Origin of the sequence: uncultured Roseibium sp., assembly GCF_947499295.1 — a bacterium.
In the GTDB taxonomy this organism is placed as follows: Bacteria; Pseudomonadota; Alphaproteobacteria; order Rhizobiales; family Stappiaceae; genus Roseibium.
Genome location: NZ_CANMNP010000005.1, coordinates 1 through 57,671, shown reverse-complemented (window position 1 = coordinate 57,671; position 57,671 = coordinate 1). Strand labels below are relative to the sequence as shown.

The following is a 57,671-nucleotide window of genomic DNA, read 5'->3' as shown; positions in this document are numbered from 1 at the left end:
AAAGATACAAAGCCCGCGGGCCAAGCGGATTGTTGGCAGCTCCGCCGTCCACCTTGCGCGGCAGATCAGGCTGACGTTTCAGCATTTCGGGTGGTGGTACCCAGCGCGGCCAAAGAGCCTTGCGGTCAATGCGGGCCCGGCCGTACCATTTGAAGCCTTCCCGGCCGACACCTACGCCGTATCGAAGCGCAGTATTGTTTTCCCAGATCCAATAGAGAAAATGGTTGGTGGTATCGACAACGACGGTTCCGGGTGGTTCCGGACTGAAGTATTTCACCATCTGCTTGCGCCAGACGGGTTCTATCCGGTTCAGGTTGGTTCGCCTGAACTGGAAACCATTGTCGTCCTGATAACCGTTGAAATAGGCATTCGCTGCGGCATTCGCCTGCGCGACGTGCGGCATGGCAAGCGTACCCGCGACGGCGGCGGCGCCTCCCAAAAACGTGCGGCGGCTCAAGTCCATCCCATTCCTCCTAAACAGGCTGGCGGCCCTTCCTGGCCAGTCGGTAAATCCAGTCTGTATTAAGAAGTAAAGACGGGCGGCACGTCAACCGCCTCACATGATTGATTCTAAGTGTGTGCTTGTACGCGTCGTCAAGGTCAAAGAGACTTCACGCGCTCGCGGTAGAGAATATAGAGCCCGGACGCGACCACGATCGCCGCTCCGATCAATGTCGTCACCGTTGGCACGTCATTGAAGAACAGGAGGCCGAGCGCGATCATCCAGACGATCTGGGAATACATGAAGGGAGCAAGAACCGGCGCTGGTGCAATCGTGTGTGCCTTTATGAACAGCATGTGTCCGCCTGCTCCAAGCACACCTGTCCCGAGCAACAGTATCCATGTCCAAAGATCCGGCGGCGTCACCCAGACGCTCAGGCCGGAAGGTGTCATCAGGATCGACGCAAGCACACCGGAGATGATCAGCATTCCCGCGGAATTCTCGGTCGCGGTCAGTTGCCGGGTCAACAGCGCATAGAGGGCATAGCTTATCATTGCTGCGACCGAATAGATCGCAGCCCAGTGCATAGCGCCCGTGCCCGGTTGGGTTACAAAAATAACACCACCAAATCCGACAAGAATGGCCGCCCATCGCCTGGGGCCGGCCCATTCTCCCAGCATAGGTCCGGCCAATGCCGTGATCAGCAGAGGCCCGGCAAACATGATGGCGGTCGTCTCTGCAAGCTGGAGATAACGGACAGCGAGAAAATTGAAAACCGTGGTGCCGAGCAAGCAAAGCGTCCTGATGATCTGAAGAACGGGTCTCTCGGTCTTGAGTAACGACGGAGCATTCCACACCCGGAACGCAATGATCGCGAGAACCGCGTGACTGACAAACCGCATCCAGGCAATCTGCAGCGTCGGCAAAGTCGCCGAAAGATACTTCGCCACGGCATCCAGTATGGAAAAACTCAAGGCCGCAAGAACAATGAGCCCGATACCCGCCAGGGGGGCTGCCGGCAATTCGATGCCTGCATTTGGTTTTTGCCCATTGTTTTGCCCCATGCGCTTTGCGTCCTTGCAATTCCGGCTTGCGCGCGCAAACGCACTTGCCTGGTACACCCGGCCTGATGCATCGCTTGCGCTTGAAACGGTCACCGGATACAGAATTTGAAGAAGACCGGAGACAGGCATGCCCATTTTGGAAATAGAAACATGGCTCGGGCACCTTTCCATCCGGGAGGATGAAGGCGCGATCACCCAGTTACACTGGAATGGGTCCCCAGGCAAAGAGGAAACGCCTTTGCTGCTCGAAGCAGCAAAACAGATCCACGCGTACCTGGATGGTTCCCTGAAAGCCTTTGACTTGCCGCTTGCCCCGAAAGGCGGAGATCTTCACCAATCGGTCTTCCAGGCAATGCTTGCAATTCCCTATGGCGAAACCAGAACTTATGGCGACGTTGCCAAGGAACTCGACACCTTTGGTCAACCTGTTGGTCAGGCATGCGGGGCCAATCCCATCCCCATCATCATTCCATGCCATCGGATTCTGTCAGCCAACGGACTGGGTGGATATTCAGGCTCAGGCGGCACGGACACCAAGATTGCGCTTTTGAAACTTGAAGGTGGCTACCCCTTCCTTCTGTGATCGGCGCTACCATTGCAAACCGATGCAAGAATACGCGGTCAATGCGGAAACGTGATTTCCAGCGGGTTCGTTTCTATCGGCCAGGTACCCCGTTCGATGGCCTTGTTTCCCGCATAGGACACGTAGCTTTGCCGCCCGTAATGAGGCAGTGATCGAACCAGCGCGCTCAAGGCATCACCGTCGCGGGCAGAAATCAGCATGACAGGCAGATCACTTTTCAACCTGGTAACCCAAGCAGCTGCCGTATTGCCGGTGTCGTCTAGTGGCGGAAGTTTCAACCCATTTTCTTCAGCAAATTCTTTGATGGCCGCGCTCCGGCCCAGCACGACAGTGGCCTTTTCTATCTTTCCATGCTCGCTGACGGGTGTGGTAACCGTGTCGTTGCCCAAAAGCCGCGCCAGCAGCCTTTGCGCCGCTTCGGCAAATGTACCTTGCTCGGACAAAAGAAGCACATCCACCGCGGGTTCAAGTGTGACGTCGCGAATGATAACAGGGCTTTCGCCCGACAGCAGACGGCGAAAAACATCGAACGCAGGATCGACACTGAGCCGCAGCGGTTTTGTGTCAGATTGAATTTCGAAGGTTTGTTCGCGTTCAGAAAGCCTGACATTTTCACTGACGAGGCCGTCCTTTGTTTCAATCTCGATCGGAATGTTCAAGCTATAGATCGAACCGGTCTGGCGGATCGTAAACTCGCTCACGTAGGCACTGGAACCACGTTGAACCTTGGCCATCGACAGCTGAATTTCCGGGGCTCCCTTTCTTTCAAGCCATTGATCGAAAAACCAAACAAGGTCGCGACCTGAGACGGCTTCAAACGAGTGGCGCAGATCAGACCAGTCAGCATGTGAAAACTTGTGGTCTGTCCAGAATTTTTGCAGGCTGCCTGCAAACACCTCGTCACCGATTTCGCCTTTCAACATGTGAAAAAGAAAGGCAACCTTGTTGTAACCGACAATTTGCGATGCGTCGTGCCGCTTTGACCGGAACTCGATCACCGGCATGTCGCGCTCGGGAGGCAAAGCGGCAAAGTCCCTGAGCCAATCAAGCCGCATCTGTTTCGCTGCTTCTGGTCCCTCGTCGGCCGCAAGCGCGTAATCCGCCATATAGGTCGTCAGGCCTTCGGCCCAGTTGCCCTCCCGATAGTCGACGAAGACGCCGTTGCCCCACCAATTGTGCAACACTTCGTGGGCAAGTGAACGTCCTTGCATAAACGGGAGCGGCACAATCATACGGCCGACATACGCCAGATTTACAAATCCGAGCCCAACGGGAAGCGGCGATGATACGACGTGAAAATCCTGATACGGATAACGCCCGATCTCAGTTGAAAATCGGTTCAGATAAGCTTCTGATTTCGCCAGATACTGATCTGAAAACTCATGGATATCTTCATGAAAATAGGTCCTTAACCTGATTTCGGATTTGTCTCGTTCCGCTACCGAGTAAGGCCCAATGAACACAGAAGGAGGCTCAAGCGCGAAATTCGCGATAAAGGTCGCTGAAGACGATGATGCCGTTTCAGTTTCTTCAGACAACCGACCTGAGGAAACCGCCTGATAAGGATGAGGTACGGTCACCCGGAGTTCATAGCTCAACTCCTCTGCCTGAGCGATGGGAAACCAACCCGAGTTGCCGAACAGAACCGCTCCATCCGGTCCCGAAGTCATGATTTCAGGAATGTCGCCGCTCAGCGTCAATGAAACGATTTGACGATCTGCCCTCGGCAATGAAACGACACCGCCATCGCGCCTGCGATCCAAATTTGCAGGTGCCCCGTCAACGGCCACCTCTTCCACATCAAGCCAATCTGCAAACCGCAGAGCAAGGCTGTCGGTTCCATTGACGGTGATCCGATTTTGAACCTCGATCACTCTCGCCTCGGGGTCGACATCGAGGCGCACATTGTTGTGGACTGTCCTCTCTGCGGCCATGGAAAGTGAGACGGAGGCAACCCCACAAGCAACGGCAAAAGCGACCCGGACGCCACCCCGCATCATTTTGTGTCCGACGCGGAGGGAAACTTTGCAACCAGCGTCTGGATTTCACCATCACGTTCAATTTCAAGCGGGAGCCATGTGCCCGGAGCCTGTCGCTGGATGATCTCAACAAGATCTGCCGTTGAGGACAGATCTTCGCCCGCTGCTTTCAGCACCACATCGCCACTGCGAAGGTCGGCGGCCTCCGCAATACTTCCGTCCGTCACGCGGCTCAACAATACGCCCCCATCGCTTGCCGGTTCGATAAAAACACCAAGTCTGGGGCGCTGAGGCCGATTTGGTTCCGTCTCACGGTCGTCCACGAGAAAGACAAGATCCGCTATCGAAGTCTCAATCGTGCGGCAGTCGTCCGCGACAGTTATTGGCAACAATGAAACGACCTTTTCAGCACCGAGGCTCTCGAGTTGATGAGGAACACCAAATCCGTTTTCAACGTGACCCCGGCCCAGAATGCCGACGACAAGCACCCCCGGGTTCTTTTCGCTGGCATCGAACAACGCCTCGGCCATGGCCCTGTCCCAGACAAGCTGTGCATCAACAAAATTATTGAATTCGGTCCGGGTTAAAATGTCCTCGACTTTTGGCTCTTCATTTTCCGCCTCACCGCCTTCGACAGCCACGCGACCGATACCGTGTGAAAGCTTGCTGGAAAAGACCTCCGCAAGCGCCTTCCTATAGGTTTCGCTTGCAGGCGCCGGTGTGCCGATCCCTTGCCGGTCCTTTTCCCCAACGTTCTCCCAACCTTCGCGGCCAACCGTGGAAACAAGACTGCGACCTACATTTATCGCTTTCATGCCGAGCCGGTTCTGACGGGCAAAATTGAAAAGCGGCAAATAGTAATCGGCGTCATAACCCCAAACGTCGTTCCAGCGAACTTCCTTTAAAAACGCGTCTTCAAGCAGATCACCGGCTGCCCATCTGTCGAGAACCGATTGCGTGTCTCGCGGAAAGGCCTCGAAACCGACAATGATGTCTGGATTGTGAGCGAACAGACCCGCGAGCGTATGGGTTTGCCAGAGATGATCTTCCTTTGAGGTATGAGACTCGCCCAAAAGCACTATGGCGCCGCTGGCCGCTTGCAACAGCGCAGCCTCCGGAGGCACGGCTTTACCCGTTGCCGGGTCGATCCATTGTCCTGCCGGCCCGCAAGCTTCAAAGCTCGAACTGGCGTTTTGCCGGTCGCCTTCACCCGCATGCGCAGAATCGAAGGAAACGTTCGCGAACACAAACGCACCGCAAAAGATACCCACTGCACTTTTCATGAGCGCGGACTTGCGTAAATCAGCTTTACCCTTTGCGGATCCCAAGTCACTCTCCTTAGGCTTTTGTCCCCGGCACCGAACGGAAGGGGCTGAATGACAGTCTAGGCCTGTTCGGCAGCATCCATGCTGCCAGTTAATCTGGGTCGCATTGCGAGCGCTGCGCCTGATCGTTTGAACTTGCATGACGCTGTGACGCTTTTTTTGGCGTCGTCCTTGCAGAAGTGTCGCCGCTCAGACCGTTGCAGGTCAAACCGTCAATTTGTCACTTGCGACAAGACGCGCCTTTTCCGCAAGCATATATGCTCGGAAACAAAAAAGGCTCTGTTGCAATAATCGACTGACTTTGCGACGAAGCCGACAGAAAGACACCAGCACGATGGTCGCTTTCCGATCCGTTTGAGAGGCGAACGGGTTCGGTCTATTCCAGGCACAAGCTTCAAACCAATCGTGACCAGTTCATCGTAAGTTGTTAATTGGCCAAGTTCCGGACCTGCCGGGTCCCGAGCACCTTCCAGATATCCATCCCACACGGATCTTCCAGAAAGTTGTACGGATAGGGCAATGCCTCCAAGGCACTGGCCTGCGTGAGCATACTCATCTCTTCCTGACTAAGAAAAAAATCTGCTGCGGCTAGGTTGGCTTCAAGTTGTTTGACAGTGCGGGCTCCGACGGGAACCGAGGCGACACCTGGCCGCGACACCGCCCATGCCAAGGCTGGATGAGTGATTGGCCGATTGTGATCATTGGCTATGACTTGGAGCAACCTTAGAACGGTATAGGTGCGTTCTGTATTGCGATAGTCATACCCGTCACCTCGATCGGGATCTTCTCCCAACCGCGTATGATCGGCAGGCCGTTCATTGGCTGCATATTTACCAGTCAGCCAGCCCCCTGCGAGCGGGGACCAAACCGTCACCGCAATGTTGTTTTCAAGGCAGCATGGCAGCACTTCAAGCTCAATTCCTCGTTCCAGAAGATTGTATTGTGCTTGAAGTGCAACAGGCGAGGGCAAGCCATGAGAAGAGGCAAGAGCGACTATCTTCTGCAATTGCCAACCTGAGACATTTGACCACGAAATTTGTTTGATTTTGCCTGCGTCAACCAGATCCCCGAGCGTTTGCAAAGTTTCCAAAATATCCGTCTGAGGATCCCAACCATGTACATAGTAGAGATCAAACGCATCGACATTCATGCGTCTTAAACTTGCGTCAACTGAATGAATAAGGCTGCGCCTGGAAGCTCCAGCGCTCCCTTCAGGTGGAGAAAACCGACCTTTCGTCGCGATTGTAATCGCGTGGGACTTGCCTCGTTGGGAAATCCATTCACCTATGATCTCTTCTGACTTTCCGCCAGCATAGCCATCTGCGGTATCGATGTGGGTCCCACCCTGGTCGACGTAAATATCGAGCTGCCTGAATGAATCCACCTTGTTGGTTTCTGCCCCAAAGGTCATGGTTCCAAGTGCAAGGCTTGAAATACTGATTTCAGTTTTGCCCAACGGATTGCGTTGCATAATTGAACCTTTTTCTGGCCAGACATTTCAGTTTTCGCGTTTAACGGCGCCCAGTCGAGCGGAACATCGGATTGTCCTGATGCCGTCACTCCCTGAGAAGCAAGAAGCGACTTTGGCTACCTCAGCACAACTATGGCCTCGGCGCTCTCACACCGCAAAAGGTCGGAAAGCATGCTGAACTCTTGCGTCAACGCCAAAACGGTTTGGCCAATTGACATTGGTAAGCACGATCAAATCGTCACCTGAAACCATGAACCTTACCAATCAAATCTGTAAGAGAGCCATTAGTGTGACTTGTTGGGAAAGATCAAATCGCAATGGGGAAAGATGGCTCTGTTGCAAAAGTCGATTGATCTTACAATGCGGCCGCCTTCTGACATTTGGCGGGTCGACAAGCCCTACATCGAGGTCCCCCGGGTAAAAGCCTGAGAGGGCTTTAAGACTGGGACCAGCCTCATGCGATCGATACCGACAAGGCTCCTACTATGGCGCTGTCATTTCGGAGCTGAAAGCGGAGGCAAATGCCTGCAGGGCACTGGGCATCGCCAAGGCCGATCGGATCGGCCCCTGTGCTCTGTTAGAGGTATTGAAGATGCTCGAAAATCATCTCCAGGATGGAAGAGATTGAACCGCGGTCCCGGCAAGGGCGGAAACTGTCAAAACTCAAAATTGCAACAAAGCCAGCAAAAATCGACAACCGTCAGAAAAGAACAAAGCCAAAAAAGACGATTATGACAGCCAGAGTTAGCCAGATCAGCAGGTCATTGACATGCCCGCGGCGCGACTTGATCTCAGACCACGCGGCGGCCTCCGGCCCTGATCGCAGACCGAAAACCGGTCTTTTGATGGTAGTGTTTGAGACATGCGAAAATCGTCGGCGAAGCTCCGCGGCCCGGCGGGCTCCCCGTTCATCATTGAGGGTCTGGTGTCTCGAAACCATCTCGAATTCCTCCGATCAATCGGTATCAACGTCTGACGGAAATCTGGTCTCCATTGATGCCGATTTCAAATGACCGTTTTGTAATGTTTTCCAAGTTGGATATGCATCTGAAAACGAAAGGGTTTCCGTGTCTTATGGCCTTCATGATACGACGGTAGGAAAGTCCGTCTTCCAATAGAAAAGCCTTCAATGTCATCTTCCAACAATCAAGACGGATCGGCACTCCATCAGAAATCTGCGCCACCTCTTTCCGAAGTGATCAGTGTTTCTCTGAAGGTAGGCTTGTTGTCCTTTGGCGGGCCCGCCGCTCAGATCTCGGTGATGCATCAGGAATTCGTCGAAAACCGCAAATGGCTTTCAGAAGACCGGTTTTTACATGCGTTGAATTACTGCATGCTGCTGCCTGGACCGGAAGCCCAACAGCTGGCGACCTATTGCGGATGGCTATGCGCGCGCACCGTTGGCGGCCTGATCGCAGGGCTGCTTTTCATACTTCCCGGTGCGATCACAATGGCGTTGGTCAGTTTCGTGTATGCAGCTTATGGCGACACGGCGTTCATCGTTTCTGTGTTTTACGGCGTTAAGGCCGGTGTCCTGGCAATTGTTCTCCAGGCCTTGCTGAAAATCGGCAGGAAAGCCCTGAAGTCGAACCTTGCCTGGGCAATCTGTGGCTTGTCCTTTGTTGCGCTGTTTTTCTTTTCCATACCGTTTCCGATTGTCATCATTGCCGCAGCACTCAGCGGCCTGATTTTCGGAGCACCGTCAGGGTCAATACCTGCAGACAAGAGCGTGCAATCTACGCACGCTTCGGTTCTTTCAACCATCCGAACGGTTCTTGCCGGTCTCGTAATCTGGATGGCTCCTCCAATAACGGCAGCTTTGGTCCTGGCACCCGACAACGTGCTTCTGGAGGTCGCAGAATTCTTTTCTGTGTTGGCTGTGGTCAGTTTCGGTGGTGCCTATGCTCTACTCAGTTATATGGCTCAAGTTGCCGTCGATACGAAAGCCTGGCTAAGTGCTGGCGAAATGCTCGATGGACTCGGGCTTGCCGAAACCACGCCCGGGCCGTTGATCCTGGTGACTCAGTTTGTCGGCTTCCTGGGCGGCTGGCGGGACCCGGGGCCGTTCTCACCGGTCACAAGCGGCATGTTGGCGGCCGCGATGACCACATGGGTCACCTTTGCACCCAGCTTCCTGTTTGTGCTTGCTGGCCCTCCCTGGATGGAACGCTTGCGCGGCAACAGGATCCTTGCCAACGCTCTGTCGGCAATCACTGCCGCGGTCGCGGGGACCATTTTAAATCTGGCCGTCTGGTTTGCGATCAACGTGCTTTTCACCGAAACGAGCACCGCCCGGTTTGGCGCTCTGGAAGTCATTTGGCCTGATCTTGCAACCATTGACCCGGCTCTTGCCGGAATTGCCGCTTTGGCAATCACCATGGTTTTTGTTGGCGGACGCGGCATGGCGAGCGTTTTGATAACCACCGCGTGTCTGGGATATTTGGCGAGAACATTTCTAGGCTGACCAGGCCGATACTCAGGACCTTCCGCTGCCGAAAGTGCGGTCAGGCAGCGCTGCGCGTCTTTTCCTTGGGGTTTGCTTGCTTGTCCTCGTTTGCCGTTTCGTCTTCGGTGTCGAAATCAGCTTCGTGCTCGGGATCATCATCTATCGAAATGGAGAGATTTTTTTCAACTTGCCGCAACAGCTTTCGCAATTTCTTGCGGTCCTTGTCTTCAATACCGGTCATCGCTTCTCGTTCAAGGCGCTTCCAGGCCTTGTCGATGGAAGTCACCAGTTCACGGCCCTTTTCCGTTAGATGAACCCGTGCAAGACGGCCATCAGTGTCGGACACTTGTCGCCGCAGAAATCCCTGGCTGGATAGGCGCGTCACCATTTTTGTGACCGTAGGCGGCTGAACACCCAGAGCAAGCGCCAGCTGGCTCATTGTGCGACCATCAGAATCTGCAAGCACCTTCAGAACGAGTTCCTGTCCCGGATGAAGCCCTATTCGCATCAGATGTGCGCCAGCGCGGGCACGTTGTGCCTTTGCAGCCTGAATCAGGCGGAATGTAATGCTCTTTTTGTAGTTAAAAGCCATCGCCTATACCCCGTTATCAAGTCCACCCGAATCACCTTCGTCTTCAACGCGGCCGCAACATAGAGCGAGTATTTAACCGTCAAATGACATCGCAGCCACAACAGGCCTTTTTTTGAGAAAACGTCGGGGCTTGATTTGATTTAGTTGGCTCAGCAACCATTCATAAGTCCGCCTTCGCTGATCAACGGCACGTCGCTTTCATGTCTTCTACCCAGGGAATTCGAGCGCTAGGACTTGACCTTAAGCGTGCCAGCCAGAAACGGTATCAGCAGCGTCAATAGTGCGACGGCACCAAAGGATGCCCTCAAAGACCAGGCTTCGCCGATAAACCCTAGCAGCGGAGGCCCAAGAAGAAATGCACCGTATCCGAGCGTGGCAACAGCAGCGAGTGCCGGGCCTTTTGACATGTGCGGATCGGCCGCGGCGCGCGACATGGCAAGAGGAAACAGGACTGCATATCCAAGCCCCATGACAAAGCAGCCAGCCCAGACCGACCAGATATTGATGCCCGATACGAGGAGAAGGCAGCCGAAGAACGCCACAACGCCGCTTATCCGGGCAACACGAACCGGGCCGAACCGGGCAACAACAGCGTCACCTGTCAAACGCATCACCACCATGGCGATCGAAAAAACCGTGAAAGCTGTCGGCGCAATGGCCTCCGAATAGCCAAGCTCTTCGATCTGGAAAAGTGCCGCCCAATCGGTGACCGCTCCCTCGCCCAGGGCAGCGACCAGCGCCACGAGACCAGCAAGCACAAGAGCTCCCTTGGGCAAGGCAAAGAGGGGTGCCTTGGCGCCCGTTTCCGAAACACTGTCCATTTTTGGCCAGCTCTGCCACCAAAACCAGAAGAGAAAAGGAACCGTTGCAAGGCTCCAGGCGCTGAAATGCTGGGTTACCGACAAACCGAATTCGATCGCAAGACTGCCCGCAGCGGCAGCGACACCTGCGCCCAAACTGAAAAGACCATGAAAGGACGACATGATCGGCCGGCCGCGGACTTTTTCAACCTCCGCACCCCATCCGTTCATTGAAACGTCGAGTGCACCAAAAGAAAATCCCGCGAGGAAGAGTGTCAGTGCCAGCACATTGGTTGTTGGCGCAAGTCCAACCAGAACGAACGAGATAACCGTCGCCACAGCGAGCGCCTTTGACACCGGGGCTGCGCCGAGCCTGTCAATCAACACACCAGTAAATGGAAATGCCACGAAGGCACCGCTCGCCATGACAAGCAGCAAGACACCGAAACCGCCCTCGCTCAAACCGGTTGCCGATTTGATGTCCGGGATTCTGGAAGCCCAGAGCCCTATGAAACTGCCGCACATGAAGAAGATCGCCGAAACTACACGGCGCGCGGCAATTGCCTGTTCCTGGTCGGGAATACGCATCATCAGACCTGAAAAGGGGAAGAACCCGTAGAAGTGAGGGAGTATCTTTTGTCACGTCTGGCCCGCTTTCACAAGCGAACGAAATCGAGACAGGTCTTGTAATCTCAAAAGCTTGGGTTTCGAACCCGTGGCGGGTTGTCAGGCGATCAAGGCTTCGATTAAACGCTGGCTGTTGTTGTTTTGCTCAATGAGCGAACGATAAGCAGCTGCAGCTTCTTCACTGGCACTGCGACCACCGGTTTCCGCATCATTATTCGTGTCACCGTCTGAACGATGCGAACCCTCTGCGTCCCCTTTGTCGGTATTTTCACCCCCGGCATCAGTCTGACCCTGGCCAGGCTCAGTGTCGGTGGCGGCGGGATCGACGGGCGTGTCTTCGTCGCCCCTCAGTTCCTCGGCCTTTTGCTGGCGCGATTCTGCCTGAGCTTCAGACAACTGGGATCGAGCCTGCTGGGCAACCTTCAGATCTTGGGACGAAGGTTCTGCGGGAGCCAGAGCGGCCCGGATGACAATCTGCATCTTGCGGATTGTAGCTTCCGGCGTGCGCTCTTTGGCAGTGTCGATCTGCACTTCTCCTCCAACGGCATACCGCTTGCCGTCCGGACCCTGCTGAAAGGTGTAGCTTGGTGCAGACGCATAGGCTCCTCCAACGCGTGCGTGCGCCTGCTCATGTGCTCTGACCTCTCGATCACGCTTGGCAAGTTCCTGGACTTGCTTTTCCTGTGCTTCATTAAGACCATCTCCGTCTGGATCTTCTTTCTTTGACGAGCTTTGTTGTTGCGCGAGTGCGCCGCCGATACCTTGCGTAGGTGCAGGGGTTGCACCCAGGCCGTTCGGATTGGCTGTGGCTTTAGACGAATTCTCCGTGCTGTCTGCGTCGTCGCTTGAGGCCTCTTGAGCACCCTTGGATTGATTGGCATCGGGATCAGATGCGTTCGTGCTTTGCAGTGCCAGAACCGCAGCTGATGTCAGTGGCTGGACGCCACCGGTTCTGGCAGCAGCACGTCGGGTGCTCGCCAGACTTTCGCGCGCACTTTCCTGTGCCCGGTCCGGACTGTTCGTGCCCGTTCCAGGTTCCACCTCTCCGGCGACACCGTTGCTTCTCAAAAGGTTCGCCGGCGTATTCGACAAGAGAGCGCCGATCATGTCCTTGAGTGTCTCAAAGACACGTCGCCAAATTCTAAACGGCAGTTAAGACTAATTGATCATAAATTCGTGAGCTCTGGCCCGAAGCCAATTGGAACTCGCCTTGTCCGGGCTTGACGGGTATGCAAAGCACGTTGACGACCCGGCAAAGTCTTTTTCAGCAGGACCTGACCATGCTTCCCAAACACTTCTGGCAAGACATGATTGCCACGGATTTCTTGAGTACAGACTGTCGGAACTGGATCGCGGTCTTGCCGGTAGCCGCTATTGAACAGCATGGACCTCATTTGCCTATCTCAACCGATGCCACCATAGCAGAGGGGCAGATATCGCGGGTTCTGGAACTTTTGCCGGCGGATATACCAGCAACTTTCTTGCCGGTACAAACTATCGGCAAATCCGATGAGCACATTTCATCTCCCGGAACGCTGACGCTTTCCTGGGACACCGTCACCCGCTCATGGCTGGAAATCGGGGAGAGCGTTGCCAGAGCGGGAATTCGGAAAATGGTCCTGATCAATTCCCATGGCGGCAATGTTCCGGTTCTCGACATCGTCGCTCGTGAACTGCGTATCAAGCACGAGATGTTTGTCACGGCGACGAACTGGTTGCGTTTTGGTCAACCCGCCGACCTCTATCCTGAAGAGGAATTCACTTATGGCATTCACGGTGGAGATATTGAAACATCGCTGATGCTGCACCTTCGGCCTGATCTTGTTCGCATGGAACATGCTGAAGATTTCAAGTCGGAACAACAGGCGTTCCTGACCGAATTCAAGCATCTGCGAGGTCACGGCAAGGCGCAATTCGGCTGGAAGGCCCAGGACCTCAACACAGCGGGTGTACAAGGCAACGCAGCAATGGCAAGCGCTGAGAAGGGCAATCGCTCGCTGGACCATGCTGCAGAGGGGTTCATTGAGCTTCTGGCGGATATCAATTCTTATGATCTGGACAGGCTTTGGGCACCTCAGAATCAAGATTAGCATTCTGATCGACAAGTCATGAACAACCAGAAACTCGCTCTAGCCTTCATCACAACCCGCCCACACGCCTTAAATGGCCATCAGTCAAGCAAAGTGGCAATGCATTTGTGAAAATACGTAGAATTCATCTCAGTAAAAATGACCTAAAGGTCAAAAAATATCTGGTCATGTGCGGTGTATTGCCGAACTGTTGACCTTGGACAAATTAACAGACACAGTATTTGGAACTAAAATCGGGAGGGTGCGCTCGCGGAACCATGAACCTGTCAATCCGGCAACTGGCGACTTTTCGCGAGGTTATGCGCAGCGGGTCAATTTCTGAAGCTGCTCGTACGCTTGGCAGAACACAACCAGCCGTGAGTTCAACAATCGCGGGGCTGGAAACCGAGCTTGAGCTAAAACTTTTTGTTCGCGAACAAGGCCGTTTGGTACCCACTCCTGAAGCAGAATTCTTCCTGGAAGAAGCTGAGGCAATTCTGAAGCGGCTGGAGGTCTCCAAGAGAACCTTGCGAGGTCTGGCCAATCGGGAACACGGCCAACTACGCATTGCGGGCATTCCCGAAGCTGCAACGGATTTTCTACCCAGAAGCCTCTCCCGTTTCATCGCCGACAAGCCAAGCGTCAAGGTTGCTCTGGCGAGCCGCACGTCCGGTGAAATTGAAGAGCTGATCGCGGCCCAGCAATTCGACATCGGCTTTGCCGAAACGCCGCGCGCTCGCAATTCCTTCGACCAGATCGATTTTGACCTGGAATGCATGTGTGCAATCCCGGCGACCGATCCACTTGCTTCAAAGGAAGTCATCACACCGACTGAACTCGATGGATATCCGCTCGCACTCCTGCATTCCGAACACCGGAGTCACAAGCAGACGCTTGCCCGCTTCCGGGATTCCGGCGTTCGTTTCAATCAACGCTTCGAGCTTCAAACGGCACTGCCGGGCTTAAGGTTCGTGGAGGCCGGATTGTGCGCCCTGGTCTGTGACATGATCACTGCCTACAAGGCTCAGGAAGAAGGCCGCCTCGGCTTGGGTCCGCCAAGGATCGTGTTCCGCCCCTTCAGGCCACGCATTCAAAACAGCCTGTCGATCCTGACGCCGACCCATCGGCCGATTTCCATCGTGGCCAAGGACTTTTGCGATTATCTGACCACAGAAGTCGAGGCGATCCGTTCTTCCATGATCAAGAGAACCGCCTGAAACTTGGTGCCAAGCCCCTGTGCAACGGCTCAATCAGCTTCCGGAAGCAGCATGTATCGGCGCACTTGCCTGAGTTCAAACGGCAGCGTGCCGAAAACTTGCGCTGTTGGCGGCAACGATGGCGACGGCATTGACGCGGTTCTTGGCACCGAGGCGTGTGATCGCATTTCGAATATGCGCTTTGACGGTTGCCGTGGTGACATCCAGTTCCCAGGCGATTTGCTTGTTGACCTTGCCGTCGCACAGCTTGAGCATGATTTCCAGCTGACGTGGAGTGACCATTTCACTCAGGTTCAGGGGCCAGCGAATATTGCTTGCAACCAGCCGCTTTTCTGTATCGGTTGCAGCGCTGGAATTCAGGGCAAAATGGGCAGTCATGTCTGTCGCTCCCTCTTTTTGTCATCTGTTTTCGAGTGGGGGGGACTTTCACCTAAGTGACTAGTTTTGTAAAATGTTAAAGTGCATAATGAGATTTGCTAAAAATTTGCAATTTGATTAAACGGGGACCCGCCGTGAGCAAAAAACTGTATTCCGGTCATACGGTGAGACAGATCAGATCGGACTTTGGTCTGTCTCAAGTAGATTTTGCAAAAAAACTCGGCCTTTCAACGGCCTACATCAATCAAATTGAGAACAACAACCGTCCGGTCACAGCCTCTGTGCTATTGACGATCAACCGGATCTTCGGCGTGGATCTCTCGGCATTTGAAAAAAATGACCTTGATCGCGTGACACAGGATTTGCAGGAAATCTTCGCCGATACACAGTTTCACAGCGCATCCATCACGCGTCAGGAGCTGAATGAACTTGTGACCCGGGCTCCCGGCATTACCCAGGCAATCATGGATCTTTACGGTTCCTTGCGAAGTTTTCATGACCGGGAAGCCAACGAAGACGAACTTGCGCACATGAACGGGCCACAGGACGGAACGCCCGGCCTCAAGAAATCCGCCTATGACGAGGTGCGCGACTATTTCCACTACATGGATAATTACGTCGACACACTCGACCGGGCTGCCGAAAAGCTCGCGCTGGAAATCGGATTGGAAACGGCCGCAACCAAATTCGACAGCCTGGTCACGTGGCTGGCAGAAAAATTCAGCATCGGGGTAGAGCAGTTCCCGGACTATTCCGGCACCTTGATCAGGCATGATGAATACACCCGGAAAATCTCTGTCTATCGGGCCAGCCCTCAATCGGCCAAAAATTTTCTGCTTGGATCCGTAATCGCCGAATTATGTGTGAAAGACCTGATCCTGGAAGAGGTCAAACGGGCGCGCTTCAAGACAAAGTCCGCAGAAGGCATCGCCAGGCTGGCTCTGCGCAACTATTTCGCCGGGGCGCTGCTTTTGCCATACGACGCGTTTCTGAAAGCTGCCACGATGCACCGCCACGACATCCAGCTGCTGTCGAACCGGATGGACGCAAGCGTGGAAACTATTTGCCATAGGCTGTCGACACTGCAGCGCCCCGGGGCCAACGGACTGCCATTCTATTTCGTAAAGATCGATCGCGCCGGCAACGTCGTGAAACGGCACAGCGCCACACGGTTTCAGTTCGCCCGGTTTGGTGGTTCCTGTCCCCGCTGGAATGTGCACCAGGCATTCGAACAGAACTCCAACAAGTTTACCGCCCAGGTCGCGCAAATGCCGGACGGAGTACAATATCTCTGCATTGCGACCAGTGTCAGCAAACACCAGCCTGACTACAGCACCGGAGAGCGCCGGTATGCACTCGGTTTCGGCTGCGAAATCAAATATGCGGACGCGATTGTCTATGCGGATGGCCTGGCGGTCGACGAAATCGCAGCGCCCGAGCCTATTGGCGTGAACTGCCGCATCTGCCCTAGGGACAACTGCGACCAGCGTGCCTTTCCGGCAATTGACAAGGATCCGTTCATCGATCCGGGCCAACGCGGCATCGTGCCTTACCGGGTAACAACCAACGGCTGACATACGCAGAAAAGACATTGCATCCGGAAAGATGCTCCGGCTTCATTTTCCAAAAACCAGAACATGACGACCGATTTTCTTGTTTTTTCGAAAAGATCTCGTTTGATATGACCCATGGTCTCCTGACAGCCCTGGCGTCATAGTTCCATTGGTGAAATCGAAAAAGAGGCTCCCTGTGTCCCGTCCACCATCCTACTACGCGCCTAAAGGCGGTCATCCTGGCCAGGAAACCCTTTTGACCGACCGCGCCGTCTTCACCGAGGCCTATGCCGTGATCCCCCGCGGAACCATGCGGGACATCGTCACAAGTTTCCTCCCCTTTTGGGAGCAAACCCGCCTGTGGGTTCTCTCCAGGCCGCTTTCAGGTTTCGCAGAGACCTTCTCCCAGTACATTGTCGAGGTTCTGCCGGGTGGCGGGTCTGACAGACCGGAAACCGATCCGGCAGCAGAAGGCGTTTTGTTTGTCGTGGAAGGCGAAGCCATGCTCACCATCAATGGCAGGGCACACAGACTTCGCCCGGGCAGCTACGCCTATATACCGCCGGGGTGCGATTGGGCATTCCAGGCCATCGGCGACGAAGCTGTCCGTTTTCACTGGGTCCGCAAAGCGTATGAAGCGGTTGACGGACTTGAGTTGCCGGACGTCTTCGTGACACACGAAAATGACGTCGACCCGATTGCCATGCCGGGCACCGACGGCAAATGGGCAACGACCCGCTTTGTCGACCCGCATGACCTTCGCCACGACATGCATGTCAACATCGTCACATTCCAGCCGGGTGCGGTCATCCCATTCGCTGAAACTCATGTCATGGAACACGGTCTTTATGTGCTGGAAGGCAAGGCGGTCTATCGATTGAATCAGGATTGGGTAGAGGTGGAAGCAGGTGACTACATGTGGCTGCGCGCCTTTTGCCCGCAAGCCTGTTATGCCGGAGGCCCCGGTCCGTTCCGCTACCTTCTGTACAAGGATGTCAATCGTCACATGAAGCTTCGTCCAGTCGGCAGCTGATCAGCACGATTGTCCCTCAGGACAATATAATTGAGATTGCTGCACTTTTTGGTGCTAATTGTTCTGGCCGTGCTCGATTTTTTTGAACCGAAGGTTCACCGGGCACAGGCGCCGGATACGAATTTTTCAGCCGGTATCGGCAACTGTCGAAACGGTTCTTCATTGGGCGCTGAGAAAACGACGAATTTCTGAAGCGGACCCTTGGAATGCGGATTGTCATCAATGGGTTCGGCCGTATTGGTCGAACAGTGTTGCGGCAGGTTCTTGAGGCCCCTGGAGATGGGGACGTCGAAGTCGTTCGCATCAACGATATCGCGCCTCTGGAAACCTGCGCCTATCTCTTCAAATACGACAGCGTCTTCGGACCCTGGCCCGGCACCGTGACCATACATGATGACATGTTGGCCATTGACGGGCGCCAAATTCTATTTTCGTCAGAAGCCGATCTCTCGCGAACGGATCTGGCCGGCGTCGATGTTGTGATGGAATGCACCGGCAAGGCCGACACGCGCATAATTGCTGAAAGGGGGCTAGTTGCCGGGGCATCCAACGTTTTGATCTCCGGCCCGTCGGATGCCGCAGATGTGACACTGGTGCTTGGAGCCAATGAGGACCAGTTGGCAGACCACAAAGTGGTGTCCAATGGGTCCTGCACGACAAATGCGCTGGCACCGCTCTTGAGAGGATTGGATGATGCTGTTGGAATCGACAGCGGACACATGACAACCATCCACTGTTACACGGGCAGCCAGCCTATGGTGGACGCCCCGAGAGGGCCGCTGGAACGCAGTCGCGCCGGCGGCGTCTCGATGGTCCCAACGACAACAAGCGCGACCAAACTGGTTGGCAAGGTGTTGCCCCGGCTCGATGGCAAGGTCAGTGGCGCAGCAGTGCGCGTACCTGCCATCAGCGTATCGGCTGTGGACCTGACCGTGACACTCACCCACCCGGTCAGATCGCCATTCAATGAATGGCTGCAAACCCTATTCGCCAACAATCCGGTCATCGGCTTCACCGAGGACAGGGTTGTTTCCACTGACATGCGAGCCCGTCCGGAATCACTCGTCATAGCCTTGCCCGAAACCCTGGAAACGAATTCGAGACAGGTGCGCCTTTTCGGCTGGTACGACAATGAATGGGGATTTTCAGCCCGCATGATCGAGATGGCAAGACTGATGGCTGCAAGGAAGATCAGCGTAGATGTTCTGGCTTCGCTGGCTTGTTAAGTACTACCGTCATTGAAAGTCCTGCAAGCACATGTAAAGCGGCCATTCTACCGATCTGGAGCTGCGACAATCCACGGTTCGGGAAACCAGTGTTCTTCCAGATTTGCCCCCTGCCCGATACGATCGACGACAACAAAACGCCCTTCACGGTCTAACGGTGCAAGCACACCGTGCCAGGTACCCCGATGAAGATTGATCGACTGCCCAGGTTGGCTGATGAACGCCTTCAGGTTGACCGGCTGCCCATCAATGTCATCAGCAACGACGACAATCATCGGCACGCCGTCCACCGGAATAAAGGCCTGACTGCCCTCCGGATGACGCTCCACAAGGTCGACCGCGTAGGGCAATGTTCTTGCTTTTGCGTCGAAGAGACTGATCCCAGCCTGGCCTGTTCCGAAATCCAGATCGGCAAGATCGTGGTGCCGTCCGCACATGCCCTGATTTATGATCTTGTCCGGCGAACCCTCAACCTCGATGACGTCGCCATAGTCCGAAAAAGCCTCGGACGTCAGCGGGACGGGCGTGATTGTCTTCATTGCGCGAAAAGGTCCTCGAGCCGGAAACGGGCGATCCGTTCGACCTGTCGGCAGGCCTCACCAAACTCTTCGTCCCGGCCATGGCCGATCCTTGCATAGAAGGCTGCAAGGATCGAGGCCTTATCGTGATCGCGCACAGCGATGATGAACGGAAAACCATGCTTTGCCACATATTCAGCGTTCAAGGTTGAAAAGGTTTCGCGTTCTTCGTCGGTCAGGAGGTCCAGCCCTGCACTGGCCTGTTCGGATGTGCTTTCGGACGTCAAACGTCCGGCCTGCGCCAATTTCCCGGCAAGATCCGGGTGGGCAGTCAGAACACCTAGGCGTTCTTCTTCTGTGGCAGACCGAAACACACGGCAAAGTGCGTTGTGGACACCAGCTGCACAATCATGTGCGGGGCCAAGTTCCAACGCAAAGGCCCGCTCGGCGATCCAGGGTGAGTGCTCGAAAATACCGCCAAAGCGCTCAACAAAGTCCTCCGCTGCCATTTTGCTCGGGCATATCCGTTTTTGTGGTGGGTGATGCGCAGCCCAATGTTCTGCGATTTCAATCCGGCGCGGGCACCAGACACCCTCATGCTTCTGGATATGCGCAATGAACTTTCGGAGCGCGGCCGTTTTGCCCGGACGCCCGGCCAACCGGCAGTGCAAGCCGATGGACATCATTTTCGGCGTATCCGACGTTCCTTCAGCGTAGAGTTCGTCAAACGCATTCTTGAGATACAGGAAGAAGTCCTCACCATCGCTCCAGCCGGGAGAGACGGAAAATCGCATGTCATTGGCTTCAAGCGTATAGGGAATGATCAACTGATCGCGGCCACCTGTCTCCAGCCAATAAGGCAGGTCGTCGTCATAGGTGTCTGAAACATAGGCGAGGCTGCCTTCTTCAGCGACAAGCCGAACCGTGTTTTCCGAGCAACGACCGGTGTACCAGCCACGCGGCGGCTCACCAACGACTTCCGTGTGAAGGCGAATGGCTTCCGCAATGGCAGCGCGTTCTTCTGCCACGGGCATATCCTTGTACTCGATCCATTTCAGGCCGTGGCTGGCAATTTCCCAGCCGGCTTCCTTCATGGCATCGACCTGTTCGGGATTGCGCGCCAGCGCTGTCGCGACACCATAGATCGTCAGAGGAATACCGGCCCGCGTGAACAGGCGATGCAGACGCCAAAAGCCCGCGCGTGCGCCATATTCGTACATGGATTCCATGTTCCAGTGTCGCTGACCCTGCCATTGGGCAGCACCTGGAATATCGGACAGGAATGCTTCAGAAGCCGCGTCCCCGTGCAAAACGCAGTTTTCGCCACCTTCCTCATAGTTGAGGACGAATTGCACAGCTATGCGCGCATTGCCGGGCCATTTCGGATCCGGTGGATTGGCACCATAACCGCGAAAGTCTCTGGGATAGCGATTCAAGGTGAGCCTCCTTGCAAAACCTGGACTGTTCAACCTGGCAAAGAGCATGCCCGACCAAGCAAATGGTATAGGACTTTCTTCTAAAGCAGAAAAGGACCGATGATTTTTCGGACTTTCAAGAAAGTGCTTTCAAAGTTTCGAAAGCCACCGTGTCGCAACCTCTCTCAGCCATCTGAACCTTCAGCCAACACTGACTGTATATGCGCAACCATGAAGTCCAGGAACAGCCGCACTTTTGGATCCTGAAGCCGCCGGTGGGTGAAGAGGCAGGCCATTGTCACCGGCAATGGCGGCTCGTCCGGCAGAACGGTAATAAGCCGTCCGTTTTTCAGATGGTCGGCAATCTCGAAGACGGGCTTCAAAACAATACCGTGACCATCCAGCGCCCAACCTGTCAGGACATCGCCGTGATCGGATTCGAACGGTCCACTGACCGCAACCCGTTTCACTCCGTCTGGCGTCTGGAGCGGCCACTGGAATTCCGGTGCGCCCGGATACCTTATGTTGAGACAATCATGGTCTCCACAAGCAAGCTCTGCATGGCTTTTGGGGCTGCCCTTCCTCTCAATGTAGTCAGGTGAGGCACACAGAACCCGGCCACAATCGGCAATCTTGCGGATCTTGAGCGCCGAGTCCTCCGGTTGCCCGAGGAAGAAAGCTGCATCCAATCCTTCGCCCGTCAGGTCGACTTTACGGTCTGACAACCGAAGCCGGATATCGATCAGCGGATTGGCATTCTTGAACTCAGGAATTGCAGGGGCAATCAAACTTTGACCCATACCGATCGGCGCTGCAATGAAAAGCGTGCCGCGTGGTGAGCGCGTAACACTGCTGATTTCAGCTTCCGCTTCCTGCACCGCATCCACAATCTTGGTCGCTCCCCGGTAAAACAACTTGCCTTGCTCTGTCGGGCTCAAGGCGCGCGTCGTGCGCTGAAAAAGCCGAACACTCAGGTGTTCTTCCAATTGGGAGATGCGAGAAGAGGCAACTGCTGAAGATATCCGCAGGTCACGGGCAGCTGCAGACATGTTTCCCAGTTCATAAACACGCAGGAAGGTGCGAATGTTCTCCAGATAGGCCATCAGGACTTCCAACGGACAGGTATTGTTCCGTTTTTTTTGAAATTGCTCGGAATTATACCGAGATACCAGACAATGGATTCCTGCGCTAGCTTGGTCCGGTTGATTTTGGAGGGTTTGCAATGCTGGACATTGCCATCATTTGGGACTGGTTTGCATTCGCGGTCCGCTGGCTGCATGTGATCACGGCAATGGCCTGGATTGGGTCGTCCTTTTATTTCATTGCTCTTGATCTCGGGCTCCGCAAGGCACCGGACCTCCCTCCCGGCGCTCATGGCGAGGAATGGCAGGTTCACGGAGGCGGATTTTATCACATCCGTAAATTTCTGGTCGCACCGGAAAACATGCCGGAACACCTGATTTGGTTCAAATGGGAAAGCTATTCGACCTGGCTGTCGGGAGCTGCGCTCCTGATGATCGTTTACTGGGTCGGCGGTGAACTCTATCTGATTGATCCTTCCAAGGCGGACCTCGCCCTTTGGCAAGGAGTTTTGATATCCGCTGCGTCGCTCACGATCGGTTGGATAGTTTATGACCGGCTTTGCAAATCGAACCTCGGAAATTATCCGACGCTATTGATGGTGCTGCTGTTCGCACTGCTTGTGGCAATGGGCTACGGTTACAACGAGGTCTTCACCGGCCGTGCGACAATGCTGCATCTGGGCGCGTTTACCGCGACAATAATGACGGCCAATGTCTTCTTCATCATCATTCCCAATCAGAAGATTGTCGTCGCAGACTTGAAGGCGGGACGAACACCGGACGCAAAATACGGCAAAATCGCCAAGCTGCGATCGATGCATAACAACTACCTGACGCTACCGGTCATCTTCCTGATGCTGAGCAACCACTATCCGCTCGCTTTCGCCTCTCAGTACAACTGGTTGATCGCCGCACTGGTTTTTCTGATGGGCGTGACGATCCGGCACTATTTCAACACACGGCACGCCGGCACCGGGAACCCAACCTGGACCTGGCTGGCGACCGCCATTCTGTTTGTCGCTATCATCCAGCTCTCCATGTTGCCCCTTCAGCAGGAAACTTTCGAGGCATCCGAAGCCCGCAAGCTCACGGCAACGGAAGAAGTGTTCGCCAGCGCCGAAGGGATTGACGACGTCATGGCAATCGTGCCGGGCCGCTGTGCCATGTGTCATGCGCGCGAGCCTTTTTATGAAGGCATTCACTGGGCACCCAAAAATGTCCTTTTGGAAACAAAGGCGGACATCGCGCGCGCAGCCAAGGAAATCTATCTTCAGGCTGGCGTAACCAACGCCATGCCGCCCGCCAACGTCTCCTTCATGGAGGAAGAAGAGCGCAGGAAAATCATTAAATGGTATCGCGGTGCGCGTGAGAAACTCCCGTTCGGAGTCGCGCTTCAGTAACAGTCGGCATCACACATATCTCGTGACTGCGTCTGGCTCGACGTGACGACCCCTGAAGGGTGAGACAAAGCCTGCCGAGAGGCGGGCCGTGCCGGTTAAATGTCAAACTCGACACCTTGTGCCAGCGGCAATTCAGCCGAATAGTTCACCGTCGAGGTCTGACGTCGCATATAGCCCTTCCAGGCATCTGAACCCGACTCGCGGCCGCCCCCGGTTTCCTTTTCGCCGCCGAACGCACCGCCGATCTCGGCCCCTGATGGACCGATATTGACATTGGCGATACCGCAGTCGGATCCGACTGCCGACAGGAAGGTTTCCGCTTCACGCATATTGAGTGTGAAGATACAGGACGATAGTCCCTGGGGAACTTCGTTCTGAAGGGTGATCGCTTCTTCAAGGGTCTCGTAGCTCATCACATAGAGGATGGGCGCAAAGGTTTCCGTTTTCACAGTCTCGGTCTGTTCGGGCATTTCAACGAGCGCGGGAGCTGCATAGCAACCGGCAGGAACCCCTTCGCTCACCTTGCCGCCTCCGTGGACACGCGCGCCTTCGGAGCGCGCCTTTGACAGCGCTAGCTGCATTGCCTCAAGCGCCCCCTCGTCCACCAATGGCCCGATCAACGTGCTTTCGTGGCGCGGGTCACCGATCTTCAAGCTTTCATAGGCATTCTTGAGCTTACCAACGAGTGTGTCCTTGATCGTGGAATGCACGATCAGACGGCGCAAGGACGTGCAGCGTTGACCGGCGGTTCCCACCGCGGAAAAGACAATTGCCCTTACGGCCATTTCCAGATCGGCGCTCGGCGCAACGATCATTGCGTTGTTGCCGCCCAATTCAAGGATTGAACGTCCGAAACGCGTGGCGACTTTTGGTCCAACAACAGAGCCCATACGTGTTGAACCGGTTGCCGAGAGGACTGGCACGTCCCTTGACGTTACAAGCGCATCTCCGACATCCGCGCCGCCGATGACGACCTGCAACAGGTTTTCCGGAGCATCCTTTCCGAAACGCGCCAGTGCCCTTTGGAAGATCTTCTGGCAAGCCAAGGCCGTCAGGGGCGTCTTCTCCGACGGCTTCCAGATTATGGGATTACCGCATATTAGGGCCAGGGCCGTGTTCCAGGCCCAAACGGCGACCGGAAAGTTGAAGGCGGTGATGACGCCACAAGGTCCCATCGGGTGCCAGGTTTCAGACATTTTGTGACCGGGGCGCTCCGAGGCGATTGTCAGACCGTAAAGTTGACGGGACTGACCAACCGCGAAGTCACAGATATCGATCATCTCCTGAACTTCACCAAGCCCTTCGGATGTGATCTTGCCGGCCTCAAGCGTAACAAGCGCACCAAGCGCCTCTTTTGCGTCTCTCAACTCTTCGCCAAGAAGGCGGACCAGCTCACCCCTGCGTGGCGCCGGGAGAGCCCGCCAGCTTGCAAACGCGGCCTGTGAGCGGGTGATGATTTTCTCCATATCGCCCAATGGTGTTTCATGCACCTGAGCAATCTGAGCGCCGTCGATCGGCGACTTGACGGCAAGTGTTCCGCCGGTCAATTCATTTGCGCTGAAGCCAAGCGTGCTCAGGACCTGGGAATGTTCCATGTCTAACTCCTCGGATAATTTGAGTGTTGGCGCTTCGGACTATGCGTTGTAACGAGCGCCGTTATGCGTTTTCAAAAACGTCTCGAGCGACACATCTTCCTGTTTGAGAAAGCCGTGGTCGGGCAAAGTTCCCTCGCGAACCATTTCGATGATTGCGACCACTGACGAGGCTGTCGTCCAGGCTATGGCTGTCCGTTCCTGGCCGGCAATCTCAACCGGTTTCAAGCCGCGAACGAATTCCTTGCGTTGCATCCGTCCGTTGATTTCGCCTTCGGCTGACACGTGGACAAAAACGATGTCGTCACTGACAGGAGGCTTGGCGTTGACCAGGATTTCTCCTGCCTCCTTGCGCCTGTCACGCATCAGAAGTTCGTGGAAGAAGAAATTCATCAACTGCACGTGCCCCGGATAGCGCATTGTCTTGTAGTCGATGTTCGGAACGCGGTCCTTGTAAGTCTCGCACATCGTCCCAAGACCGCCTGACGTTGTAAAGGCCTCGAGTTCGATGCCCCCAATGACGATCTTTTCAATCCATTCCATCGGCGAGACCCACTTGATCTCACCGTTCTCAAGAACTTCGCAATCATTGAGATATTCGTTCACCACCCCTTCAGGCGACCAATTGAAGGAATAGCCCATGAGACCGGTTGGGTTCTGAGGCAGCGCTCCGACACGCATGCGGCATGACCGGCACGTTTCAAAAGCATCGATCAGGTGGGCCCCGACAATTCCCACAAAACCGGGAGCCAGTCCGCATTGCGGTGCCATGATGCCACGTGAAGTCTTGGCAAGTTCCTGGATCGCCTTTGTGGTCGGCACATCCTCGGTCAGATCGAAATAGTGAAGTCCGAGATTATGCGCGCTAGTGGCAACGCCGATATTGAGGAAATAGGGCAAACAGGACAGCACCGAGTTGAAGTCTTTGAGGACGGCCTCAAGCGCAGCGCCGTCACCAACATCGATCTGCCGCGTCTTGAACGGCAAACCCGGCACCGCATGCGCATCAAATCCCGTCACGGAAAAACCCGTTGCATGCAGCAACTCAGCAGCCAATGTGCCGACCTTGCCGAGCCCCAAAACCGCTATCTTCTGCATGTCAGTTTGATCCCCGTTGTCGATTGCCTTAGAGAATACTCCTCCTTGACCTGCACAAAAATACCTGAAAAAGAGTTTTATTCATGACTAAAACTCATGAGAGGAGTGGTCTAGATGAAGCGCGACATCCCCTTGCCAAGCGTTTCTGTGCTGCGTTGTTTTGAAGCTGCCGCCAAGCATCAGAGTTTCACCGCAGCAGCCGAGGAACTGGGCCTGACACAAAGCGGTGTCAGCCGGCAGGTCAAGGAACTGGAAGACCAGATCGGTGCGGCTCTTTTTCGGCGCGAAGGCCGCGGCATCCGATTGACTCAGGCCGGAAGATCCCTGGGCGACAGCCTTGCGTCCGATCTCACACGGCTGCGCACTACCATTTCGCAAGCAGTTGCAGCTGGAAGCACGCAGGAAATGCTTACAATCGGAGTACTTCCAGCGTTTGGGGAACGCTGGCTGGTTCCACGCCTTGGGGAATTCAAAGCAAAGCGCCAAAATCTCGACCTGATGCTTTACAGCCGGTCAGAACCCTTCGACATTGCCGAACAGGGGATCGATGTGGCCATTCATTTCGGCGCTAATGATTGGCCTGGAGCAAAACTGACGCCGCTTTGCCCGGAAGACCTGATTGTTGCAGCGGCTCCGGCCTTGATCGAGGAGCACCGTGTCTCCAATCGTGAAGACATATTCCGGATGCCCTTGCTGCATCTGACGACCCGCCCGCATCTATGGAGCGTTTTCCGGAAATCGGTACCCGGCTCGGAAGAACGCATACAAATGGGCAGCTATTTCGATCAGTTTCCGTTGATTATCTCAGCCGCGGTAAACGGCATGGGAGCCGCAATCCTGCCGACGTATCTCGTGGAAGCCGAGATCACGTCAGGCGCCCTGAAGCAACTCGCACCGGTGAAAGACGGTTCGGGACATAACTACTATGTCGCCACACCGGCAGGAAAACTCAGTCCGGCGGCGACCGATTTTGTCAATTGGATCAAAACGCAGGTGAGCAGACGCGTCCCGCGCCCATAACATCGCAATCGGCCGCACTATTCCTGAAAGTATTCGGGCTTTTCATCGCGAATTTGCGCGAGGGTGAGTTCGATCCGGCCGAGATGTTCGTTCAAGATAGGTTCCAGACGCGTGTGATCGCGCGCGCGCAGGATGTCAAGCAGCTCGATATGATCATCATACGCTCTTTGCGCCGCTCCAATCGTCAGAGAAATGAAGCGCACACGGTCCATATGCGCCTTTTGCTCGCGGATGAATGACCAGGCATATTCATGTCCGGCGATCTCGCAGATACGACGGTGCAGATCGTCGTCCAGTGAATGGAACCCTTTCAGATCATTGGCGCTGACCGCCTTCGCCTGCTCCTTGAGCAACAGCTCCAGATCATCAACTTGTGCATCGGAAATCACGCTCATCGCCGCCTTCCAGCATGCCAGCTCGAGAGCGATCCGCATGAATTTCGCACGCAGGACCGCTTGTTCCGAAATCTTGGAAATTACAGTTGCCCGCTGAGGACGGATTAGAAGGAAGCCGAGTTGAGACAGGCGAAAGAAGGCATCACGAACCGGTTGCCGCGAAATACCAAGAGCCTTCGCCACCTCAATTTCTGACACCTTTGTTCCGGGTGGCAATTCCAATGACAGGATCTGCTGATGCAGTTCCTCAAAAACCGTATCGGCAACTTTGGGAATTTTGATTGGTTCCAGCACCTTTAGGGCGCTTGAGTCTGCCATCAGCTTCTCTCCGTTGACTTATCTAATCAGCTAGCATATCAGTTTGCTAGTCGCAATATGGCGATCCGGTTTGTGTGTACGGGAGACCCGCATGGTCGTGGAGAATTCGAAAGTTCCGGAAACCGCAATCAAAGGATTGTCTCCAGACCGCCTCCTGCCAAGCGAGCCCAAGGCTCTTGAGATTGCACGCTGGCTCTACGAGAGCGTTCGGGATTTGCCGATTATCAGCCCGCACGGTCACACCGATCCGCAATGGTATGCTGAAAACAAGGCCTTTCCCGATCCGGCGCACCTGTTTGTCATTCCCGACCACTACGTCCTGCGCATGCTGTTCTCGCAAGGCATCGACCTGACCGAGCTTGGTGTTCAACGGAGAGACGGTGCTCCAGCGGAAACAGACAGCCGAAAGATATGGAAGACCTTTGCACAAAACTTTCACCTCTTTCGCGCAACCCCTTCCCGCATGTGGCTTGAACACGCTTTTGAAGAAGTGTTCGGCTGGACAAAGCGCCTGACGGCAGAAACTGCCGAAGAAGCCTATGACCATATTGCCGAACGGCTGAAACAGCCGGACTTCAAACCCAGGGCTCTGTTCAAGCGCTTCAACATCGAGGTCATCGCCACAACCGAGTCGCCCCTTGATGACCTCAAGTGGCATCGCGCCATTCAGGAAAGCGGCTGGCGGGGACGGGTTGTCACGGCGTATCGACCGGACCCGGTGGTTGACCCGGAGTTCGAGGGCTTTCAGCTAAATATCGAGCGTTTCGGAGACATTACGGGAGAAGACACGCTCTCCTGGCAGGGCTATCTGAACGCACACATGGCAAGACGCGCTTACTTCAAGTCGTTCGGCGCGACATCATCCGACCATGGCCATCCAACTGCCAGAACCGAAAACCTGTCACCGCTGAAGGCTCAGGAATTGTTTCAAAAGGCGCTCAAGGGCACATGCACGGTTGATGAGGCTGAGATTTTCCGGGGGCATATGCTTACCGAGATGGCAAGAATGAGCCTGGAAGACGGGCTTGTGCTTCAGATCCATCCTGGAAGTCATCGAAACCATTCAAATTCGATCATGGATGCGTTTGGGCGTGACAAGGGCTTCGACATTCCCACCAGAACCAACTACGTCGAAGCACTGAAGCCCTTGCTCGACGCCTATGGTTTGGAAAAAGACCTTTCCATCATTTTGTTCACCCTGGATGAGACCGCTTATTCGCGTGAACTGGCGCCGCTTGCCGGTGTCTATCCGACACTCAAACTGGGTCCCGCCTGGTGGTTCCATGACAGCGCGGAAGGCATGCGCCGGTTCCGCGAAATGACGACCGAAACAGCCGGATTCTACAACACTGTCGGCTTTAACGACGACACCCGAGCCTTTTGTTCGATCCCTGCCCGCCATGATGTGGCGCGCAGGGTCGACTGCGCATACCTCGCCTCACTCGTGACGTCCGGGAGATTGAACGAAGACGAGGCATATGAGGTTGCCTACGACCTCACTTACAGGCTTGCAAAACAGGCCTACCGGCTCTGACGAGCCATTCATCGGGAGGAAAACTGCACAGTCAAATCCGTGTTCAATCCACCTGTGTGGAGAGCGGCACCTTCCGCTTTTCGATCAATGGATCTGAGTTTGACGTCGGCCCGGGAGGCAGTTTTGTCACTCCCTCTAACACAAAAGATGGTTGCGTTTGCCTGTCACACGGCACTTTGATCGACACATTTGCGCCTCGCCGCGACGATTTTTTCTAAGCCTTGCAGACAATTCAGAAAGCTCATCACATGCTGAATGTAGAAACACGCTATGCCATTGACCCGGAAACAGCCAAGTCTTTGGATACCAACGGCATTCGAGAAAACTTTCACGTCTCCGGACTGTTCGAAGACAACAAGATCAACCTTGTCTATAGCCACTATGACCGGTTGATCCTCGGAGGCGTTGTTCCGGCAAACGGAGATCTTGTGCTTGATCAAGTCAAGGAGGCCGGTACGTCGTCACTTCTCGACCGACGAGAACTCGGCATTCTAAATATCGGCGACAAGGGCAAGGTGACGGTTGCCGGCGAAAGCTATGAGATCGACCGGGGGGAAGTTCTCTATGCCGGAATGGGTTCCGGCCCGGTGACCTTTAGTGGAGCAGGCCGATATTACGTTTTGTCCACTCCCGCACACCACAGCTACCCGACCCGGCTGATCACGCTACAGGATGCTCGACGCGTCGAACTGGGTGCTGCAGAGACTTCGAACAAGCGTGTTATCCTGCAATTCCTCCATCCGGAAGTTGCCGACAGCTGCCAACTCCTGATGGGCTACACCGAATTCGCACCGGGGTCGGTCTGGAATACGATGCCCGCACACGTTCACGACCGGCGTATGGAAGCCTACCTCTATTTCAAGCTCGATGTTGACCAGCGGGTCTTTCATTTCATGGGCAAGCCGGAAGAGACTCGTCATCTTGTAATGGCCAACGAAGAGGCGGTTCTATCACCGCCCTGGTCGATCCATTGCGGCGCTGGCACGGGTGCTTACACATTTTGCTGGGCCATGGCCGGTGACAATGTTGATTTCACCGATATGGACATGGTCGCGATGGAGGACTTGCGGTGAACGCGTTTTCGCTTGAAGGAAAACGAGCGCTTGTAACCGGGGCCAATACCGGAATTGGGCAGGCCATTGCGGTTGCCATGAGCAATGCGGGTGCAGAAGTGCTTTGTGCCGCGCGTCGCGACTGCGAAGAAACACTGAGCCAGATCAGGAACGGGCGGCACGTACCGCTCGACTTTTCCGACCCGAAAGCTGCTGTGCCCCTCTTCGAGAAGGAAGCCATCGACATTCTGGTCAACAACGCCGGAATTATCCGGCGTGCCGACAGCATTGACTTTACCGAGGCAGACTGGGACGACGTCATGGATGTCAATCTCAAGGCGGTCTTTTTCACGTGCCAGGCATTTGGCAGAGCAGCACTTGCCGCGGGCAGGGCGGCATCCATTGTCAATATCGCCTCCTTGCTGTCCTTTCAGGGTGGCATCAGAGTGCCCTCTTACACAGCCTCCAAACACGGCGTTGCCGGCTTGACCAAGCTGCTTGCCAATGAATGGGCGGCGCAGGGCATCAATGTGAATGCAATCGCACCCGGTTATATCGCGACCAACAACACAAAGGCACTTCGGGAAGATACCGGTCGCAACAAGCAGATTCTGGAACGGATCCCGGCAGGCCGCTGGGGTGAAGCGGCCGATATCGGTGAAGCAGCGGTGTTTCTTGCATCTTCCGCGGCAAAGTATATTCACGGTGCCGTACTCAATGTTGATGGAGGCTGGCTTGCCCGCTGAACAACCGCGCCTGACCAGGCAAAGCGGACCTGCGCCAAAACCAGGCATTGTCCATCTCGGTCTCGGAGCATTTTTCCGAGCCTTCGGGGCTATCTATATTGAAGACGCACAACGAAAGCATGGCGGAGACTGGGGCATCGTCGGGGTCAGTCTTCAAAGCTCTCGAACGCGCGATCAGCTGGCACCTCAGGAATTCGTCTATATCGCAAAGGAACTTGGTTCCGGGGATACGTCGCTTCGACAGGTTGAGATCGTTTCTGACGTGCTTGCGGCCAAAGAAGATCCGGAAGCTGTCCTGAGCGCCATGACTGATCCCGCAACGCGGATCGTCAGCCTCACGGTGACCGAAAAGGGCTATTGCCATGATCCCTCGACCGGAAGGCTCAATCCAAAGCATCCGGACATTGAGGCAGACCTCAAAAATTTAAATCCTGTCTCAGCGCCAGGCTATCTTGTGCGGGCACTGGCGAGGCGCAAGGCGGCGGGCGAGCCCCCTTTTACCGTTCTGAGCTGCGACAACCTGCCGGACAACGGCAAGCTGGTGCGCGGTGTTGTGATCGGGCTTGCCGCACTGATCGACCCAGACCTCGCCGCGTGGATTGAACGCGAAGGACGCTTTCCCTCCACCATGGTCGACAGGATTGTGCCTGCCACCAAGCCGGAAGACATCGACGCACTTGCCTCTGAAACCGGCCGATTTGACGAAGCGCCTGTATTTCACGAACCGTTCCGGCAATGGGTGATCGAAGACGACTTTGTTCCCGCATTCGGCACGGGGAGACGCCCCGACCTCAGCGCTGTCGGTGTGCAGTTGGTCAATGACGTTGCCCCGTATGAACACATGAAATTGCGCATGCTCAACGGCACACATTCAGCTATTGCCTATCTTGGCTACCTGGCAGGTCATGAAACCGTTGCCGACACCGTTGCCGATTCAGTCTTTGCCCCTTTTCTGAAAGCCGTATGGCGGCAGGAAATCATTCCATCATTTAAAGCTCCGCCCGGTGTTGATCTTCAGGTCTATGCCGACGAGCTCTTGGCCCGCTTCGCCAACCCGGCCATCAGACATCGAACCTGGCAGATCGCCATGGACGGCAGCCAAAAGCTGCCACAACGCATTCTTGGAACCCTGAAGGACAATCTCTCCGCAGGTCGCCCATCCCAGAGACTGGTCACAGTCGTAGCTGCCTGGATGCACTATGCCGGAGGCACCGACCTGAGCGGTCGACCAATCGATGTGCGCGATCCCATGGTCGAACGGCTAAGATCCATCTCGGAAAACACGCAGGACGATGCTGAGAGAGTGGCGGCTTTCCTGGACGTTCGTGACATTTTCCATCCGGACCTCGCCAGCGCTCTGAAACCGTCTGTGACGCGGGTTTATCAAGACCTGAAGGTTGATGGTGTTCAGGGCGTGTTGAGGTCTCTCGGATAGCTGGCTTCTATACGATCTGACCGCGCCAACAGACTGGACCAACAGACTGGGCCAACGGACTGGCCAGTCAAAAAAATATGGCCGGTCTTTGGAAAGGGCTCGCCAGTCCTACGATTGGGTTTCGATGCGGTTCTCTGTGTCCGCATCGAACAGATGCACCGCCTTCGAGGGGATCGTGAGCTCAATCGAGCCGCCCGCCAGCACACCATTGTCACGCGCCATCGTCGCAACAAGATGTGCCGTCTCGCTCAGGTCAACATGGATATTGACGTCTGCACCAGTCTTCTCAACGAGCTTTACGGTACCTGAAATCTCGCCGTTTTCAGCAGCCACAAGATCGGATGGGCGCAATCCGCAAATGACTTTTTGCCCCGGTTCGGCGGCAAGGTTTTCATCGAGCGGCAAATTGATGTGAGGGCCGACAAACGTCGGCTTCCCATCTTGCGAGTGGATTTTTCCTTCGACGAAATTCATTGAAGGGGACCCGATAAAGTCGGCGGTAAATTTGGTCGCGGGCCTGTCATAAAGATCGTCAGGTGTCCCCACCTGTTCAATCTTTCCGCCTTTCATGAGGACGATCTTGTCCGCCATGGTCATGGCTTCGATTTGATCATGCGTGACGTAGATCGTTGTCGCCTTGAGCCGCTCATGAAGCTGGCGAATTTCAACGCGCATATGCGCGCGCAATTTGGCGTCAAGATTGGACAGTGGCTCATCAAAGAGGAAAACCTTGGCATCGCGTACCATTGCGCGCCCCATGGCCACTCTTTGCCGTTGACCACCGGAAAGTTCACGCGGGTATCGGTCGAGATAATCGGTGAGGTTCAACACGGCAGCCGCCTCATTGACCTTGCGCTTGATCTCTTCCTTGCTCAGGCGTTTGACCTCAAGACTGAAGGCGATGTTGTCGAAGACCTTCATTGTCGGATAAAGCGCGTAGTTCTGAAACACCATGGCGATATCGCGGTCCCGCGGATGCACCTCATTCATCACTTTGCCGTCGATTGTCAGTTCACCGCCGGTGATATTCTCCAATCCGGCCGTCATGCGGAGCAATGTCGTCTTGCCGCATCCGGACGCGCCCAGCAGCACTGCGAACTCGCCATCATGGATGGACAGCGACAGATCTCGCATGACCTCAAAAGACCCGTAGGATTTGCAGATATTGTGGTAGGCGACCTCGGCCATTAATGCAGACTTCCTCAGTAGCTTTGCCGTGTCGGTGTCAGGCAAATTTCCTGCACCAGCGCTTTTTGCGGCAATTGATAGGCATTGAGTATCAATTCGGCGACGATGTCGGCACCAATGCCACCACCCATTTTGATCTTGTTGCTCTTGTAGTTTTCAAGCGTTTCTTCATCGAGCACTCCAGATAGGACTTCCGTTTCGATCACCCCAGGCGAGAGCACCACGACGCGCACGTCGTAGGCAGAAAGATATTCACGCAAACTCTCTGAAACCGCATGAACGAAATACTTTGTGCCGCAATAGACCGTGTGATCTGGATAGACCTTCCGTCCGGCAATGGAGCTCATCATGACGAGCGTGCCGTGACGCCGATCCATCATGTCTTTCATCACGGCATGGACCGTGTTCATGACACCTTTGGTGTTGATGTCGATCATCTCGTCCCACTCTTCGGGAGGCTGACGACCGATATCGGCCAGGCGTGCAATGCCCGCGTTTGCAAACATCATGTCCACCGGTCCGAATTCGGCTTCCGCGTCGCGAACCGCCGCGGCGATCGCAGCCCGATCGCGGACATCCACCTGACGAAGGACAGCGTCGGGAAGCCCAAGCGCTTCCATCCGTTCCATGCGGCGCGCCATAAGCAGAACCGGGTGACCAGCTTCGGAAAACGCACGCGCAGTTGCTTCACCGATACCCGAGCTTGCCCCTGTTATTGCGACAAGAGGTTTATGTCCCACCGGATCCTCCCAACCCTCATTGACGGGAAGGGTGTTGCCACCCTTCCCTTAGCCTTTGCATTTGGTACGCTTATCCGGACACGATCTTGTCGACCGACTGGGCAATATCGTCCATTGCCTCTTTCGGCGAACCGTAGTCGCCGGCAAAGTACTTGCCGAGCCGGACCGGGATGGTGTCGTTGGACAATTCCGCCCACTGCGGCAGATCGGGTTCTGATCCCATATCCATCGCGATGGTGTCCCTCACCACATTGAGGTGACGTGTTGTGCCTGGTCCGACGCGATTGTTGGCAATGATACGCGGGTCGTCATAAACGCTCTCGCGTGTCGGTCCAGTGCCGCCGCCCAGCGCCGTGATCAGCACCTGCGTATCGTAACTCGTCGCCCACTGCATGAAGATCCATGCAGCATCCGGGTTCTTCGAGTTCTTGGAAACCGCGAGCGAGGAACCGCCCTGGTGACCGACACCCGGGATTTCACCAAACCCGGTCTCTTCACTTGTACGAAGCGCACGAGCCGGTGGCGGGCACCTGACAGCTTCCATCAAACCGGAGACCTTGGTTGCTGAAGGATCGTCGAAATACGGGAAGAACTCACCCCAGCTCATCATGGAAGCTGCGACGCCCTGGGCAACGGATTGCCCCTGGCCGTCCCATGTCCAGCCCGTCACCCCGGGTGGCATGGTCTTCCAGAGTTTCGTCCAGTAGTCCATGGCCTCCAGGCCGCGTTCATCGTTGCCCGAGAACTTGCCGTCAGGGGTGAAGATGGATCCACCATGCCCCCAAAGCCAGGCAGTCCAGTCACACTCAAGACTGTAGTGGCCGGACTTCATTTGGCCCGTCGAGCCGTAAAGATCCGGGCCCTTGGCATCCGTAATTGCCTTGGCCTGCTGGTAATATTCTTCAAGAGAGGATGGCGCATTGAAACCCATCTCCTCCCAGATGTCCTTCCGGTACATCATGATGAAGATCGGGATATCGTAAGGCACGCCGACCCAACGGTCCTGGTATTTCGCAATCCCATCGACAAGTGCCGGCAGGAAATCATCGATGTTATAGTCCGGCATAGCCAGATCCGGCTTGGCTTCAATCTGCTCACGCGGATCGAAAACATCCTGGCTCACGGACGCGGCCCAGCTCTGGTCGATGTAGTAAAGATCGTAGGTGCCAAGCTGGGAAGCGATGTCGAGGGTCATCTTTTGAAGGACCTGCTCCAGTGGCAGAACTTCGATCTCAACCGTCATGCCGGAAGCTTCTTCGAAATACTTCTTCAGCTGACTGTTGATCGCATTCGAAGGAGGAGTGGATTCGGTCGCCAGCTTGAGCGTCGTACCGCGAAACGGGCCCGAAACGTCCTTGACCCACTTTAGCACCTCTTCCGAGGGCCGCAGATCGTCAGAAGCATTCGCAAAAGGCATGGACCCAAGACCGAAGGGACGGCGCATTCCCGCACCGAATGCTGCTGCGCCCAATCCGAGCAGCCCCGCGTTTCTGAGAAAATCCCGTCGCCCCATTCGGCGGTGAACATAGGCGTCCACCACATTGGCCAGGTATTGCTTCTTGTCAGTGTCTCTCATGACTAACTCCTCCCATGATACTTGATTGATGGTCCCGTAAAGACAGTTTCTCCTATTGCTTGAGGGAACCGAGCGTCAGCCCGCGGACCAGCTGTTTCTGGACCAGCAGGATGAATAAAAACGCCGGAGCCATCGCAGCCACTCCCAAGGCCGCCATGTTGCCCCAGGCGGTGCCTGTGGACGTTACGAAGCTCGAAGACACGACCGGCACCGTTTTCAGTCCGGTCTGCGTCAAGGTCAGAACAAAAATGAATTCGGTCCAGGAAAAGATGAAACAAAGAACCGCCGTCGCGGCGATTCCGCCCTTGGCCATCGGCAAAATGATCCGGCGGAAAATCTTCCACCGCGATGCGCCGTCGACGATCGCGCTTTCATCTATCTCTCTTGGGATGTCGTCGAAAAAGCTCTTGAGCAGTAGAACCGCCAGCGGCAGGTTCATCAGAGCATGGATCAGGATGATGCCCGTATAGGAATCCATCAGTCCAATGTCCTTGTAGATGAAGAACATCGGGATCGCGACGGCCACGGGCGGCATCATCCGGGTTGAAAGAACCCAGGCGACAAAGTGATGCCGGCCGCGGAAATCCATACGGCTCAGCGCATAGGCCGCAAAGGTCGAAATGGCGATTGCAAGCGCAGTGGAAAACAGTGCAACGACAATGGAATCCCACAACCGGGGCGCCATGTAGAAGTTCCCTCCGCCGGGCAGCACCTCCTGCTGCCGCAGGAAGCCGAACGAAATACCGAAGACCTCTTCGAAATTTCGAAGCGTTGGCGTGAACGACCAGACTGTTGGCGGAACGGAGAAGATCTCCTTGGCTTCCTTGAAGGCCGTCGTACCCCAGTAATAGAGAGGGAACACGAACAGTGCCGTAATGAACCACGCGGCGGCCATGCGCGAATAGCGCCGATATTTGCTCTCGACAATCACCAGCGCACCTTCGCAATCCAGATAAAGAGATTGGCGATGACCAGTATCAGCACCAGACTGACAAGGCTGATGGTCGCCCCATAGCCCCACTTGATGAAGCTGAACGTTTGCTGCCAGGCGTAGAGGGACAACGTGTATGTGGAGGTTCCCGGCCCTCCCGAGGTCATGACGAACATGTAGTCAAAGGCGCGAAACAGATCGATGCCACGGATCAGTACCGCTACGGCGATGACCTTGGACATCATCGGCAAGGTAATCCTGCGGAAAGTCTGAAAGGCAGACGCGCCGTCCAGCATCGCGGCCTCGTAAGGCTCTTGCGGCAACGATCGCAATCCGGCCAGAAAGATCAACACCATGAAGGGTGTCCATTGCCAGATATCGGCCAGCATGACCCCAGCAAGGGCCGTTGAACTTGTGGCCAGAATTGGATCCTGACCGCTCAAGATGCCCATGGCTTCGAGGATATATGTGAGAACACCGAACTCGGGGTCTTCCATCAGCAGGAACATCATTCCGGTGATGGCGGGCGGGATAACCAGAGTCAGTGTCAGAAGGCCCCGCAAAAGGCCGAACCCTGGCTCATCTGAATCCAGAAGAAGCGCAATGATCATGCCCAATACGACCTGGATCGCCAGAAGCACGAAAAAGTAGGTGAACGTGACGGATAGCGCTTCCCAGAACCGTGGGTCGGCAAACAGGTTGCTCCAGTTTTCCGTCCCCACATAAACCAGGCGGCGCTTGAGAGGAACGTACTCGTGGAAAGAAAGCCAGATGTTGTAAAACAGCGGGTAGATCGTGAAAACCACAAGCATAGCAACCAGCGGCGCAAGCCAAGGCACCGGGCTATCGCCGGTGATATAGCCTTGCAATCCTTTGGTTCTCACAAACGCCATGCTGACCCTCCCAAGTTCATGGCACCATTACTTTCTCTTCGCCGGTGTCTTTTTGGGAGCCCGTCGCCTCGGCTTCGGTTTCTTGTCGGCCTCGCTGTCCTGAAGGCCATAGCCCGCGAACCCGCGATGGGTGTCGTCGATCGCGGCGTCACTCAAGAGAACCGGACCGCCAATGACGAGGCTGAGGTAATACTGTTTTGCGATGGTTTCGAGTTCGATTGCCCGCCACATGGCCTTGGCAAGATTTTCGCCAATTGCGATCATACCGTGGTTGGCAAGAAGGCAAGCTGTACGGTCGGTCATTGCCTCTATGGCAAGTTCCGAGAGCTCCTCAGATCCGAAAGTCGCGTATCCCGCGCAACGGACGTTGTTTCCGCCGAACGCGGCGACCATGTAGTGGCAGGACGGGATCTCTTTTCGGGCAATAGCAAGCGTCGTGCAATAGGTCGGGTGCGCGTGAACCACCGCACCCGCGTCAGGGCGACCGTGCAGAAGCTTTTGATGGAACCGCCATTCTGTTGACGGTTTCAACGGCCCCTCGTATCTGCCGCTTGTATCGTCCAGTCCGACGGATGCAATCATGTCCGGCGTCATCTGATCGTAAGGCGTCGCTGACGGTGAAATCAGCATCCGGTCCTCAAATCGGACGGAAATGTTTCCGGACGTGCCCTGATTGATACCGCTGGCATTCATCTCCTTGCAGCGAGCGATGATCTCCTCACGCAGAGCCAATTCGGCCTTTTTCATGCACTTATTCTCCTGTCTGAGATATTCTTTGCGGCAATCAGCACGTCCGCCAGTTCGGCAAATCCAGCCCCGCCCCGTTCGGAGGCGATCCAGCCGGGCTCTGCTTCGATGCGGCCCTTGAAATCCAGAACGTTGGCGACGCCGCAGGCATTGGGGAAATAACCGAACATGGGAGCGTCATTGGGACTGTCTCCGCAAAAGACGATCCGGTCTTTTTCGGTATCGAGATCAACGCCCAGCACATCGGAAGTGAACCGCCGTGTCATGGTCAGCTTGTCATAGGCTCCGTACCAGCCATTGACGTGGATGGACGACACTTTTGCAACTGCACCTTCGTCTTCGAAAATGGCCTTGATCCGTTCGACATCCTGTTGGTGCAGCGGGGTGACGTCTTCGCAAAAATCGATCGCAAGATCCGCTTCGCGAAAGGACTGATCCGCCGAAACCGCAGAACCGGGAACTTCTTTCAGGATACGTTCCGCAATTTTTTCGTAACGGATCTGGTTGTGTCGGCGCACGGAGTCGCTTGTTGCAAACACACGGATCATTTTCCGTGCGCCCCGGTCGTAGGCGTAGTAAAGCGCGCCGTTCTCCCCGACCACACCGTCAACCGGCCAGAACCGCGCAATCATATCGCACCAGCCGGCAGGTCTGCCCGTAATCGCCGCGACACGAAACCCGGCAGCTTTCAATCTCTCAAGCGCGGAATATGCCTTTGCCGGGAGGCTGCCATCGGTCGTCAGCGTATCGTCAATATCCGCCATAACCGTGTGAATGGAGGCCGCCGTTTCAACTGGCATTGCATCGAGAGGTCTCACGCGTCAGACCTCCCTTGCCGCGAAATCGTCCAGCAGACCTGCATCGCACGCAAGGTCTGCAAACGAGAACCGGTTCCGCATTTCATGGGCATGACGCACCGCTTCACGGTAGAAATCGGATGAGAGTCCAAGGTCCTTTCCGCTGGTCGAGCCCCCAACCTGCGTGAGCTTGGCAAGCATTGCCTCCACCGGATCCACCAGTTTCCTGCAGTCCGCACGCAGCTCCTGCCAGATATCCTGGAGATGTTCGTTCAAGCGGGCAGCACCGTCTTCGTCCAGCGCTTTCTTTCGATATTCGGCTTCGCATTGCGCAGCGATTTCAGGACCCATCCGGCGTACCATGTCGTCGCCGTCGACCTTTGTCGGACGAACCTCCGGCGGCTTCTCCTGATCGAGGTACCACTGCTGAATGCGGCCCATACTCAAGGTTGCGACGCCGACCTGTTCGCCGTGGAGCGTTCCCTTGTGCTGATCGCGCGCAAAACAATCGATGTAGTGGGAAATCTGATGCTCGCCCATGGAGCCGTGATTGGAGACTTTGGTGAACGCAACCCCGAGACCCGACAGAACAAGTGCTCTGACGAGATACCCAACCGCTGTGATATCTCCCGCTTGCAAACCGGATGCATGCGCTTCCAGCATGCCTTCGTCCGGCTCACTGATGAGGTATGGTTCAAGCCGGAACTGGCTGCCCAGAAGCTTGTGCGACATCCACCAGTCGATCCTGGCAACGCTGTTGCACAGACAGTCGCCAAATCCGGCTGCTGCCATTCGGCTCGGAGCACGCGCAATGACATCCAGATCGAGAAAAACGCCCTTTGGCGCATGCGCCGGCAACGAAATTTTCAGACCGCTCGGCAAGCCCATCGAAGCTGTCGTCGATGCGTACCCATCCATCGATGCAGCGGTTCCAAAAACGCAATAGGGGCGCTTGGTATGAGCTGTCACATATTTGGTCAGGTCGTTTACTGTGCCCGAACCGACCGCGATGACAGACGAAAAGTTTTGCAGTCGCTGCTCGAGAGCATCCGCTTCTTCAACGGTCGCATGCGGTCGCCCGGACAGGATGATTTCGCTGATCTTGAAACCGTTCTGAGTAAGGTTTCGCGCAATCCGTGCTCCCGCAGCGTCCCAAGTGTTGGCATCGGCGACCATCGCGGTTGAATCGCCGATGCCCACGGAGCGGGCGAGGTCCGCCTCCTCTCCGTCAATTGATTCCGAAATCAAGATCTTGTCGACCGGTGCTCTTGGTCCAGCTGCACCCGTTTCCGGATTGACCCAGCGACCCAGATAGACGTCCTCAATATGCTCCATCCAACCGTTTTCCGGTCGTTCTGGTAAAGATGAAGACTGGCGACTAATTGAGGACATTTACTAACCTTCGGCTCATGCATGACAAATGACAACATCTATTGACATTTGTCAAATCGAAATTCAGACTCCCAGGATCACAAAGGCAAAAGAACGAAAATGTCAGACACTCAAAAGGACGGATCAGGCGGGGAAAGCGCAAGATTCATCGAGGACACCACAGCCTGGGCAACCTGGCTCTACTATGCTGAGTCCCGGACGCAGGCCGAAGTTGCCAAGGCACTCGGCGTCTCGCGTGCATCTGTAGCGAATTATCTCGCCGATGCCCGGCGGCGTGGCCTTGTGACCATCAGTCTCGCACCCGACCTTCTTGAGCAGGCCGATCTCAGCCAGAAACTGGCCACACGTTTCAATCTCAAGGGCGCTTTCATTGCACCTGAAGTCAGCGAAGAAGACGGCGACCCCAAGTCGCTTCGAAAGCGTCTGGGCATTGCCGGTGCACAAATTCTTTTGTCTCGATTGAAAAAAGACATGACGCTCGGTGTGGCTTGGGGGCGGACCATGCTGGAACTGGCAAACGCATTGCCGGAACGCCGGCAGGAAAGCCTGCGTGTGGTGCAGGTCTCCGGAAGTTCCCTTGGTGACGATGCCTCCTCGCCGGAAGCGTGCACCTTGTTCATTGCGAACCGTCTCGGTGCAAGGTGTCATAACTTTCACGCACCCGCCGTGGTGACAACACCCGATCTTCGAACGGCGCTTTTGGGAGAGCCATCTCTGAAACGCCACTTTGAACGCGTGCACAGCTGTAACACTGTTGTCTTTGGTGTCGGGGAACTGAATGACGAAACCAGGTGGGCTGATGGCAACAACCTCATCCAGCCCTCCGCCGAGGAATACATGAAGGCAGGCGCAGCCGGCATTGTCATCGGACGTTTTATTGATGACCGGGGAAATGCTTTGGAAGGCCCGCTTACAGGACTTCAGATCGGCATGGAATTGCAGGATCTCAAGGCCGTTCCGGAACGCATTTGCGTTGCAGGCGGACAGGAGAAGCTTGGGGCTCTTCATGCGTGCCTCACTGGAGGATATGTGACCGATCTCGTGACCGACAGGACAACTGCCGAGCATTTGTTGAGGGAGGACGAATGACAAAGGATCTGGTCATCGGGCTGGACAGCTCAACGCAATCAACCAAGGCGATTGCCTGGACAGCATCTGGAAAACCGTTGGCGGAGGGGCGTGCTTCAATCTCCCTGTCGCAACCAAAGCCCGGCTGGGTTGAACAGGATGTCGAAGACTGGTGGTCAGCTGCATGCAAATCACTGCGCGCCCTTTCCGAAGAAATCGACACGTCCCGCGTTGCGGCGCTTGCGATCTCCAATCAACGCGAAACAGTTGCCTTTCTGGATGAACAAGGTCAGGCGATCCGTCCCGCGGTTGTCTGGTTGGATGAGCGTGCGAAAGAGGAAGTCGGACTGCTGTCGCAAGAGATCGGACAGGACAGGCTGCACCGAACCTCCGGAAAACCGATCGACATCACTCCGGTGATCTACCGTCTCTCCTGGTTTCAACGCCACGAACCGGAGATCATGAAAAGAACCGCGAAGTTCGCTGACGTTCATTGCTTTTTGTCAGGCCGGCTTACGGGAAACTGGACCTCCAGCTGGACAAGCGCTGACCCCTTTGGCGTTCTCGACATTGCAACCATGTCCTGGTCCGAAGACTTCCTCAGGCATCTGAGCGTCAGCGCTGGCCAGTTCGGTGCTCTGGCGCGTCCCGGAACACTGGTTGGTCACGTGACCGCGCAAGCCGCAGACCTGACAGGATTGCCGGAAGGACTGCCCCTCATTGCTGCCGGTGGAGACGGGCAGTGCGCGGGGCTGGGTGTCAATGGGGCTCGGGAAGGCGTCATTTATCTCAATCTGGGCACCGCGCTCATCACAGGCGCCTGGGCTCCTGATCCCATGATCAGCCTCAATTGGCGGACAATGACGTCCCCGACAGGGAATGGATACTTTCTGGAAGGCTGTCAGCGCGCGGGTGCCTTTTTGCTGAACTGGTTTGTCGACACATTCGCAGGTGGCAGGAATGACCCCACCGTGTTTTCCAAACTCGAGGCGGAGGCTGAACAAATCCCGATCGGTTCTGAAGGGGTAACCGTTTGTCCTTATCTGACCGGCAGTATGGACCCCCATTGGGATACTGGCGCACGCGCAAGCTTCAATGGCATGTCGTCGAACCATGGGCTGGGTCATCTTTACCGTGCCATCCTGGAAGCAATGACGCTTGAAAGCGCCAGAGCCATAACAGCGATGAAGGCAAACGGCCTGAAGATCGAAAAGATCGTTGCCGTCGGCGGCGGCGGCAACAGCGCACTCTGGACGCGGATGTTTGCGGACGCGACCGGACTGCCGGTTCATATCAGCCAAAGCCTTGAGGCATCTTCACTTGGTGCTGCGATGAGCGCGGCCTTTGGTGCCGGCTGGTTCCAAAACCTTGATCAAGCCGCCGCCGCGATGAGCGAAGAAAGCGCGCCTGTTGTGCCGGATCCCGAACAATTTCAGGCCTGGAATGACTTGTCTTCCCGGCAATTCGCCAGTTACCGGCCTGAATACACCGGCCCTTGATGTCGCTCGATCAAAAGCGAAGTGACGGTATGGAAAAATCAGGTGCAACGTCGACATTGTCGGCCTTTGCCTGAACACCATTTGCGATTAGCAGTGTCCTGCATCCAACCGCTGCCGCGCCTGCAATGTCGTGATGATGACTGTCGCCGATCATCAGAACCCTGGAAGGTTCCAGTGACCCCAATGTCTCCAAAGACCTGAAAAAAATCTCCGCCCCGGGTTTGCCGACAAAAACGACCTGCCCGCCGGCTTGCTCGTAGTCAGCGGCAACAAGACCGGGACCAAAGGCGGCTCTGCCGTTCACATAAACCATATGATCCGGATTGGCGCAGATTGCCGGAACGCCCCGTTCCGCCAACGGACGCAACATCGTCAGGTAGTCTTGCCGCGACAAGACTTCCGGCTGAAGCCCTGAAATGAAAACCAGCCTGGTCGAGGAACTGATTTCGTCGGAGAGTTCCAACCCAAGCCCCTCCAGCACCGTGACATCGCTTTCGCGGGTCAGGTTCAGTACAGCATCTCCTTGCGAAATCGAGCCGCCTTTCAGCATCTTCAGGACCTGATCCCGCGCTACCATACCCGAAGTGACAACGTCCGCGATCAGGTCGGGTGTAAATCCAAACCGATCAAGGCGTTGCCGGTTGGGATCTTTCATGCGGCCTGAATTGGTAATGGCGACAACGGGAACCCCTGCAGCTGCGACCCTTTTAAGGCAGGGCACCGCGTCCTCGAACGGTTCGACGCCGTCATGCAGAACACCGAACTGATCTATGAGAATGCCGTCGAATTGTTGCAGGATATCTCCAAGGCCGGAGATTTCTATCGTCATGTCTGTCCCTTCAAGAATGACCAGGCAATGCGCGCTGATCCTGCTGCGGCCTCTCCGGAGGCCACCGTTGCGACCGGCACAGACAACAACCGTGAACGCAGACGTGTCCAGACTTGGTTTTCAGCGCCCCCGCCGACCGACCGGATCGACTTCAACTTCGGTCCGCCAAGTTCCATCAAACGCTGATAGCCCAACAACTCGATATTGGCGATACCTTCAAGCAACCCATGCAGGAACATGTGTGCTGCATCGGGACGGGGGCTGACCCTTGAGGCAAGGCCAGGATCACCGATCGGGAATCTCTCACCCTGTTTTGGCAAGGGATAATAGTCGAGCCCGCACGAAACGTCCGGGTCAATCAATTGGCTCAGGGCAGCAATTTCGTCGGGTGAAAAATGCACTGCCAAGGCACCTCCACCACTGTTCGACGCGCCACCGGCAAGCCATTGGCTGCCGATACGATGACTGTAGATACCGAATTCGGGTGCAAAAATCGGATGGTCCGACAAGAGTTTGATTGTCATTGTCGTCCCGAGTGCGGTGACACCGTCCCCCGGGCTGGAAGCGCCGGTTGCCAAAAAGGAAGCACATCCGTCCGAAACACCGGCCACGACTGGAATACCTTCTGGCAACCCGAATGCGCCTGAGGTCGTTCCGGTCTGCGTGCCTGTGGCAACAACATCCGGCAACAATTCTGCCCGGATACCAGTCTCAGCTATCCAGTCGGGCCATGCTCTGGCAATCGGATCGTACCCGGTTTTCAGGGCGTTGCTTTCATCGCTTGGCATGGCTTTGTCTGTGAGCAGTTCAGCTATCCAGTCCGCCTGGTGGGCAATACGGGCAATGCCCGTGCGACGCTGCAGAGAAATTGACCTTGCAAGTGCGGAGCTTGAACCATGCGCCGCACTTTGCCTCGGAGCCACTTTCGCAATTGCCTGAGGGATCTCCAGATCGCCGACCACATCATTATACATCAGCGCTGAGCCGATTGGTTGATCATGGGAATCCAGAGCCAGGACGGTGCCGGATGTTCCGTCGACGCAAATAGCTTCGATATCGTGAGAAGGTATGGTCTGAAGCATTGATGAAAGCGCTTCGTCCAGCGCTGCGGACCAGACCGCGGGATCGTTCCGCTCTCCTGACGAGAGATCCATCGCGGCCTTCGAGACGGAGACCACATGGAATTGCGCATCAAGCGCTGCAACCCTGACGCCTGACGTGCCGACATCGATACCAATGGCAAGACCCTTGCTCATGCCCGCGCGCTTTCCGTGCTGTTGAGAGACTGACGAAGCTTCTCGGCATCCCAGTTGATCAACGCGTCTTCCTGTTCATCCGTGAGTCGCTCCAATTCGGCGCTCGGATCAACCCTTACAAGCACATCACCGAACGCCCGCACAAGCGTAAGCGTTGCCGCATTCGCGGTCTCCGGTACTGCAACACCCTGGCCTGGACAAATCACGAGTTTCCGTTCTGAGCGCGCCTTCGAACCTCGAACAGCCGCTTCGGCAGCCGTTTCGGTATCATTCGCAACCACGCATCCAGGGCCCAGGAACACGACATGATCGGGGTAGAGTGAATTGCCGTTGGCAAGCGCCAACAAATGGTCATCGAATGCAAGTGACTGTGTTGTGGGAAAAGGGGCCGCTTTCCAGCCGCTACCCTTCAGCGATCTCTGCCAGTCAGAGTTTGGTTCCGCCCCCCGTGCAATCGCCACCGGCTCAAGCAGGCACGAAACCTCATAGATCCGTTGCAAGGCTTCCTTGACCGTGTCACCAGTTGCAACCAAACCATGATTGCCTAGGATCAGCACTTTCGTCTTCGCAGTGATGCGTTCAAGAATCCCGCGCGCAAGATCCAGACCCGGCTTGAAGTAGGGAATGAACACGGCATCCAGGCCGGCCAGCCTATGCCGGACAATTTCTTCAGCATCAGTCCTCGCGGCAACCGCGATCGTTGCAACGCAATGCGTATGCAGCACGACAGGTGTGTCGAGGATAGCATGAACCGAGGTTTCTATCGACGAATGAAGCGCGGGTGCACCTTCGACAGACGCAAGAAAACTGACCGTGTCTTCTGCGCTTTCGCTCCCGGCGTTGAGAGCCACGCAAAACCGGTCGGCATCAACCGGGACCATGATGTCGCGCTCATTTGCCTCCGCCAGCCAGGTTCCGGAGGCCTTTATCCACATTCTGCCGTTTTTCTTGAGTGAGGTATTCCCACCGGGCCCTTGCACTTGCAGCGGGTTCTTTCCCAACTCAGCTGAAGCGGTTCGTAGCCTTGCAAATTCCGCGCTGCTCCGCAGCTCAAGAAACGGGTTCATGGACCGCCTGTCTCCTTTCAAGCCAGTTTTCAAATTCTGATTTTTCGGCCGAGGTCAGAAACAATCCGTGTTTGGTCCGTCGAAGCAAAAAGTCTTCCGAACTGACGGCCCACTCCTCGCGCAACAGCCAATCTGCTTCCTTCTCAAAAAAGGCACCGCCAAAGTGCTCGCCCAGGTCGCCGATGTCGTTGACACCATCCAGCAGTCGCACAGCGTCGGTGCCGTAGCATCGCGCCAGGTGAAGCAGCAATGTCTCCGGCAGATAGGAAAAACGCCTTTTGAACCCGGTGAACCAGGCATCGAAATTCTTGTCCGGCAGATCTCCTCCCGGCAGTGGCGTATCGGCGGTCCAGGCGCCGCCCATCTCGGGAAAATAGGGTGACAGCATCTGAAGCGCCTGTTCCGACAACTTTCTATAGGTCGTCAGTTTCCCGCCGAAGGCGGAGAGCAGAGGAGGTTGATCGCTGTCTGGTTCCAGCGAACCGTCAAGCTCGAACTGATAGTCGCGTGTGACAGCCGACGCACTCTTGTTTGCGTCATCGTCGAAGAGCGGACGCACACCGGAATAGTTGAACAGAACGTCTTCTGCCTTGAATTCTTGATCGAAATAGCTTCTCAGGATTTCGAGCAAATAGTCGACTTCGGATGGGTCGATTGCGACGTCCTCCGCACGGCCTTCGAAGGGAATGTCTGTCGTCCCGATCAACGCCATGTCGTCAAAATAGGGATTTACGAAGATCAGACGTTTGTCCGGTGCCTGCAGGACATATCCGTGATCTCCCTGCCACCATTTCGGCATGACAAGATGACTGCCTTTCACAAGGCGAACACTCATCCTGGAATTTACACCCGCCACTTCTCCGAGAACCTTCTCGACCCACGGCCCGGCCGCGTTGACGACAGCTTTAGCGAAGACAGTTGTTGCAGGCTTCCCCTCTCCTTTCAGCTCCGCGCGCCACACGTTCCCGTACCGCCGGGCGGACATGCAGGCCGTCCTGGTAAAGACCTGTGCGCCACGCCTGGAGGCATCAACGGCATTCAGGGCCACAAGGCGCGCATCGTCTATCCAGACGTCCCAGTAACTGAAACCCTTGGTGAACCTTTCTTTCAACCGTTCACCGGCCAGATTCTTGCGCAAATCGATCGCACTCGATCCCGGAACCCGCTTGCGCCCGCCCAGATTGTCGTAAAGAAACAACCCTAACCGAATGAGCCAACGGGGCCTTTGTTCGGGACTGTGAGGAAGGACCAGCTGCAACGGCCATGACAAATGAGGGGCAGCTTCCAGAACAACCTCGCGCTCGTTCAGCGCCTCGCGAACCAGTCTGAATTCGTAGTATTCAAGATATCGCAGACCACCGTGAATGTACTTTCCCGAACGCGAGGAAGTCCCTTCGCCGAGATCTCCCTTTTCGCACAGGATAACGGAGAGACCGCGTCCGGCCGCGTCGCGGGCAACACCTGCACCGTTGATCCCGCCACCTATGACAAGCAGATCCACAGGTCGCTCCGGAGATCTCCCCTCCGGTTCATACTTGGAATGGTCAGGCGTCATCAGGTTCACGGAAACCTCAACACGGACTGAGTGGTGGCTCGTCGGAAATCCATCGCCGGATTTCTTCGGCAATCCTTTGTGCGGCAATTTTCACTGTCTTCTGGGATGCGCCGGCTATGTGAGGGGTGAGCGTCACATTGGGGAGCTGCAGAAGGGGATCATTCGGATCGGTCGGCTCGACAGCAAATGTCTCCAGCATCGCGCCACCAAGTTGCCCGCTCGACAGGACTTCGAAAAGCGCCTGGTAATCCATCAAGGGACCACGTGCGGTATTGATAACCACGGCACCGGGCTTCATCGCGGCAAATTGATCCTTGCCGATCATCCCGGTGGTTTCCTTGGTGACCCTGGGATGCAGCGTTACAACGTCGGACTCGCTCAACAAACGGTCCAGCGCAACCTGCTCAACACCGTCCTGACTGTCTTCTACAGATAACTGAACATATGGATCTGTGACGAGGATCTTGCTGCCAAAGGCTCTCAGCAGCTTGACGACGCGGGTTCCCACATTACCGTATCCAATGACACCGATGCACATGTCGGACAATTCGTTTCCGACGATGTCGGCGCGGTAAAGATCACCTCGATAGTCGCCTTTCCGCAACGAGTCATGGCCTTTGGTGATGTTGCGTGTCTCTGCAATGATCGCCCCGATAGTGAATTCGGCAACGGCAGATGCGTTGCGGCCGGGCGTGTTCACAACAAGAACACCTCGTTCGCGCGCTTCGTCCATTGCGATGTTGACGGGTCCACCACGGGAGACCCCGACCAGCTTGAGATTGGGTGCGGCTTCCAGAACACCGACCGAAACGGGAGCTAGATGAGTTACAAGCACCTGCGCATCCTGCAGATGATCGAGCACCAACTCCGGCGTCCCCAAATATTCCTTTAAACCCTCCAGCCCCGGTGTCGCATAGCCATGCTCCATCGGTTCGTCTGGCCAGGCGAGGTCGATACACTTGCAGGTTACGCGATCGCCACATGAGGCAAGAATTTCCCGTTCAAATACGGAAGAACCCATGAACCTGTCGCCGATGATTGCCACTGTTGTCATCAACTCAGCTCCCGCCTGGCTTTCGATTGACTTGACCACACGTGCGGAAGTGCACGCCGGGTTTCCAGATATGTGTCGAACAGGCCGTTATAGAGAGGCATCAACTCCTCATCAGGCAGTTCGGCATCGTTGAGATGCGGCTTGACCCATACATCGACCGCCGAAGCCACGTCTTCAAAAAGGCCTTGCTGAACTGCGGCAATCATCGCCGCTCCCGCAGCTCCTGCTTCCGGTTGCGCTATTGTACGCACGGGTGCTCCGAGACCTGCGGCAAGCAGCGTCCGAAATGCCTTCGATTTAGCGGCACCGCCTGTAAGCCTGATTTCCCCCGGGACGTTGCCCATGGTTTCGTAGCAGTCTCTTCCTGCGAGTATGAGGCCATCGAAAACGGCACGCAGCATGTCAGCCCAGGTTGTTCCCTGATCGAGGCCCGTCCAGCTTGCGCGTGCATCGGGATTGGTGAAAGGTCCCCGTTCGCCTGCAGACGAAATATAGGGATGATAGAACGCGCTGCCCGGTCTTGCTCCGATGACAAGATCGTCTATCGCGGCAAGAAGCATTTCCGGTTCCACGCGCATGTTCTGCGTTGCGCAGATCTGGGAGGCGATCCCGAGCGCCCAATCGATATTCAACGTGGCAGCCATGTTTGTTTGCATTTGTGCAAAGGCACCACCCGGAAACGGCATGGTATAACCGCACTGCGCATCGTTCAGGACCACAGCCTCTGCGTCAGGCACGAAACGCATGTGCATTCCTGTCGAACCAAGAATGGTCAGTCCGGGTGCGGCCGCCGGATCATAAAGACCCGCACCAAGCGCACTGCACATGACATCCACAAGTCCGAGGCAAATCGGGGTCCCCTGCGTCAGACCGCACGCTTTCGCTGCTTCGTCAGACAAGCCATGGGAAACAACCGACCCGTCTATGATTGGCGGCAAAAGTTCCTTGTGATCCGCCAGTCCGAGGGCGTCGATCACTTCAGGACTGTAGGTTCTTGTCCGGTAGTCACCGAACGTGAAAACGCCTTCCGAAATATCGGAGACCCGAACCCCGGTGAGTTTGAAATAGAGCCAGTCCTTGCAATGAAATGCCGTCGAAGCCCTCTTAATGAGATCGGGAGCATTGTCCCGCATCCAACACAGATGGGTTCGCATCTGACACACATTGATGCCGGTAGCGGTACGCTGATAGATGACGTGGCATTCTGCGCCTTCGGCCAAGTGCCTTGACGTTTCGGCGGCCCGTGCATCAAGCCACAACCAACCATCATGCACAGGCTCGCCGTTCCGGTCGATGAGCCAGGTCCCGTCCCCTTGACCGGTGACGGCGACAGCGGCGCATCTTGAAGCACACTCAGGGACTGAATCAACCAGCTGACCCAGCACCGCAACCGTGTCGCGCCACGTTCGGTTCATGTCCTGTTCAACACCGCCATTTGCGAGCGACGTATATTCATTTCTCCGGCTCGCAAGCGCGATCTGGTGCCCCGACAGATCAAACGCCACAGCCTTGATCACGGAAGTACCGGCGTCGACCCCGATGATGAGATCCTTTTCGCTCATGCCAGGTTTCCTCCATGGCTGAGCGCATCACCAGATTTTGTATCGAATATGTGCAGATCGGCCGCTGCGATCGACACATTGATCTGATCACCCGGCCTTGGCAACGCCAGGTCATGAACAACCGACACAATGCTTGCACCCGCAAACCGCGCCGCAATATGCGTCTGATCGCCAAGCCACTGGTTTGCAAAGACCTCGGCCGGCAACCCTTCTTCCGTGAGTTGAACCGAATGTGGGCGAATGCCAATCATGATCCCGTTATCATGCTGGATGCGTTGCCGAAGTTCCTCTGAAAACGCGGTCACTGGATATCTCAACGCCGTGTCAGCCGACAGACGCAGTTCAACCTGGTCGTCCGAAACACCGGCAACAGCCGAGAAGAGATTCATCGGCGGCTCTCCGATAAACGCGCCTGTAAAGATGTTCGCCGGCCTGTTTTTCAGGTTTTCCGGTGTATCGAACTGCTGAAGAATGCCACCTTCCATTACAGCGATCCGGTCCGCCAGCGCGTTCGCTTCGGTCTGGTCGTGGGTTACCAGTATCGCCGTTAGCTCATGCTCCTTGATATAGTGCTTGATCCTGCCACGAAGGATCGCCCGCAATTGAGGCTCAAGCTGACCCATAGGTTCATCCAGAACATGGAGATCCGCGCGCCGTATGAGCGCCCGGCCCAAACTTGCTCTTTGCTGCTGGCCACCGGAAATAGCATTGGGACGCTTGTCGAGAATGTCGCTGATTTCCAGAAGTGCCGCGATTTGTTCGACCCGATTGTCGACGTCGGATTGCGGGAGCTTCTCGGACTTGAGCGCGAATGCAATATTCTCCCTGATGCTCAAAGGCGGATAAAGAGAGTATCCCTCAAATGCCATGGCAACACCGCGTTTGGCCGGAGCAAGTCGGTCAATTCGGCGCCCGTCAATTGAGACCTCACCGGCGCTTACCTCTTCAAAACCTGCGATCATCCGCAACGTGGATGTCTTTCCGCAACCGGACGACCCAAGCAGTGCCACGATCTCTCCACGCTCGACTTCAAGGTCGAGATCCTGCACAGCATGCACTTCGTGATCTGTACCGGGATTGTAGCGTTTGTTGATCGAATTCAGATGAAGTTGCGCTGTCATGCCGCCTCCTCCACCTGATTTCCGTCAGGTTCGGGTGCGATACGCTGCCCTGTCGCCCGGTCAAACAGGATCGCGTCTTGAGCAGCGATCTGAAGGTTTACCTCCGGTCCGGCAGGAACCGGATCTTGCGCGGGCTGCGACAACAGGATTTCCCGGCCGCGCAGGGTCGTCGCCAGAGTGACGGTCTTTTCATTGAAGGGCGTAACCGCCTCAATCGTTACCGGAAAGCCGCCTTCTTTGGCAAAAGAGAGTGCCTCCGGCCTCAGGCCAACGATACAGTCTCTGCCGGCAACACCTGGAAAACGGCCGTGAAAATCGACCCTCTGGTCGGAGAGGAAAGCGTGCAGGCCGCGATCATCTTGCTTTGGCACCACATCGAGAAGGTTGATTGTCGGGTCGCCGAAAAGCTGTGCGATTTGCGTATTCTCCGGCCTTCTGTAGATGTCTTCCGGCGATCCGATTTGAACGATATTTCCCTGATCGAGCACGGCAATCCGGTCGCCCAGGGCCATGGCTTCTTTATAGTCCTGAGTGACATAGATGATCGTTGCGCCGCGGTCTGCCAGCAGCCGCGGTAACTCCAGCCTCATTTCAAATCTCAGCTTCGCATCGACATTGCGCAGCGGATCATCAAGCAGAAGAATCTTCGGCTCCGCAACAAGTGCCCTGGCAAGCGCGGTTCGCTGCTTCTGACCGTTGGAAAGCGCTTTTGGAGCATGTGAAAGCACGTGCTCGATCTTCAACAACCGGGCAACGGCATCGACTTTCGTTCGGATCTCTGACGCGGACATGCGCTTGGAGGTCAGCGAACTGGCGATATTGTCATAGGCTGTCATATGCGGGAACAGCGCGAAGTTCTGAAAGGCCATACCAATACCGCGATATTCAGGGGGAACCGAGGTAACGTCCTCCCCCCCGATCGCGATGAATCCGCCATCAGGGTCTATAGCGCCCGCGATGCTGCGCAACAGGACTGTCTTGCCAGCACCGGACCGCCCGAACAAAACCAGCGTTCCACCCTCCGGGACGCTGAGCGACACGCCGTCCAGAACGATTTCGTCACCGAACGATTTTGACAATGATTTGAGTTCAAGAAATCCCATCTGGTCAGCCCTTCACCGCACCGAGGGAGAGCCCTTCGACAAGATATTTTTGTGCCCAGAGTGCAAGCGCGAGCGTCGGTGCGATCGACAGCACGATTGCCGCGGCGATCTGGCCATATTGGATTCCGGATGCGGTTACGAAGGCGAGTGCCCCGACTGTGACTGGCTGCTTGTCAGCAGAGGCCAGCACGAGCGCGAATATGAAGTTGTTCCAGGCGAATATGAATGCAAGCAGGCCGGCGGCCGCGATGCCCGGGCCAGCAAGCGGCAATGCTATTTTTCGGAACGTCGAGAACCAGCTGTGGCCGGCGATCCGATAGGCATATTCAATGTCTGGAGAAATATCCTCGAAATAGCCGCGCACGATCCACAAGATCAACGGAAGACAAATCAACTGATAGACCCAAACCAGGCCAAGATAGGTGTCTGCCAGACCGATTTCCTGAAAATAGAGTGTCAGCGGCAAAAGAACCAGCAAAGGCGGGGCAAATCGAAAGGACAGCAAGGTGAAGGCTATGTCTTCGGACCCCTTGAATTTGTGCCGCGCGAAGGCGTAGGCCGCCGGCACTCCCAGACACAGTGCGACCGCCACCGAGCAGACAGACAGGATGATCGAATTCATCAGATTGTTCACGAAGTTGATGCCCATGCTGGCAACGTTGGAGTCCAGGCGGCCTGCAAGAATTGCCAGATAGTTGTCGAATGTTGGAACGAAGGACATTGATGGCGGCGAACGTAGGATCGTTTCATTCGTCTGAAGGCTCATGAGTACGATCCAGAAAATCGGAAACATGAAAAAGATCACGATGATCGAAAGCGCGACACGCCGGAACCAGCGCTCCAGGAAAGAAGTATGATCCATGTCACGCGCCCCCTTTTGCGCGTTCACGCAGCCGCAGCCAGTTCTTGACGAAAATGTTCGAGAGTACATACGTGATGGCCCAGAGGATCAGCAGCAGTGCCGCGGACCGCCCGACATTCGTCGACTGGAAGAAATTCAGATAAGCCTCGACCTGAAACACCATCAAAGTGTCGCCCGGCCCACCCTGGGTCATGGCGTAAATGATGTCGAACTGCTGAATTGAGTCGAGGAGGCGGAACAGAGCGGCCGTCAGAATGTAAGGCATCAGCATGGGCAGTGTTATCCGCCAGAACTGCTCAAGTTGCGGCACACCATCCAAAGCCGCGGCCTCGAAAGGCTGGGTGGGAAGCGAGCGCAGCCCGGCCAGGAGCAGGATCATCATGAATGGTGTATAGACCCAGATATCCACGAGGATCACGGTAAAGAGGGCCGTGTCCGGTGACGAACCCCATCTAAAATCGTCAAAGCCGACTACTTGCATGAAATAGCTCAGGATACCGAAGTTCGGATTTGTCATCAGCTTGAACATCAGCGCGGCCAGTGCGGGCGCTGTCATCAGAGGCAGGAGCAACATGATGGAAATGAAGTTATTGACACGACTGCGCTTTTTCAAAAGCAGCGCAATCGCCAGTCCGAGCAGCAATTCCAGAACCACAGTGGATCCGGCATAGACAAGCGACACCTTCAACGTGTTCCAAAAATCAGCGTCAGTCAAAAACCTGACGTAGTTTTCGCCCCAGTTCATTTCCCGGTTCCAGGGCTGGGACATCCGATAGCGCTGGAGTGAATAATAGATTGCCGTCACGAAAGGAATGAGAATGCCGATGCAAACGATCAATGCCGGCAAGCTCAAAACATAAGGAAGCATCCTGGGCGAAATGAATTGGCGTCGCCGGGTCATCACGGTGTCAGTCATAAAAACACCAGGTTTGGAGAAACATTGTTGAAAGGATAAGAACGGCATACGCGACGTTGGGAGCCGCGTATGCCGCAGGCTGCGACCTATCTCAATCCCGCTTCACTGAGCTGAGAATTCATGCTCTGAGCGAGTTGATCAAGGCCTTCATCGACCGGCACTTCGTTGGCGACCATCCTTTGCAAGGTGGCTGCCCATTCGGTTGTCAGGTCGAAGAACAAGGGCTGCGCGGTGAACTTGATCGACGCACCGGGTGCCGAGACATCGTGCATCTCGACATAGCCAGGATAGTTCTTGTTCAACCGCTCACGGAAAAGGTCACTGTCCCAAACGGACTTGCGGACAGGGTTCACGAAATCCATTTCCGTTGCCCCGAACAAGCCGTGCTCCGGACCCGAAGCCCACTGCATGAAGTACCAGGTCGCATCCAGATCCTTGGAGAATTTCGTCATGGCAAGCGACCAGATCCAGATATTCGGTGTCGGTGCCGAGGCTGCCGGGTTCGCAGCAAATGGTGCGAACTGCAGCTGTCCCGCCATTGCATTCTCACCGCCATTCATGAAGTAACCCAGAATATCGGCATCGAAGATCATAGCCGACTTGCCGGCTCCAAGATCCGTGCCCACCTGGTACCAGGTATGGGTTGACCAGTCACTGGCACCGCTTTCCTGGATCATCTTGACCCATTTGGCATGGAACTCTTTTGATCCTGGCGTGTTCATTGCCGCACTCAGCTTGCCGCCATCATTGCTCAGATCGGATTCGCCGAAATTCGCATAAGCGGAGAGGAAGCCCGGATGGATCGTTGCCCATGAGCGCGACCCGCGGACACCTATTCCGTAAACACCGTCGTTCCCTGCCTGCACGGCGGCAGCAGCTTCCAGCATCTCGTCCAGGTTGGTCGGCACTTTCACACCGGCCTTTTCAAACATGGCAGCGTTAAAGGTCAGATTGTTCTGCTCGTAGCCCCAGGGGATGCACCATTGCTTGGCATCGTCAGAGCCAAGTTCACCACCCGGGACACCGTTCCACGCACAGGATTTGCGCACGCCTTCCAGCATGTCATCCCAATTGTAGTTCGGATTGGTTTTTGAAGGATCGTTGATCCATTCATTGTGATCGACAATCCACCCCGCCGGACCGTAGGTCCAGGTCATGTAGGCCCCGGTCATAAAGGCATCATACTCACTGGAACGGGAGGACAGCGCCGCTGTAACTTTGTCGAAATAAACGTCTTCTGGAAAAATGTCGTAGCTGACATCCATCCCGGTCAATTCTTTGAAGGCCGGCAGATTGGCAATCATGGCATCCGTATAGGGATGCTTGTTCAACAGCAGCTTGACGCTTTTGCCCTTGTGCTTTTGCCAATCGAAATCAGCCGCAAGCGCGTTTGACGCCATCATGTTGTAGAGCGTGCCAGCAGATGCTGCGGTCATCCCGAGCCCGCCAAGACGTCGGATAAGCGCTCTGCGATCCATTTCCCCGCGCAAGAACGCCCCTATGGCATCTTTTTCCTTGTCGTACATCCTTATTTCCTCCCTGGTGAAATTTGGCGCACCGCGTCATTTTTGATCTTCTAAAAGCGCCTTGGCTGTTACCTCGTCAGTCAATAGTCCGGTCAAATGTCCATTCCTGAGTGCAGCTGTGATCGCCCTGACTTTGGTTGCTCCTCCAGCAATCGCGGTCACTTCCCGGCCCTTCAGGCTTTCGATCGGCGGCGCCATGACGCGCTGGTCGAACTCTGTTTCGATCTGGCGTCCTTCAATGTCGAAAAACTGGCCTAAAAGCTCGGCAACGGCACCACTTTCGCGCAGCTCTTTCGTGCGGTTTGGATCATCAATGGCCGTGTCGATGATGCTTCCCTTATCAGGTTCAAGGCTGCCGACACCCAGAACGACAAGAGACGCCTCATCGATCAGAGCCATTGTGTCCGCAATTCCGAATTGCTTCGTCATCACCATCTTGTCCGCGGCACTGTTGGCATAAAGCGGGGCCGGTAGAAGGTGTGCTTCAGCACCTGTTTTCTGGGCCAGGCGATATATGACGTCATATGGATTTGCGGCATAGGAGCGTGTAAGGCCGCCGAGAACCGACACAAACTGCTTTCCGACCACCGGATCCCGCCCCATCGCATTCACGGATGCGGTAAGCGTGCGGCCATTTCCAAGGCCAATGATCTTGTGACGGCTTCCGCTCGACACTTCCATAAGATATTGGGCACCGACAGTGGCAAGCGAGCGCAGCGGCATCGGTCCACTTTCCGGTATCTCCATCGCGACACGGCAGAAATTCAAGCCGAACCGCTCCATGAGCTGGCGCTCAAGCATGACGCATTCGGTGGCTTCCACGTCGACAAAAATCTGAACCAGACCGTCGGCCTGAGCACGTGCAATCAAACGATGCGCACGCGTATTGGTGACATTGAGATGACGAGCAACTTCACCCTGAGTCAATCCTCCGACGAAATGCAACCAGGCAGCTCGCGCTGCAACGTCCGGATTGTTTTTAGCTTCAATTGCCATTCACATCACTCAAAGTGCAAAATATTGCGGTGATGCAAAATATTGCACTTTGAGTTTGGAAGGTCAAGTTCATGATCGCATCGGGGCCGTACCCCACTTGATCAATCATCGGAATACCTATGAAAACCCATCATCAAAGCTTCAAAGACCGTCTCGACACCGACATGGAATTAGAGAGATAAATCATTGTTTCCACAAACCAAATCAGCACGCCGCGGCAACTCAAATCGATACTTCCTGATAGGAAGCAACGGTTTCAAGTGTCTGCGGTTCGAAACCAAAACAAAATTTTTAAGTCCAACAATGGAGAAACTTTTGCACCAGGACCCTTGCCTTTTGTCGTAGGTTTTTCCCATTCGCCTTCGTCTATTTGCGTTGAGCGCGTTGGGATATTTTGTTGTTTTGATTTGATTTTGGTTCTCATTGCACCAAAACAAAAAAGCCGCCCTGTAGGGGCGGCTTTTTTTTGTTGGTTGCGGGAGCAGGATTTGGTTTTTCTGCCCCTTTGCGTCGGGCTTTGCCCTCCTTGATGGGGCCCGGGGAGGTTCTCGCCTGTATCCGTTACCCGAATACGACAACAGCC

At 55.5% G+C, this 57,671-nt stretch carries 51 protein-coding genes and 1 pseudogene (1 of these 52 running past the window's edge); 16 read left to right on the top strand and 36 right to left on the bottom strand.

Annotation, left to right across the window (positions count from 1 at the left end):
• A protein-coding gene (locus Q0835_RS10190) for a L,D-transpeptidase family protein (RefSeq protein ID WP_298819713.1) crosses the window boundary here: on the bottom strand, window positions 1-463 show its 5' portion. 182 nt of this gene lie to the left of the window's left edge; 463 of the gene's 645 nt are visible here — the first part of the coding sequence; it begins with the start codon at window positions 461-463; the stop codon falls past the left edge of the window.
• A gap of 137 nt (window positions 464-600) precedes the next feature.
• On the bottom strand, window positions 601-1,635 hold the full coding sequence (locus Q0835_RS10185) for a DMT family transporter (protein WP_298960837.1): 1,035 nt from the start codon (window positions 1,633-1,635) through the stop codon (window positions 601-603).
• Here Q0835_RS10185 and Q0835_RS10180 point away from each other — a divergent pair.
• Complete coding sequence (locus tag Q0835_RS10180) at window positions 1,634-2,089, top strand: methylated-DNA--[protein]-cysteine S-methyltransferase (protein ID WP_298819709.1); 456 nt, start codon at window positions 1,634-1,636, stop codon at window positions 2,087-2,089. The genes Q0835_RS10185 and Q0835_RS10180 overlap by 2 nt on opposite strands.
• A gap of 38 nt (window positions 2,090-2,127) precedes the next feature.
• On the opposite strand, the gene Q0835_RS10175 is transcribed toward Q0835_RS10180, so the two are convergent.
• The 3 genes from Q0835_RS10175 to Q0835_RS10165 all read right to left on the bottom strand — a co-directional run bounded on the left by Q0835_RS10175 (window position 2,128) and on the right by Q0835_RS10165 (window position 6,864).
• Window positions 2,128-4,089, bottom strand: a complete 1,962-nt coding sequence (locus tag Q0835_RS10175) for a M1 family aminopeptidase (protein WP_298960835.1) — start codon at window positions 4,087-4,089, stop codon at window positions 2,128-2,130.
• Entirely contained in the window at window positions 4,086-5,396 is a 1,311-nt protein-coding gene (locus Q0835_RS10170) for a ChaN family lipoprotein (protein WP_298960833.1), read from the bottom strand. Before Q0835_RS10170 ends, Q0835_RS10175 begins: the two co-directional genes overlap by 4 nt.
• Window positions 5,397-5,820: 424 nt before the next feature.
• Complete coding sequence (locus Q0835_RS10165; RefSeq protein ID WP_298960830.1) at window positions 5,821-6,864, bottom strand: aldo/keto reductase; 1,044 nt, start codon at window positions 6,862-6,864, stop codon at window positions 5,821-5,823.
• Between the two features lie 363 nt (window positions 6,865-7,227).
• Between Q0835_RS10165 and Q0835_RS10160 the strand changes: the two are divergent.
• Both Q0835_RS10160 and chrA read left to right on the top strand, forming a co-directional pair.
• A pseudogene (locus Q0835_RS10160) lies at window positions 7,228-7,492 on the top strand (hypothetical protein); the annotation flags it as partial.
• Between the two features lie 501 nt (window positions 7,493-7,993).
• Window positions 7,994-9,328 carry a chromate efflux transporter gene (gene chrA, locus Q0835_RS10155; RefSeq protein ID WP_298960829.1) on the top strand — a complete coding sequence of 445 codons (1,335 nt, stop codon included), beginning with the start codon at window positions 7,994-7,996 and terminating at the stop codon, window positions 9,326-9,328.
• 40 nt (window positions 9,329-9,368) lie between these two features.
• Here the strand turns inward: chrA and Q0835_RS10150 are convergent, their stop codons facing one another.
• The 3 genes from Q0835_RS10150 to Q0835_RS10140 form a co-directional block, all read right to left on the bottom strand.
• Window positions 9,369-9,902: a MarR family transcriptional regulator gene (locus Q0835_RS10150; RefSeq protein ID WP_298819698.1), complete on the bottom strand. Its 534-nt coding sequence runs from the start codon at window positions 9,900-9,902 to the stop codon at window positions 9,369-9,371.
• A 227-nt stretch (window positions 9,903-10,129) separates the two neighbouring features.
• Window positions 10,130-11,290, bottom strand: coding sequence for an MFS transporter (locus Q0835_RS10145; RefSeq protein ID WP_298960827.1), 1,161 nt, complete (start codon window positions 11,288-11,290; stop codon window positions 10,130-10,132).
• Window positions 11,291-11,428: 138 nt separating this feature from the next.
• Window positions 11,429-12,436: a putative metalloprotease CJM1_0395 family protein gene (locus tag Q0835_RS10140; RefSeq protein ID WP_298960823.1), complete on the bottom strand. Its 1,008-nt coding sequence runs from the start codon at window positions 12,434-12,436 to the stop codon at window positions 11,429-11,431.
• 173 nt (window positions 12,437-12,609) lie between these two features.
• On the opposite strand from Q0835_RS10140, the gene Q0835_RS10135 reads away from it, so the two are divergent.
• Window positions 12,610-13,419: a creatininase family protein gene (locus Q0835_RS10135; RefSeq protein ID WP_298961167.1), complete on the top strand. Its 810-nt coding sequence runs from the start codon at window positions 12,610-12,612 to the stop codon at window positions 13,417-13,419.
• Between the two features lie 257 nt (window positions 13,420-13,676).
• Window positions 13,677-14,615 carry a LysR substrate-binding domain-containing protein gene (locus tag Q0835_RS10130; RefSeq protein WP_298819691.1) on the top strand — a complete coding sequence of 313 codons (939 nt, stop codon included), beginning with the start codon at window positions 13,677-13,679 and terminating at the stop codon, window positions 14,613-14,615.
• A 75-nt stretch (window positions 14,616-14,690) separates the two neighbouring features.
• On the opposite strand, the gene Q0835_RS10125 is transcribed toward Q0835_RS10130, so the two are convergent.
• The gene (locus tag Q0835_RS10125) at window positions 14,691-14,993 is read right to left on the bottom strand and encodes a helix-turn-helix transcriptional regulator (protein ID WP_298819689.1); all 303 of its coding nucleotides are present in this window, start codon (window positions 14,991-14,993) and stop codon (window positions 14,691-14,693) included.
• 134 nt (window positions 14,994-15,127) lie between these two features.
• Between Q0835_RS10125 and Q0835_RS10120 the strand changes: the two genes are divergently transcribed.
• The 3 genes from Q0835_RS10120 to Q0835_RS10110 all read left to right on the top strand — a co-directional run bounded on the left by Q0835_RS10120 (window position 15,128) and on the right by Q0835_RS10110 (window position 18,805).
• Entirely contained in the window at window positions 15,128-16,567 is a 1,440-nt protein-coding gene (locus Q0835_RS10120) for a helix-turn-helix transcriptional regulator (RefSeq protein ID WP_298819687.1), read from the top strand.
• Between the two features lie 175 nt (window positions 16,568-16,742).
• Window positions 16,743-17,579, top strand: coding sequence for a bifunctional allantoicase/(S)-ureidoglycine aminohydrolase (locus tag Q0835_RS10115; protein WP_298819685.1), 837 nt, complete (start codon window positions 16,743-16,745; stop codon window positions 17,577-17,579).
• A 206-nt stretch (window positions 17,580-17,785) separates the two neighbouring features.
• Complete coding sequence (locus Q0835_RS10110; protein WP_298960821.1) at window positions 17,786-18,805, top strand: glyceraldehyde 3-phosphate dehydrogenase NAD-binding domain-containing protein; 1,020 nt, start codon at window positions 17,786-17,788, stop codon at window positions 18,803-18,805.
• Window positions 18,806-18,852: 47 nt separating this feature from the next.
• On the opposite strand, the gene Q0835_RS10105 is transcribed toward Q0835_RS10110, so the two are convergent.
• The 3 genes from Q0835_RS10105 to Q0835_RS10095 all read right to left on the bottom strand — a co-directional run bounded on the left by Q0835_RS10105 (window position 18,853) and on the right by Q0835_RS10095 (window position 21,841).
• Window positions 18,853-19,344 (bottom strand): ureidoglycolate lyase, encoded by a 492-nt coding sequence (locus Q0835_RS10105; RefSeq protein ID WP_298960818.1) that lies wholly within the window; start codon window positions 19,342-19,344, stop codon window positions 18,853-18,855.
• Window positions 19,341-20,759, bottom strand: coding sequence for an allantoinase PuuE (gene puuE, locus Q0835_RS10100; protein WP_298960815.1), 1,419 nt, complete (start codon window positions 20,757-20,759; stop codon window positions 19,341-19,343). Before puuE ends, Q0835_RS10105 begins: the two co-directional genes overlap by 4 nt.
• A gap of 164 nt (window positions 20,760-20,923) precedes the next feature.
• Window positions 20,924-21,841 (bottom strand): LysR family transcriptional regulator, encoded by a 918-nt coding sequence (locus Q0835_RS10095; protein WP_298960812.1) that lies wholly within the window; start codon window positions 21,839-21,841, stop codon window positions 20,924-20,926.
• A 119-nt stretch (window positions 21,842-21,960) separates the two neighbouring features.
• Between Q0835_RS10095 and Q0835_RS10090 the strand changes: the two genes are divergently transcribed.
• On the top strand, window positions 21,961-23,220 hold the full coding sequence (locus tag Q0835_RS10090; protein ID WP_298960809.1) for a urate hydroxylase PuuD: 1,260 nt from the start codon (window positions 21,961-21,963) through the stop codon (window positions 23,218-23,220).
• A gap of 95 nt (window positions 23,221-23,315) precedes the next feature.
• On the opposite strand, the gene Q0835_RS10085 is transcribed toward Q0835_RS10090, so the two are convergent.
• Complete coding sequence (locus Q0835_RS10085) at window positions 23,316-24,815, bottom strand: aldehyde dehydrogenase family protein (RefSeq protein ID WP_298960806.1); 1,500 nt, start codon at window positions 24,813-24,815, stop codon at window positions 23,316-23,318.
• Window positions 24,816-24,854: 39 nt separating this feature from the next.
• Window positions 24,855-25,910 (bottom strand): saccharopine dehydrogenase C-terminal domain-containing protein, encoded by a 1,056-nt coding sequence (locus Q0835_RS10080; protein WP_298960803.1) that lies wholly within the window; start codon window positions 25,908-25,910, stop codon window positions 24,855-24,857.
• A gap of 114 nt (window positions 25,911-26,024) precedes the next feature.
• Here Q0835_RS10080 and Q0835_RS10075 point away from each other — a divergent pair, with 114 nt between their 5' ends.
• Window positions 26,025-26,930, top strand: coding sequence for a LysR substrate-binding domain-containing protein (locus tag Q0835_RS10075; RefSeq protein WP_298960800.1), 906 nt, complete (start codon window positions 26,025-26,027; stop codon window positions 26,928-26,930).
• A gap of 17 nt (window positions 26,931-26,947) precedes the next feature.
• Here Q0835_RS10075 and Q0835_RS10070 read toward each other — a convergent pair whose 3' ends face one another.
• Complete coding sequence (locus tag Q0835_RS10070) at window positions 26,948-27,643, bottom strand: GntR family transcriptional regulator (RefSeq protein ID WP_298960797.1); 696 nt, start codon at window positions 27,641-27,643, stop codon at window positions 26,948-26,950.
• Between the two features lie 91 nt (window positions 27,644-27,734).
• Here Q0835_RS10070 and uxaC point away from each other — a divergent pair, with 91 nt between their 5' ends.
• The 4 genes from uxaC to Q0835_RS10050 all read left to right on the top strand — a co-directional run bounded on the left by uxaC (window position 27,735) and on the right by Q0835_RS10050 (window position 32,410).
• Window positions 27,735-29,177: a glucuronate isomerase gene (uxaC, locus tag Q0835_RS10065; RefSeq protein WP_298960794.1), complete on the top strand. Its 1,443-nt coding sequence runs from the start codon at window positions 27,735-27,737 to the stop codon at window positions 29,175-29,177.
• A gap of 248 nt (window positions 29,178-29,425) precedes the next feature.
• Complete coding sequence (gene kduI, locus Q0835_RS10060) at window positions 29,426-30,250, top strand: 5-dehydro-4-deoxy-D-glucuronate isomerase (protein WP_298819663.1); 825 nt, start codon at window positions 29,426-29,428, stop codon at window positions 30,248-30,250.
• Window positions 30,247-30,975 carry a 2-dehydro-3-deoxy-D-gluconate 5-dehydrogenase KduD gene (gene kduD, locus Q0835_RS10055; RefSeq protein WP_298960791.1) on the top strand — a complete coding sequence of 243 codons (729 nt, stop codon included), beginning with the start codon at window positions 30,247-30,249 and terminating at the stop codon, window positions 30,973-30,975. The genes kduI and kduD overlap by 4 nt, the downstream gene beginning before the upstream one ends.
• A complete protein-coding gene (locus Q0835_RS10050) occupies window positions 30,965-32,410 on the top strand; it encodes a mannitol dehydrogenase family protein (protein WP_298960788.1) in 1,446 nt (481 codons plus the stop codon). Before kduD ends, Q0835_RS10050 begins: the two co-directional genes overlap by 11 nt.
• A 108-nt stretch (window positions 32,411-32,518) precedes the next feature.
• On the opposite strand, the gene ugpC is transcribed toward Q0835_RS10050, so the two are convergent.
• The 8 genes from ugpC to Q0835_RS10010 form a co-directional block, all read right to left on the bottom strand.
• Window positions 32,519-33,598, bottom strand: a complete 1,080-nt coding sequence (gene ugpC / locus Q0835_RS10045; RefSeq protein WP_298960785.1) for a sn-glycerol-3-phosphate ABC transporter ATP-binding protein UgpC — start codon at window positions 33,596-33,598, stop codon at window positions 32,519-32,521.
• A 14-nt stretch (window positions 33,599-33,612) separates the two neighbouring features.
• The gene (locus Q0835_RS10040; RefSeq protein WP_298819654.1) at window positions 33,613-34,338 is read right to left on the bottom strand and encodes an SDR family oxidoreductase; all 726 of its coding nucleotides are present in this window, start codon (window positions 34,336-34,338) and stop codon (window positions 33,613-33,615) included.
• Window positions 34,339-34,408: 70 nt separating this feature from the next.
• The gene (locus Q0835_RS10035) at window positions 34,409-35,914 is read right to left on the bottom strand and encodes an extracellular solute-binding protein (RefSeq protein WP_298819652.1); all 1,506 of its coding nucleotides are present in this window, start codon (window positions 35,912-35,914) and stop codon (window positions 34,409-34,411) included.
• A gap of 52 nt (window positions 35,915-35,966) precedes the next feature.
• On the bottom strand, window positions 35,967-36,809 hold the full coding sequence (locus tag Q0835_RS10030; RefSeq protein ID WP_152504120.1) for a carbohydrate ABC transporter permease: 843 nt from the start codon (window positions 36,807-36,809) through the stop codon (window positions 35,967-35,969).
• Between the two features lie 32 nt (window positions 36,810-36,841).
• Window positions 36,842-37,738 (bottom strand): sugar ABC transporter permease, encoded by an 897-nt coding sequence (locus Q0835_RS10025; protein WP_298819649.1) that lies wholly within the window; start codon window positions 37,736-37,738, stop codon window positions 36,842-36,844.
• Window positions 37,739-37,765: 27 nt separating this feature from the next.
• Window positions 37,766-38,485, bottom strand: a complete 720-nt coding sequence (locus tag Q0835_RS10020) for a class II aldolase/adducin family protein (protein WP_298960782.1) — start codon at window positions 38,483-38,485, stop codon at window positions 37,766-37,768.
• Window positions 38,482-39,303, bottom strand: coding sequence for an HAD-IIB family hydrolase (locus Q0835_RS10015; protein WP_298960780.1), 822 nt, complete (start codon window positions 39,301-39,303; stop codon window positions 38,482-38,484). The genes Q0835_RS10020 and Q0835_RS10015 overlap by 4 nt, the downstream gene beginning before the upstream one ends.
• A 3-nt stretch (window positions 39,304-39,306) precedes the next feature.
• A complete protein-coding gene (locus Q0835_RS10010; RefSeq protein WP_298960777.1) occupies window positions 39,307-40,674 on the bottom strand; it encodes a sn-glycerol-1-phosphate dehydrogenase in 1,368 nt (455 codons plus the stop codon).
• 99 nt (window positions 40,675-40,773) lie between these two features.
• Here Q0835_RS10010 and Q0835_RS10005 point away from each other — a divergent pair, with 99 nt between their 5' ends.
• On the top strand, window positions 40,774-41,763 hold the full coding sequence (locus tag Q0835_RS10005; protein ID WP_298960775.1) for a sugar-binding transcriptional regulator: 990 nt from the start codon (window positions 40,774-40,776) through the stop codon (window positions 41,761-41,763).
• Window positions 41,760-43,241, top strand: coding sequence for an FGGY-family carbohydrate kinase (locus Q0835_RS10000; RefSeq protein ID WP_298960774.1), 1,482 nt, complete (start codon window positions 41,760-41,762; stop codon window positions 43,239-43,241). Before Q0835_RS10005 ends, Q0835_RS10000 begins: the two co-directional genes overlap by 4 nt.
• 10 nt (window positions 43,242-43,251) lie before the next feature.
• Here the strand turns inward: Q0835_RS10000 and Q0835_RS09995 are convergent, their stop codons facing one another.
• From Q0835_RS09995 to Q0835_RS09935, 13 genes are all read right to left on the bottom strand, one after another.
• On the bottom strand, window positions 43,252-44,070 hold the full coding sequence (locus Q0835_RS09995) for a TIGR01459 family HAD-type hydrolase (RefSeq protein WP_298960772.1): 819 nt from the start codon (window positions 44,068-44,070) through the stop codon (window positions 43,252-43,254).
• A complete protein-coding gene (locus tag Q0835_RS09990) occupies window positions 44,067-45,326 on the bottom strand; it encodes an FGGY-family carbohydrate kinase (protein WP_298960770.1) in 1,260 nt (419 codons plus the stop codon). The genes Q0835_RS09995 and Q0835_RS09990 overlap by 4 nt, the downstream gene beginning before the upstream one ends.
• Window positions 45,323-46,393: a class II aldolase/adducin family protein gene (locus Q0835_RS09985; protein WP_298960767.1), complete on the bottom strand. Its 1,071-nt coding sequence runs from the start codon at window positions 46,391-46,393 to the stop codon at window positions 45,323-45,325. The genes Q0835_RS09990 and Q0835_RS09985 overlap by 4 nt, the downstream gene beginning before the upstream one ends.
• Window positions 46,377-47,948 carry a glycerol-3-phosphate dehydrogenase gene (locus Q0835_RS09980; RefSeq protein ID WP_298961165.1) on the bottom strand — a complete coding sequence of 524 codons (1,572 nt, stop codon included), beginning with the start codon at window positions 47,946-47,948 and terminating at the stop codon, window positions 46,377-46,379. Before Q0835_RS09980 ends, Q0835_RS09985 begins: the two co-directional genes overlap by 17 nt.
• Window positions 47,949-47,964: 16 nt before the next feature.
• The gene (locus Q0835_RS09975) at window positions 47,965-49,002 is read right to left on the bottom strand and encodes a 2-hydroxyacid dehydrogenase (protein WP_298960765.1); all 1,038 of its coding nucleotides are present in this window, start codon (window positions 49,000-49,002) and stop codon (window positions 47,965-47,967) included.
• Entirely contained in the window at window positions 49,002-50,564 is a 1,563-nt protein-coding gene (locus Q0835_RS09970) for an FGGY-family carbohydrate kinase (protein WP_298960763.1), read from the bottom strand. Before Q0835_RS09970 ends, Q0835_RS09975 begins: the two co-directional genes overlap by 1 nt.
• Entirely contained in the window at window positions 50,561-51,685 is a 1,125-nt protein-coding gene (locus tag Q0835_RS09965) for an ABC transporter ATP-binding protein (RefSeq protein ID WP_298960761.1), read from the bottom strand. Before Q0835_RS09965 ends, Q0835_RS09970 begins: the two co-directional genes overlap by 4 nt.
• Window positions 51,682-52,788 carry an ABC transporter ATP-binding protein gene (locus Q0835_RS09960; RefSeq protein ID WP_298960759.1) on the bottom strand — a complete coding sequence of 369 codons (1,107 nt, stop codon included), beginning with the start codon at window positions 52,786-52,788 and terminating at the stop codon, window positions 51,682-51,684. The genes Q0835_RS09965 and Q0835_RS09960 overlap by 4 nt, the downstream gene beginning before the upstream one ends.
• A 4-nt stretch (window positions 52,789-52,792) precedes the next feature.
• A complete protein-coding gene (locus tag Q0835_RS09955) occupies window positions 52,793-53,650 on the bottom strand; it encodes a carbohydrate ABC transporter permease (RefSeq protein WP_298819622.1) in 858 nt (285 codons plus the stop codon).
• A gap of 1 nt (window position 53,651) precedes the next feature.
• Window positions 53,652-54,566 carry a sugar ABC transporter permease gene (locus Q0835_RS09950; protein ID WP_298819620.1) on the bottom strand — a complete coding sequence of 305 codons (915 nt, stop codon included), beginning with the start codon at window positions 54,564-54,566 and terminating at the stop codon, window positions 53,652-53,654.
• A gap of 86 nt (window positions 54,567-54,652) precedes the next feature.
• Window positions 54,653-56,092, bottom strand: a complete 1,440-nt coding sequence (locus Q0835_RS09945) for an extracellular solute-binding protein (protein WP_298819619.1) — start codon at window positions 56,090-56,092, stop codon at window positions 54,653-54,655.
• Between the two features lie 36 nt (window positions 56,093-56,128).
• Window positions 56,129-57,088 (bottom strand): sugar-binding transcriptional regulator, encoded by a 960-nt coding sequence (locus Q0835_RS09940; protein ID WP_298960757.1) that lies wholly within the window; start codon window positions 57,086-57,088, stop codon window positions 56,129-56,131.
• Window positions 57,089-57,344: 256 nt separating this feature from the next.
• The coding region (locus Q0835_RS09935) for a hypothetical protein (protein ID WP_298960755.1) at window positions 57,345-57,671 on the bottom strand (327 nt) is incomplete at its 5' end.

Bases quoted from the DNA above. Each gene is read 5' to 3' on its own strand.
- Q0835_RS10185 (WP_298960837.1), bottom strand. From the start codon at position 1,635: ATGCCTGTCTCCGGTCTTCTTCAAATTCTGTATCCGGTGACCGTTTCA.
- Q0835_RS10135 (WP_298961167.1), top strand. From the start codon at position 12,610: ATGCTTCCCAAACACTTCTGGCAAGACATGATTGCCACGGATTTCTTG.
- Q0835_RS10075 (WP_298960800.1), top strand. From the start codon at position 26,025: ATGAAGCGCGACATCCCCTTGCCAAGCGTTTCTGTGCTGCGTTGTTTT.
- Q0835_RS10150 (WP_298819698.1), bottom strand. From the start codon at position 9,902: ATGGCTTTTAACTACAAAAAGAGCATTACATTCCGCCTGATTCAGGCT.
- Q0835_RS09975 (WP_298960765.1), bottom strand. From the start codon at position 49,002: ATGACAACAGTGGCAATCATCGGCGACAGGTTCATGGGTTCTTCCGTA.
- Q0835_RS10125 (WP_298819689.1), bottom strand. From the start codon at position 14,993: ATGACTGCCCATTTTGCCCTGAATTCCAGCGCTGCAACCGATACAGAA.
- uxaC (WP_298960794.1), top strand. From the start codon at position 27,735: ATGGTCGTGGAGAATTCGAAAGTTCCGGAAACCGCAATCAAAGGATTG.
- Q0835_RS10070 (WP_298960797.1), bottom strand. From the start codon at position 27,643: ATGGCAGACTCAAGCGCCCTAAAGGTGCTGGAACCAATCAAAATTCCC.
- Q0835_RS10095 (WP_298960812.1), bottom strand. From the start codon at position 21,841: ATGGCCTATCTGGAGAACATTCGCACCTTCCTGCGTGTTTATGAACTG.
- Q0835_RS10175 (WP_298960835.1), bottom strand. From the start codon at position 4,089: ATGATGCGGGGTGGCGTCCGGGTCGCTTTTGCCGTTGCTTGTGGGGTT.
- kduI (WP_298819663.1), top strand. From the start codon at position 29,426: ATGCTGAATGTAGAAACACGCTATGCCATTGACCCGGAAACAGCCAAG.
- Q0835_RS10130 (WP_298819691.1), top strand. From the start codon at position 13,677: ATGAACCTGTCAATCCGGCAACTGGCGACTTTTCGCGAGGTTATGCGC.
- Q0835_RS10005 (WP_298960775.1), top strand. From the start codon at position 40,774: ATGTCAGACACTCAAAAGGACGGATCAGGCGGGGAAAGCGCAAGATTC.
- Q0835_RS10105 (WP_298960818.1), bottom strand. From the start codon at position 19,344: ATGAAGACAATCACGCCCGTCCCGCTGACGTCCGAGGCTTTTTCGGAC.
- ugpC (WP_298960785.1), bottom strand. From the start codon at position 33,598: ATGGCCGAGGTCGCCTACCACAATATCTGCAAATCCTACGGGTCTTTT.
- Q0835_RS10080 (WP_298960803.1), bottom strand. From the start codon at position 25,910: ATGCAGAAGATAGCGGTTTTGGGGCTCGGCAAGGTCGGCACATTGGCT.
- Q0835_RS10165 (WP_298960830.1), bottom strand. From the start codon at position 6,864: ATGCAACGCAATCCGTTGGGCAAAACTGAAATCAGTATTTCAAGCCTT.
- Q0835_RS09995 (WP_298960772.1), bottom strand. From the start codon at position 44,070: ATGACGATAGAAATCTCCGGCCTTGGAGATATCCTGCAACAATTCGAC.
- Q0835_RS09970 (WP_298960763.1), bottom strand. From the start codon at position 50,564: ATGAGCGAAAAGGATCTCATCATCGGGGTCGACGCCGGTACTTCCGTG.
- Q0835_RS10140 (WP_298960823.1), bottom strand. From the start codon at position 12,436: ATGATCGGCGCTCTCTTGTCGAATACGCCGGCGAACCTTTTGAGAAGC.
- Q0835_RS10030 (WP_152504120.1), bottom strand. From the start codon at position 36,809: ATGGCCGCCGCGTGGTTCATTACGGCACTGTTCGTGTTCCCTCTCTAT.
- Q0835_RS09980 (WP_298961165.1), bottom strand. From the start codon at position 47,948: ATGACGCCTGACCATTCCAAGTATGAACCGGAGGGGAGATCTCCGGAG.
- Q0835_RS10090 (WP_298960809.1), top strand. From the start codon at position 21,961: ATGCTGGACATTGCCATCATTTGGGACTGGTTTGCATTCGCGGTCCGC.
- Q0835_RS10020 (WP_298960782.1), bottom strand. From the start codon at position 38,485: ATGAAAAAGGCCGAATTGGCTCTGCGTGAGGAGATCATCGCTCGCTGC.
- Q0835_RS10025 (WP_298819649.1), bottom strand. From the start codon at position 37,738: ATGGCGTTTGTGAGAACCAAAGGATTGCAAGGCTATATCACCGGCGAT.
- Q0835_RS10145 (WP_298960827.1), bottom strand. From the start codon at position 11,290: ATGCGTATTCCCGACCAGGAACAGGCAATTGCCGCGCGCCGTGTAGTT.
- Q0835_RS10035 (WP_298819652.1), bottom strand. From the start codon at position 35,914: ATGAGAGACACTGACAAGAAGCAATACCTGGCCAATGTGGTGGACGCC.
- Q0835_RS10085 (WP_298960806.1), bottom strand. From the start codon at position 24,815: ATGGAACATTCCCAGGTCCTGAGCACGCTTGGCTTCAGCGCAAATGAA.
- Q0835_RS09985 (WP_298960767.1), bottom strand. From the start codon at position 46,393: ATGAACCCGTTTCTTGAGCTGCGGAGCAGCGCGGAATTTGCAAGGCTA.
- Q0835_RS10010 (WP_298960777.1), bottom strand. From the start codon at position 40,674: ATGTCCTCAATTAGTCGCCAGTCTTCATCTTTACCAGAACGACCGGAA.
- Q0835_RS09960 (WP_298960759.1), bottom strand. From the start codon at position 52,788: ATGGGATTTCTTGAACTCAAATCATTGTCAAAATCGTTCGGTGACGAA.
- Q0835_RS09990 (WP_298960770.1), bottom strand. From the start codon at position 45,326: ATGAGCAAGGGTCTTGCCATTGGTATCGATGTCGGCACGTCAGGCGTC.
- Q0835_RS10110 (WP_298960821.1), top strand. From the start codon at position 17,786: ATGCGGATTGTCATCAATGGGTTCGGCCGTATTGGTCGAACAGTGTTG.
- Q0835_RS10180 (WP_298819709.1), top strand. From the start codon at position 1,634: ATGCCCATTTTGGAAATAGAAACATGGCTCGGGCACCTTTCCATCCGG.
- Q0835_RS09945 (WP_298819619.1), bottom strand. From the start codon at position 56,092: ATGTACGACAAGGAAAAAGATGCCATAGGGGCGTTCTTGCGCGGGGAA.
- Q0835_RS09950 (WP_298819620.1), bottom strand. From the start codon at position 54,566: ATGACTGACACCGTGATGACCCGGCGACGCCAATTCATTTCGCCCAGG.
- Q0835_RS09955 (WP_298819622.1), bottom strand. From the start codon at position 53,650: ATGGATCATACTTCTTTCCTGGAGCGCTGGTTCCGGCGTGTCGCGCTT.
- Q0835_RS09940 (WP_298960757.1), bottom strand. From the start codon at position 57,088: ATGGCAATTGAAGCTAAAAACAATCCGGACGTTGCAGCGCGAGCTGCC.
- Q0835_RS10000 (WP_298960774.1), top strand. From the start codon at position 41,760: ATGACAAAGGATCTGGTCATCGGGCTGGACAGCTCAACGCAATCAACC.
- chrA (WP_298960829.1), top strand. From the start codon at position 7,994: ATGTCATCTTCCAACAATCAAGACGGATCGGCACTCCATCAGAAATCT.
- Q0835_RS09965 (WP_298960761.1), bottom strand. From the start codon at position 51,685: ATGACAGCGCAACTTCATCTGAATTCGATCAACAAACGCTACAATCCC.